50 protein-coding genes, 1 other RNA gene, 9 pseudogenes and 1 riboswitch (1 of these 61 running past the window's edge) are annotated in these 56,375 nt (G+C 59.8%); of the genes and pseudogenes, 31 read left to right on the plus strand and 29 right to left on the minus strand.

The features are described 5' to 3' along the window. Positions 1–273: 273 nt before the first annotated feature. The gene (locus H9K75_RS20505) at positions 274–561 is read left to right on the plus strand and encodes a hypothetical protein (RefSeq protein WP_187723914.1); all 288 of its coding nucleotides are present in this window, start codon (positions 274–276) and stop codon (positions 559–561) included. A 178-nt stretch (positions 562–739) separates the two neighbouring features. Here H9K75_RS20505 and fnr read toward each other — a convergent pair whose 3' ends face one another. Then, positions 740–1,462: a fumarate/nitrate reduction transcriptional regulator Fnr gene (gene fnr / locus H9K75_RS20510; protein ID WP_187726128.1), complete on the minus strand. Its 723-nt coding sequence runs from the start codon at positions 1,460–1,462 to the stop codon at positions 740–742. A 183-nt stretch (positions 1,463–1,645) separates the two neighbouring features. Between fnr and hemN the strand changes: the two genes are divergently transcribed. Next, positions 1,646–3,028 carry an oxygen-independent coproporphyrinogen III oxidase gene (gene hemN / locus H9K75_RS20515; RefSeq protein ID WP_187723915.1) on the plus strand — a complete coding sequence of 461 codons (1,383 nt, stop codon included), beginning with the start codon at positions 1,646–1,648 and terminating at the stop codon, positions 3,026–3,028. 9 nt (positions 3,029–3,037) lie between these two features. Further along, positions 3,038–3,625 carry a sulfite exporter TauE/SafE family protein gene (locus tag H9K75_RS20520; RefSeq protein WP_319016849.1) on the plus strand — a complete coding sequence of 196 codons (588 nt, stop codon included), beginning with the start codon at positions 3,038–3,040 and terminating at the stop codon, positions 3,623–3,625. A 189-nt stretch (positions 3,626–3,814) separates the two neighbouring features. Here the strand turns inward: H9K75_RS20520 and ssrS are convergent. The 3 genes from ssrS to H9K75_RS20530 all read right to left on the minus strand — a co-directional run bounded on the left by ssrS (position 3,815) and on the right by H9K75_RS20530 (position 4,696). Then, positions 3,815–3,994: non-coding RNA, 6S RNA (ssrS, locus tag H9K75_RS25800), on the minus strand. Positions 3,995–4,100: 106 nt separating this feature from the next. Further along, on the minus strand, positions 4,101–4,475 hold the full coding sequence (locus H9K75_RS20525) for a cell division protein ZapA (RefSeq protein WP_187723916.1): 375 nt from the start codon (positions 4,473–4,475) through the stop codon (positions 4,101–4,103). Continuing rightward, complete coding sequence (locus H9K75_RS20530; protein WP_187723917.1) at positions 4,472–4,696, minus strand: DUF904 domain-containing protein; 225 nt, start codon at positions 4,694–4,696, stop codon at positions 4,472–4,474. The genes H9K75_RS20525 and H9K75_RS20530 overlap by 4 nt, the downstream gene beginning before the upstream one ends. A 34-nt stretch (positions 4,697–4,730) precedes the next feature. Then, a riboswitch (cobalamin riboswitch) is annotated at positions 4,731–4,974 on the plus strand. A gap of 114 nt (positions 4,975–5,088) precedes the next feature. On the opposite strand from H9K75_RS20530, the gene H9K75_RS20535 reads away from it, so the two are divergent. The 10 genes from H9K75_RS20535 to cobT all read left to right on the plus strand — a co-directional run bounded on the left by H9K75_RS20535 (position 5,089) and on the right by cobT (position 15,493). Continuing rightward, on the plus strand, positions 5,089–6,948 hold the full coding sequence (locus H9K75_RS20535; protein WP_187723918.1) for a TonB-dependent receptor domain-containing protein: 1,860 nt from the start codon (positions 5,089–5,091) through the stop codon (positions 6,946–6,948). Between the two features lie 30 nt (positions 6,949–6,978). Then, positions 6,979–7,575: a bifunctional adenosylcobinamide kinase/adenosylcobinamide-phosphate guanylyltransferase gene (locus H9K75_RS20540; RefSeq protein ID WP_187726129.1), complete on the plus strand. Its 597-nt coding sequence runs from the start codon at positions 6,979–6,981 to the stop codon at positions 7,573–7,575. Positions 7,576–7,666: 91 nt separating this feature from the next. Next, positions 7,667–8,503 carry an ABC transporter substrate-binding protein gene (locus tag H9K75_RS20545; RefSeq protein ID WP_187726130.1) on the plus strand — a complete coding sequence of 279 codons (837 nt, stop codon included), beginning with the start codon at positions 7,667–7,669 and terminating at the stop codon, positions 8,501–8,503. Further along, entirely contained in the window at positions 8,500–9,552 is a 1,053-nt protein-coding gene (locus tag H9K75_RS20550; RefSeq protein ID WP_187723919.1) for a FecCD family ABC transporter permease, read from the plus strand. The genes H9K75_RS20545 and H9K75_RS20550 overlap by 4 nt, the downstream gene beginning before the upstream one ends. Before the next feature lie 11 nt (positions 9,553–9,563). Then, entirely contained in the window at positions 9,564–10,355 is a 792-nt protein-coding gene (locus H9K75_RS20555) for an ABC transporter ATP-binding protein (RefSeq protein WP_187726131.1), read from the plus strand. A 58-nt stretch (positions 10,356–10,413) separates the two neighbouring features. Beyond that, positions 10,414–10,983, plus strand: a complete 570-nt coding sequence (gene cobO, locus H9K75_RS20560) for a cob(I)yrinic acid a,c-diamide adenosyltransferase (RefSeq protein ID WP_187723920.1) — start codon at positions 10,414–10,416, stop codon at positions 10,981–10,983. A gap of 12 nt (positions 10,984–10,995) precedes the next feature. Then, on the plus strand, positions 10,996–11,949 hold the full coding sequence (cbiB, locus tag H9K75_RS20565; RefSeq protein WP_187723921.1) for an adenosylcobinamide-phosphate synthase CbiB: 954 nt from the start codon (positions 10,996–10,998) through the stop codon (positions 11,947–11,949). Next, entirely contained in the window at positions 11,946–12,953 is a 1,008-nt protein-coding gene (locus tag H9K75_RS20570; RefSeq protein WP_187723922.1) for an aminotransferase class I/II-fold pyridoxal phosphate-dependent enzyme, read from the plus strand. The genes cbiB and H9K75_RS20570 overlap by 4 nt, the downstream gene beginning before the upstream one ends. Then, positions 12,950–14,407 (plus strand): cobyric acid synthase, encoded by a 1,458-nt coding sequence (locus H9K75_RS20575; RefSeq protein WP_187723923.1) that lies wholly within the window; start codon positions 12,950–12,952, stop codon positions 14,405–14,407. Before H9K75_RS20570 ends, H9K75_RS20575 begins: the two co-directional genes overlap by 4 nt. Positions 14,408–14,461: 54 nt before the next feature. Beyond that, entirely contained in the window at positions 14,462–15,493 is a 1,032-nt protein-coding gene (gene cobT / locus H9K75_RS20580) for a nicotinate-nucleotide--dimethylbenzimidazole phosphoribosyltransferase (protein WP_404826448.1), read from the plus strand. 26 nt (positions 15,494–15,519) lie between these two features. Here the strand turns inward: cobT and H9K75_RS20585 are convergent, their stop codons facing one another. Both H9K75_RS20585 and nth read right to left on the minus strand, forming a co-directional pair. Further along, positions 15,520–16,755, minus strand: a complete 1,236-nt coding sequence (locus tag H9K75_RS20585) for an MFS family transporter (RefSeq protein ID WP_264294047.1) — start codon at positions 16,753–16,755, stop codon at positions 15,520–15,522. A 235-nt stretch (positions 16,756–16,990) separates the two neighbouring features. Further along, positions 16,991–17,629: an endonuclease III gene (nth, locus tag H9K75_RS20590; RefSeq protein ID WP_187726132.1), complete on the minus strand. Its 639-nt coding sequence runs from the start codon at positions 17,627–17,629 to the stop codon at positions 16,991–16,993. Between the two features lie 141 nt (positions 17,630–17,770). Between nth and H9K75_RS20595 the strand changes: the two are divergent. The 5 genes and pseudogenes from H9K75_RS20595 to H9K75_RS20615 all read left to right on the plus strand — a co-directional run bounded on the left by H9K75_RS20595 (position 17,771) and on the right by H9K75_RS20615 (position 22,088). Beyond that, positions 17,771–18,966: pseudogene (locus H9K75_RS20595) on the plus strand (aminotransferase-like domain-containing protein). Between the two features lie 96 nt (positions 18,967–19,062). Further along, entirely contained in the window at positions 19,063–19,287 is a 225-nt protein-coding gene (locus H9K75_RS20600) for a SlyX family protein (RefSeq protein ID WP_187723926.1), read from the plus strand. A gap of 49 nt (positions 19,288–19,336) precedes the next feature. Next, the gene (locus H9K75_RS20605) at positions 19,337–20,344 is read left to right on the plus strand and encodes an aldo/keto reductase (RefSeq protein WP_187723927.1); all 1,008 of its coding nucleotides are present in this window, start codon (positions 19,337–19,339) and stop codon (positions 20,342–20,344) included. Positions 20,345–20,382: 38 nt separating this feature from the next. Continuing rightward, positions 20,383–21,837 carry an amidase gene (locus H9K75_RS20610; RefSeq protein WP_187723928.1) on the plus strand — a complete coding sequence of 485 codons (1,455 nt, stop codon included), beginning with the start codon at positions 20,383–20,385 and terminating at the stop codon, positions 21,835–21,837. A 38-nt stretch (positions 21,838–21,875) separates the two neighbouring features. Next, positions 21,876–22,088 carry a DUF3820 family protein gene (locus H9K75_RS20615; protein WP_187723929.1) on the plus strand — a complete coding sequence of 71 codons (213 nt, stop codon included), beginning with the start codon at positions 21,876–21,878 and terminating at the stop codon, positions 22,086–22,088. Positions 22,089–22,100: 12 nt separating this feature from the next. On the opposite strand, the gene H9K75_RS20620 is transcribed toward H9K75_RS20615, so the two are convergent. Next, positions 22,101–22,502, minus strand: coding sequence for a group III truncated hemoglobin (locus H9K75_RS20620; protein WP_187723930.1), 402 nt, complete (start codon positions 22,500–22,502; stop codon positions 22,101–22,103). A 726-nt stretch (positions 22,503–23,228) separates the two neighbouring features. On the opposite strand from H9K75_RS20620, the gene H9K75_RS20625 reads away from it, so the two are divergent. Next, positions 23,229–24,692, plus strand: a complete 1,464-nt coding sequence (locus tag H9K75_RS20625; RefSeq protein ID WP_264294048.1) for a pyruvate formate lyase family protein — start codon at positions 23,229–23,231, stop codon at positions 24,690–24,692. Between the two features lie 129 nt (positions 24,693–24,821). Here H9K75_RS20625 and H9K75_RS20630 read toward each other — a convergent pair. The 4 genes and pseudogenes from H9K75_RS20630 to H9K75_RS20645 form a co-directional block, all read right to left on the minus strand. Further along, positions 24,822–25,936 (minus strand): annotated as a pseudogene (locus tag H9K75_RS20630) (TIGR03364 family FAD-dependent oxidoreductase). Between the two features lie 49 nt (positions 25,937–25,985). Further along, positions 25,986–27,784, minus strand: a pseudogene (locus tag H9K75_RS20635) (putative 2-aminoethylphosphonate ABC transporter permease subunit). After that, a pseudogene (locus H9K75_RS20640) lies at positions 27,781–28,855 on the minus strand (ABC transporter ATP-binding protein). The pseudogenes H9K75_RS20635 and H9K75_RS20640 overlap by 4 nt, the downstream one beginning before the upstream one ends. Positions 28,856–28,873: 18 nt before the next feature. Beyond that, on the minus strand, positions 28,874–29,929 hold the full coding sequence (locus H9K75_RS20645; protein WP_187723932.1) for a putative 2-aminoethylphosphonate ABC transporter substrate-binding protein: 1,056 nt from the start codon (positions 29,927–29,929) through the stop codon (positions 28,874–28,876). A 218-nt stretch (positions 29,930–30,147) separates the two neighbouring features. Between H9K75_RS20645 and H9K75_RS20650 the strand changes: the two genes are divergently transcribed. Continuing rightward, positions 30,148–31,014: a LysR substrate-binding domain-containing protein gene (locus H9K75_RS20650; RefSeq protein ID WP_187723933.1), complete on the plus strand. Its 867-nt coding sequence runs from the start codon at positions 30,148–30,150 to the stop codon at positions 31,012–31,014. Positions 31,015–31,021: 7 nt separating this feature from the next. Here the strand turns inward: H9K75_RS20650 and H9K75_RS20655 are convergent, their stop codons facing one another. Next, positions 31,022–31,921 (minus strand): HTH-type transcriptional regulator ArgP, encoded by a 900-nt coding sequence (locus tag H9K75_RS20655; protein WP_187723934.1) that lies wholly within the window; start codon positions 31,919–31,921, stop codon positions 31,022–31,024. Between the two features lie 70 nt (positions 31,922–31,991). Here H9K75_RS20655 and H9K75_RS20660 point away from each other — a divergent pair. Continuing rightward, positions 31,992–32,629, plus strand: a pseudogene (locus H9K75_RS20660) (LysE/ArgO family amino acid transporter). A gap of 66 nt (positions 32,630–32,695) precedes the next feature. Here the strand turns inward: H9K75_RS20660 and H9K75_RS20665 are convergent. The 5 genes from H9K75_RS20665 to mfd form a co-directional block, all read right to left on the minus strand. Next, complete coding sequence (locus tag H9K75_RS20665) at positions 32,696–33,481, minus strand: MetQ/NlpA family ABC transporter substrate-binding protein (protein WP_187723935.1); 786 nt, start codon at positions 33,479–33,481, stop codon at positions 32,696–32,698. A 191-nt stretch (positions 33,482–33,672) separates the two neighbouring features. Beyond that, positions 33,673–34,386, minus strand: coding sequence for a phosphoserine phosphatase SerB (gene serB, locus H9K75_RS20670; RefSeq protein WP_187723936.1), 714 nt, complete (start codon positions 34,384–34,386; stop codon positions 33,673–33,675). A gap of 140 nt (positions 34,387–34,526) precedes the next feature. After that, a complete protein-coding gene (locus H9K75_RS20675; protein WP_187723937.1) occupies positions 34,527–34,661 on the minus strand; it encodes a DUF3149 domain-containing protein in 135 nt (44 codons plus the stop codon). Between the two features lie 154 nt (positions 34,662–34,815). After that, entirely contained in the window at positions 34,816–35,496 is a 681-nt protein-coding gene (locus tag H9K75_RS20680) for a hypothetical protein (protein ID WP_187723938.1), read from the minus strand. Between the two features lie 17 nt (positions 35,497–35,513). Continuing rightward, complete coding sequence (gene mfd, locus H9K75_RS20685) at positions 35,514–38,987, minus strand: transcription-repair coupling factor (RefSeq protein WP_187723939.1); 3,474 nt, start codon at positions 38,985–38,987, stop codon at positions 35,514–35,516. 141 nt (positions 38,988–39,128) lie between these two features. Here mfd and ispD point away from each other — a divergent pair. Next, positions 39,129–39,898: pseudogene (gene ispD / locus H9K75_RS20690) on the plus strand (2-C-methyl-D-erythritol 4-phosphate cytidylyltransferase). Positions 39,899–39,921: 23 nt separating this feature from the next. Beyond that, positions 39,922–40,449, plus strand: coding sequence for a 2-C-methyl-D-erythritol 2,4-cyclodiphosphate synthase (gene ispF, locus H9K75_RS20695; protein WP_187723940.1), 528 nt, complete (start codon positions 39,922–39,924; stop codon positions 40,447–40,449). A gap of 126 nt (positions 40,450–40,575) precedes the next feature. Here the strand turns inward: ispF and H9K75_RS20700 are convergent. Together H9K75_RS20700 and ompR are read right to left on the minus strand one after the other, a co-directional pair. Beyond that, positions 40,576–42,051 (minus strand): annotated as a pseudogene (locus tag H9K75_RS20700) (ATP-binding protein); the annotation flags it as partial. A gap of 161 nt (positions 42,052–42,212) precedes the next feature. Beyond that, a complete protein-coding gene (ompR, locus tag H9K75_RS20705; RefSeq protein WP_187723942.1) occupies positions 42,213–42,944 on the minus strand; it encodes an osmolarity response regulator transcription factor OmpR in 732 nt (243 codons plus the stop codon). 253 nt (positions 42,945–43,197) lie between these two features. Here ompR and H9K75_RS20710 point away from each other — a divergent pair, with 253 nt between their 5' ends. Further along, on the plus strand, positions 43,198–43,896 hold the full coding sequence (locus H9K75_RS20710) for an SIMPL domain-containing protein (protein WP_226858336.1): 699 nt from the start codon (positions 43,198–43,200) through the stop codon (positions 43,894–43,896). 127 nt (positions 43,897–44,023) lie between these two features. On the opposite strand, the gene H9K75_RS20715 is transcribed toward H9K75_RS20710, so the two are convergent. Further along, complete coding sequence (locus H9K75_RS20715; RefSeq protein ID WP_187723944.1) at positions 44,024–44,806, minus strand: 3-hydroxybutyrate dehydrogenase; 783 nt, start codon at positions 44,804–44,806, stop codon at positions 44,024–44,026. Positions 44,807–44,870: 64 nt separating this feature from the next. On the opposite strand from H9K75_RS20715, the gene H9K75_RS20720 reads away from it, so the two are divergent. From H9K75_RS20720 to H9K75_RS20735, 4 genes and pseudogenes are all read left to right on the plus strand, one after another. Then, positions 44,871–45,797, plus strand: a complete 927-nt coding sequence (locus H9K75_RS20720) for an alpha/beta fold hydrolase (RefSeq protein WP_187723945.1) — start codon at positions 44,871–44,873, stop codon at positions 45,795–45,797. Positions 45,798–45,856: 59 nt separating this feature from the next. Continuing rightward, positions 45,857–48,093: pseudogene (locus tag H9K75_RS20725) on the plus strand (RelA/SpoT family protein). A gap of 366 nt (positions 48,094–48,459) precedes the next feature. Beyond that, complete coding sequence (locus tag H9K75_RS20730) at positions 48,460–49,563, plus strand: site-specific integrase (RefSeq protein ID WP_187723946.1); 1,104 nt, start codon at positions 48,460–48,462, stop codon at positions 49,561–49,563. A gap of 2 nt (positions 49,564–49,565) precedes the next feature. Next, positions 49,566–49,820: a hypothetical protein gene (locus H9K75_RS20735; RefSeq protein WP_187723947.1), complete on the plus strand. Its 255-nt coding sequence runs from the start codon at positions 49,566–49,568 to the stop codon at positions 49,818–49,820. Here H9K75_RS20735 and H9K75_RS20740 read toward each other — a convergent pair. Then, positions 49,817–50,161, minus strand: a complete 345-nt coding sequence (locus tag H9K75_RS20740; RefSeq protein WP_226858337.1) for a helix-turn-helix domain-containing protein — start codon at positions 50,159–50,161, stop codon at positions 49,817–49,819. The two genes, H9K75_RS20735 and H9K75_RS20740, sit on opposite strands and share 4 nt — an antisense overlap. Before the next feature lie 133 nt (positions 50,162–50,294). Between H9K75_RS20740 and H9K75_RS20745 the strand changes: the two genes are divergently transcribed. The 3 genes from H9K75_RS20745 to H9K75_RS20755 are packed head-to-tail and all read left to right on the plus strand — an operon-like array spanning position 50,295 to position 51,853. Continuing rightward, positions 50,295–50,588 (plus strand): hypothetical protein, encoded by a 294-nt coding sequence (locus tag H9K75_RS20745; protein WP_187723948.1) that lies wholly within the window; start codon positions 50,295–50,297, stop codon positions 50,586–50,588. Positions 50,589–50,627: 39 nt separating this feature from the next. Then, a complete protein-coding gene (locus tag H9K75_RS20750; protein WP_187723949.1) occupies positions 50,628–51,128 on the plus strand; it encodes a hypothetical protein in 501 nt (166 codons plus the stop codon). A 2-nt stretch (positions 51,129–51,130) separates the two neighbouring features. After that, positions 51,131–51,853 carry a hypothetical protein gene (locus H9K75_RS20755; protein ID WP_187723950.1) on the plus strand — a complete coding sequence of 241 codons (723 nt, stop codon included), beginning with the start codon at positions 51,131–51,133 and terminating at the stop codon, positions 51,851–51,853. A gap of 224 nt (positions 51,854–52,077) precedes the next feature. Here H9K75_RS20755 and H9K75_RS20760 read toward each other — a convergent pair whose 3' ends face one another. The 8 genes and pseudogenes from H9K75_RS20760 to H9K75_RS20795 form a co-directional block, all read right to left on the minus strand. Next, positions 52,078–52,317 carry a hypothetical protein gene (locus tag H9K75_RS20760; protein ID WP_187723951.1) on the minus strand — a complete coding sequence of 80 codons (240 nt, stop codon included), beginning with the start codon at positions 52,315–52,317 and terminating at the stop codon, positions 52,078–52,080. Then, positions 52,314–52,583 carry a hypothetical protein gene (locus tag H9K75_RS20765; protein ID WP_187723952.1) on the minus strand — a complete coding sequence of 90 codons (270 nt, stop codon included), beginning with the start codon at positions 52,581–52,583 and terminating at the stop codon, positions 52,314–52,316. The genes H9K75_RS20760 and H9K75_RS20765 overlap by 4 nt, the downstream gene beginning before the upstream one ends. Then, on the minus strand, positions 52,580–52,954 hold the full coding sequence (locus H9K75_RS20770) for a hypothetical protein (protein ID WP_187723953.1): 375 nt from the start codon (positions 52,952–52,954) through the stop codon (positions 52,580–52,582). The genes H9K75_RS20765 and H9K75_RS20770 overlap by 4 nt, the downstream gene beginning before the upstream one ends. Before the next feature lie 10 nt (positions 52,955–52,964). After that, positions 52,965–53,683: pseudogene (locus H9K75_RS20775) on the minus strand (amino acid ABC transporter ATP-binding protein). Next, positions 53,676–53,927, minus strand: coding sequence for a hypothetical protein (locus tag H9K75_RS20780; RefSeq protein WP_187723955.1), 252 nt, complete (start codon positions 53,925–53,927; stop codon positions 53,676–53,678). Before H9K75_RS20780 ends, H9K75_RS20775 begins: the two are co-directional and overlap by 8 nt. Beyond that, the gene (locus H9K75_RS20785; protein ID WP_187723956.1) at positions 53,924–54,637 is read right to left on the minus strand and encodes an ABC transporter permease subunit; all 714 of its coding nucleotides are present in this window, start codon (positions 54,635–54,637) and stop codon (positions 53,924–53,926) included. The genes H9K75_RS20780 and H9K75_RS20785 overlap by 4 nt, the downstream gene beginning before the upstream one ends. 361 nt (positions 54,638–54,998) lie before the next feature. Continuing rightward, positions 54,999–55,712 (minus strand): amino acid ABC transporter permease, encoded by a 714-nt coding sequence (locus tag H9K75_RS20790; protein ID WP_187723957.1) that lies wholly within the window; start codon positions 55,710–55,712, stop codon positions 54,999–55,001. Between the two features lie 92 nt (positions 55,713–55,804). After that, positions 55,805–56,375, minus strand: partial view of a hypothetical protein gene (locus tag H9K75_RS20795; protein ID WP_187723958.1) — the 3' portion only. It continues 308 nt past the right edge of the window; 571 of the gene's 879 nt are visible here — the last part of the coding sequence; its start codon lies off the right edge, out of view — the gene reads right to left on this strand; it ends in the stop codon at positions 55,805–55,807.

Raw genomic sequence — 56,375 nt, forward strand, 5'->3', positions numbered from 1 at the left:
GCGGCTTAGCTCCTGGATCGTGTCGTGGCTGCCGCGACGCGCGTGAGGACGGCTTAATCGGCAAGAACAAGCGATGAACACTCTACGCGCCCGACGCCGATGTGGAATGCGGGTCGCTCGAATGCACGATGCCCCGAACAGGGCTTGCGCTATGTACATGCCCAATGCTCGATGCTAGTGTTAGGTATTCATTTGAAAAAATGAATCGATCATCGGAAATCCAGCGTACTCAATGACGGCGACCGTAAGCGAGAAAGAGAAAGGAACTCAGCAATGAAGGCTCAGCGACTCATGTGGATTGCGTGGCCGGCGTTTTTGATGGCCGGCGTTCTGGAGATGACGGTGTTTGCTTTTGTGGACCCGCAGGCGTTGGAATGGTTCGACACACCCGTGGTGTTGTCGCGGACAGGCGTCTATACGATCGCGTTCTTCGCGTTCTGGTTCATCATCATGCTGGCCAGCAGTTTGACGACTCTGCTGTCACTCTCGCCGTTCGAGGTGAATCGCTGCCCGGTGCCATGTGATGATCGCCCGACCGATTGCGCCAAGTTCTCTCAGTAAATAGAGCGTTGCGATCCGCGCGTCTGCGACAAGGCGGCCATTTGCCCAGGTCGTTTGCTCCCACGTCACGGGTACACGCGTAACGCATCGCTGGGAACGGATGCGATGAATGGAAGAACCGCGCAACGTTGAACAAGTTCCCCGGCTGCAAACGTTGCGCAGCGCGTTCAGCAAAGACTCAGTGGCGGGCCTGCTGGCTGTTGACGATGTTGCGCAGGGCGTTGGCGTCAACGATGCGCACGTGGCGCTGTTTGACTTCCACGATGCCTTCCTCAACGAACTTCGAGAACGTGCGGCTCACGGTCTCGAGCTTGAGGCCGAGGTAGCTGCCGATTTCCTCGCGCGTCATGCGCAGCACCAGTTCGGACTGCGAGAAGCCGCGGGCGTGCAGACGTTGCACCAGGTTCAGTAGAAATGCGGCGAGGCGTTCTTCGGCGCGCATGCTTCCCAGGAGCAGCATGACACCGTGTTCGCGCACGATTTCGCGGCTCATGATCTTGTGAACGTGATGCTGCAGGGCCTTGACTTCACGCGACAGCTCTTCGATGTTTTCGAAAGGCATGACGCACACCTCCGCGTCTTCGAGCGCGACCGCATCGCAGGTGTGACGGTCGCTCACGATGCCGTCAAGGCCGATGATCTCGCCAGCCATCTGGAATCCGGTGACCTGGTCACGGCCGTCTTCGGTCGCCACGCAGGTTTTGAAGAAACCGGTTCGTATTGCGAACAGTGAAGTGAAGGGCTCTCCATTGCGAAACAACGTTCCGCCACGCTTGACTTTGCGACGAACTGCAATCACTTCGTCGAGTCGTTTGAGTTGCTCCTCGGAGAGTCCAAGAGGCATGCAAAGTTCTCGCAGGTTGCAATTGGAGCATGCGACTTTGATGGTTTGCGGTGTCATTTGCAGTGGCGCCTTATACAAGTTATCGGTTAATGGAAGTGAGTAGCCCACTTGCCCTCGACCGTAGGCATCGGTAGATGCAGGGGAATTGTCCCAGTCCACACGCCAAACTGAATTGACTTGCATCAAGGACAATCCTATGCAGGTGCGGCACAGTCGCAGGCGAACCTATGGAAATCCGCTATGCCTGCTGTTACACCCGAACTAATCTGTCAATTCGACGTTTCCGGGCCCCGCTATACGTCCTACCCTACGGCAGATCGCTTCGTTGAAGCGTTTGGTCAAGATGAGTACATCCTCGCTCTGCAACAGCGGCGAATCGGCTCGAATGCCAAAGCGCTACCGTTGTCCCTCTATGTGCACGTTCCATTCTGTGAATCTCTCTGTTACTACTGTGCGTGCAACAAGATTATCACCAAACATCCGGAGCGAGCGGAAGCCTATCTTCGCTATCTAAGCCGCGAGATTGATTTACACACTGAACACTGCGGTGTCAATCAGCATGTCAGTCAATTACATATCGGCGGCGGCACGCCCACTTTTTTGTCGAATGAAGGTTTGCAGGATCTGATGTCGATGATCCGGCGGAGTTTCGTACTCGAACCGGGCGGCGAGTACTCCATAGAGGTCGATCCACGAACTGTTAACAATAGTCGTTTGATGTTTTTGCACCAACTTGGGTTCAATCGCCTGAGTTTTGGCGTTCAGGATTTCGATCCAGAGGTGCAGAAGGCCGTGCACCGCGAGCAGCCCGCTGAGCAGGTGTTCCGGCTGGTGAAGGAGGCGCGCCGAATTGGATTCGAATCGGTGAACGTCGATCTGATCTATGGGTTGCCACGTCAGACGCCGGAATCCTTCGAGCGCACGCTTGCCCAGGTTTGTGAACTGAGGCCTGATCGCATCGCTCTCTATGCCTACGCGCACTTGCCGGAACGTTTCAAGCCTCAGCGTCGAATCTACTCGGAGGAGCTGCCAATGCCCGCTGCCAAGGTGGCGATGCTGGCACGGTCCCTCGAAGTTTTTCAGGGTGCAGGATATGTTTATATAGGCATGGATCATTTTGCCCTGCCCGACGATTCTTTGGCGGTCGCCAAGCGTCAGGGGCGACTGCATCGCAATTTCCAGGGCTACAGCACGCAGCCCGATTGCGACCTGATCGGGCTGGGTGTGTCGTCGATCGGCAAGGTGGGCGCCACCTACAGCCAGAACGCCAAGACACTCGACGAATACTATGACTGCATCGATCATGGGCGCTTGCCGGTCGTGCGCGGCCTGGCGCTTTCGCGGGACGACCTGCTGCGACGCTCGGTCATCATGGCGCTGATGTGTCAGGGCGAATTGATCTTCGAGCCCGTCGAGCAGGCCTGGCTGATTGATTTCAGAAGTTATTTCGCGCCCGAACTCGAGCAACTCGAGGCCATGGAGGAAAAAGGCCTGGTCTGCCTGCATGAGGACAGCATCGAGGTCACCCCGTTGGGCTGGCATTTTGTGCGCGGCGTGGCCATGTTGTTCGACCGCTATCTGCAGGGCAATCGCAACCGCGAACGCTTCTCCCGGATCATCTGATCGATCGTCATGTGGGCCATTGCGTGGGCAGCGTTTCTGATGGGGTTGCTGGGCGGCGCGCATTGCCTGGTGATGTGCGCTGCGCCGTGTAGCGCGCTGCTTCAGCAGCAGGGGGGCGCGATTGCCGCGCAGACTCGGGTCGTGAAATTTGTTCCCAGCCGGCGCTCGATGCTCGTGAGGCCGGTGCTGTTTCATGCGGGACGGATTCTGGCCTATTCGCTCGTTGGCGCGATGGCTGCCTATGCCATGGATCGGCTGGCGTGGTTCAGCCAAGGCACCAGCGCACTGCGCTCGGTGTGGAGTCTGGTGCATGTCGCCATCATTGCGTGGGGTCTGATGATGGTGATGCGGCTGAATGCGCCCGCATGGATGGAGTCTGCGGGGCGGCGTGCATGGCAACGCGTTCAGCCGGTGGTCTCGCGTTCCGGTGGTCTCTTTGCGGTCGGTTGTGCGTGGGCCTTCATGCCCTGTGGACTCCTGTATTCGGCCTTGTTGCTCGCTGCCTTGAGCGGGGGCCCGTGGCCGGTGCCTTGTCCATGGCGCTGTTTGCCGTGGCGAGCGGCGTGTGGCTGGTGGCGGGGCGATGGGTCTGGGTGAGCCTGCGTGAGCGCGTTCGCGATCCGCTCTGGGAGGCCTGGGGGTCCCGTCTTGCGGGCTTGATCCTGATCGGGTTGGGTAGTACGGCACTTTGGTGGGGTGCCGTGCATCAGCAACCCGCCCCGTGGTGTCTGCCCTGACACGAATAAAAAACGCTCCTGAATGATTCAAGGAGCGTTTTTTGGGAAATGGGTGTCTGCAATGCCACCGAACCTGTCATCCTGAACCGGGGGTTCAGGTGGGCAAGAGCAACCTGACGTTGGGTTCATCTGACGCGAGACGATCACGCTCATCAGGTGATGTATCAAGCCCGTGCTCAGGGAGCATTGGTTCAAGGAAATATAAAGTCCGGCAACACCGCAGACGCCTTCATTGTAAATCGTCGGCGTACGATCCTGGAAAAAACGGGTCTCAATTCCCGGACGCTCGCGCGTGATTTTTCACGGTTTGATTTTCTGCGCGGATCGTGGTGCGGTCAGAGCAGACGACCGTCGTCGCCGAGTGTCTCGTCAAGGCGTTGCAAAAGGCTTCGCACGCGGGCCTCGTCATCTTCACGCGATGCGGAGTCGGGCGCTGCAATGGCCACCGGTGCAGCAGCAGCGGCTGCGATCAGCGCTTCGGCCTGCTCCCGGGCGGCGACAGCCGCCGTTTCATGGTCCGCTATTTCGAATGCCATGTTCAGGGCCGCGAGCACGGCAATGCGTTCGCGGGCGCGTACCTTGCCGGCATCACGGATGCGCGTCATGGCGGCATCCACGCGCTCGACCGCGTCCAGCATGCGAGGTTCCTGGCCTTCAGGGCAACTGAGCAGATAGCTCTGCTGCATGATCTTCACCTCGATCTGCTTCATGACGGGTTGTCTTTCGAATCCGGGATATCGGGCAGGCGCTCCAGCAGCGAGTCCATGCGATGGCGAACCGTGTGAAGGCGGGATTTGAGGGAGTCGCGCTCTTGTGTCAGGGTCAGAACCTGCTGGGACAGCAACGCGTTGGTGCGTTGCAGTTCAGCATAACGAACCAACAGACGCTCGACGCGCTCGGTGATCTGGTCTAGGGAAGATGGGGGTGCCATACAAAACACATTGTACGGATCGCCGCATAAACAATCGTAAAATTACGTCGTTGGTGCTCGCGACGTGGTTCACACGCCGCAGTTCAACGGGAAGCAGGGACGGATTTCCGCCACGGAATACACCAGAGCCTGCGCTGCCCCCGCAACGGTCAGCGGACGAATCCCTTCGGGATTCCCTCTTTGCCAGCACAGCCACTGCAAGCCTTGAACAAGCATGCGGGAAGGCGGTTGAAGAGTGTGCCGCCAGCCCGGATACCGGCCAACACGGTGGTTACGCTCGCGCTGTCGTCTCTATGGGCATGGTTCCATGAGGGTCTTTCATCACGAACGGAGCTGTGATGCCATTGTCCGACGGGGAGGTCGGACGCGGCGATTCCTCAAATTTGTCCACGATGACAACTCGCACTGTTGTATTGGCTCGCGCTGCGGCCTTGCCCTTGGCGCTTGCCGCCTGTTTTCCGTCCTTCTCCCAGACCCTGGTGGCGCAGGCGGCCACCGCGTCCGAATTGCGCGAAACGGTGGTGACCGCCACACGCGTCGAGCAGCCGCTGTCGGATCTGGTTGCCGATGTCTCCATCATCGACTCGACCGCCATCCAGAAGAGCGGCGCGGTCAGCGTGGCCGACGTGCTCTCGCGCGTGCCCGGCATTCAGACCACCAGCAACGGTGGTCCGGGAGCCAATGCCAGCGTGCTCGTGCGCGGTGGCGAAAACCGCTTCACGGCGGTCTACATCGACGGCGTGCGTGTCGATTCACAAACCACGGGCGGTGTGCAATGGGAGCAGATTCCGCTCTCGCAGATTGATCGCATCGAGGTGCTGCGTGGTCCTGCGGCAGCCGTCTACGGCTCGGACGCCGTCTCGGGTGTCATTCAATTGTTCACCAAAAAAGGCGAGGGCAAGCCTGCGCCCTATGTGGGCGTGGGTTTTGGCAACCAGGGCACGCGCACGGCCGAGGCGGGCGTGAGCGGCAGCGCCGGTGCATTTGACTACTCGCTTGGCGTTTCGCATGAGCGCAGTGACGGCTTCAACGCTCGTCCGATCCCCACGGCCAATCCGGACGACGACGGCTACAAGCGCACTTCCGGCAACGCGCGCTTGGGCTGGAATTTCGCGCCGGGCCAGCGGCTGCAAGCATCGCTGCTGGCAAGCAACCTCAATTCGCAGTACGACGACTCCACGGGGTTGAAGAGCGATGACCGCAACCATCACCAACTGCGCACGGCGGCCCTTTCCTGGGATGCGAAATGGAACGGCAACTACAGCACGCTCGTGCAGGTGAACCAGTCGGATGCCAAGTACAGTAGCGAGCCGAACTTCTACATGACAGAGACCACGGTGCGAAGCTATCTGTTTCAGAACGAATACCGACTTGGCATACACCGGTTCACCGCGGCACTCGAACGTCGCGAGGACGAGTTGCACAACTCCGCAACCCAGTATGCCCCGGACCTGAAGCGTGACCGTTCACAGAACGCGCTGGCGCTCGGTTATGGGCTGATTTCCGGTGCGCACACGCTCCAGTCCAACCTGCGGCGCGATGACGACAGCGAGTTTGGCGGCAAGACCACGGGCAGCCTTTCCTACGGCTATGCGATCAATAGCGAATGGCGTGTGACGGCCGGGGGCGGTACTTCATTTCGTGCACCGACGCTCTACCAGCGCTTCAGCGAATATGGTGATGCGTCGCTCAAACCCGAGAGTGGCCGCAACCTCGAGATCGGTACCCGCTGGACGCGCGGCTCGACGAGCGCGGGGCTGGTGGCCTACCGCAACCGCGTGAGCAATCTGATCATCTATGGCGCTCCTGGCACTTGCCCATCATCCTGGGGCTGTTATCAGGCGGTGGGCCGCGCCGAATACGAAGGCGTGACCCTGAGCGCGGCGCACAAGCTGGGCCCGGTGTCGCTCAATGGTTCGCTGGATTTCCAGAATCCGCACGATCTGGATACGGGGCGTCAACTGGCGCGGCGCTCCAAGCGCTATGCCAAGCTGGGCGCAGACACGATGATCGGGGGCTGGACCGTGGGTGCCGAGGTCAACGCCGCATCGCGTCGCTACGACAGCGGCTCGGGCAACAACATGCTCGGCGGCTATTCGGTGTTCAACCTCTACACCAGCACCCGCGTCGGGCGCGACTTCACCTTGCTTGCCCGCATCAACAATCTGGCCGACAAGGACTACCAGCTCGCGCGCAACTACGCCACGGCAGGTCGCACGCTCTACGTCGGATTGAAGTGGGCGCCGCTGTGAGAACCGGGCCATGAAGGATCGGCAAGCATGATGCCCGCAGCCACCGACAGGCTCTCGATTGCGCGCAGCGAACTGATCCTTGGCGGACAGAAAAGCGGCAAGTCCCGCCGTGCCGAAATGCTGGCGCGACATTGGCTCGGCTCGCACCCCGCGCATCGCGCAAGCCTCATCGCTACGGGACAGGCGTGGGATGATGAAATGCGGGCGCGCATCGCACGCCATCAGCATGATCGCCTTGAACGCGTGCCCGGACTCGCAACGATTGAGGAGCCGCTCGCCGTGAGTGCGTTGATTGCTACGCAGTCGGATGCCAGCCACCTGTTGATCGTGGACTGCCTCACGCTGTGGCTCACCAACTGGCTCATGCCTGCTCGCGAAAGTGACAAGCAGCCGCGGGACTGGCCTGCACAATCCGCCGCATTCCTGCAGGCCCTTCGGGATGCGCGCGGGCCGGTGATCGTGGTCGGAAACGAGATTGGTCTTGGCGTCATTCCCATGGGGCGCGAGGTGCGCGCGTTTGTGGATGCGCTTGGCGCGTTGAATCAGCAGGTCGCCAACGGCTGCGCGCGCGTGACGCTGATGGTGGCAGGCCTGCCCATGTGTTTGAAGGACGATGCAGATGAGTGAAGCGAGCGGCCACCGGGTCGGTAATTGGAGAATCTCCCTGACTGCGCGGGCCGCACGCGCTGTGCAGCGGGCCCTGATCGCAATCGCGGCAATGGGCTGTCTTGCGGCGTCGGCGCAGGCCGTACAGATCACCGATGATCGCGGCAAAGCCTTTGAATTCAAGAGTGCACCCGCGCGCATCGTGAGCCTGTTGCCGTCGCTAACCGAGAGTGTCTGCGCGCTCGGGCAGTGCGAGCGCCTGGTCGGCACCGACCGCTACTCCAACTGGCCAGAATCGGTGACGCGGCTGCCCAAGCTGGGCGGCGGCATCGATCCCAACATCGAGGCCGTGGTTGCGCTCAAACCCGATCTGGTGCTGATGTCCACCAGTGGCCGCGGCCGGGACCGGCTGGAATCGCTGGGCTTCACCGTGGTGGCGCTGGAGCCGCGCCGCCTCGCGGATGCAAAGCGCATGCTGGACATCATCGGCAGCATTCTTCATGTGCCGCCGGAGCAGGGCGCGCTGCGCACATGGCGCGAGATCGACGCTGCCGTGCAGGCCGCGCGCCAGTCGCTGCCGGCGCGCGTGAACGGTGTACGTGTCTATTTCGAGGTGAGCCGCGGTCCCTACGCAGCGGGCGAGAAATCGTTCATGGGCGAGATACTTTCCCAGCTTGGTGCGCGCAACGTCGTTCCCGCGTCGCTCGGACCGTTTCCCCGGCTCAATCCCGAATTCATCGTGCGCGCCAACCCGGACGTCATCATGATCGGCAATCGCAGCATGCAGGAGGCCACCAGCTACCCGGGCTGGAACGCCATGAAGGCGGTGCGCGAGAAGCGCGTGTGCTCCTTCGACGCGGCCGAGTCCGATGTGCTGGTGCGCCCCGGCCCGCGCATGGCCGAGGCTGCTCGCATCATGGCGCGGTGTCTGGCGGACAAGGCTCCATGAACGCCAACGTGATGGCTCCCGAAGCCGATGTGCTGGCCACGGCATCCCATCGCCACCGCGCGGCGTGGCTGATGCTGGCGTTGGCGATTGCCAGCTTGTTGTTGTTGGCCGTGGGCGCATCCGTGGGCAGCACGGGATTCGAGAGTTTGCTGCATCTCTCCGATGATCCGGTGGCGCGCCAGATCGTCATGGAAATCCGCATGCCGCGCACGGTCGGAGCATGGCTTGCCGGCGCCTTGCTCGGGCTGGCTGGGGCGATTGCGCAGGGGCTGTTTCGCAATCCGCTGGCCGATCCCTATCTGCTGGGCAGCGCCTCGGGCGCAACGCTGGGCGGAGCGCTGGCCATGGCGTGGCTCGGCGTGGCGCCGGCTTCCGCAAGTCTGTTGGCGCGCATGGGCATTACCGGTGTGGCATTTGTCGGTGCGGCGGCGGCGGTGATGCTCACGCTGATTCTGGCGCGCGGCGCGCAGCACACCTTACGCCTTTTGCTGGCGGGCGTGATCGTCGGGGTGGTGCTGGGCGCGGCGCGCGATCTGGTGGAGTTGAGCTCGCCCGAGATTCTTCAGGCGATGCAGGCATTCACGCTCGGCACGACGGCTTTCGTGGGCTGGTCCGCCGTCGCGCTGATGCTGGGCTGCTGGTTGCTGTGCGCGATCACGGCGTGGGCATTGGCGCGCGCGCTGGACGGACTCACGCTCGGCGAGGCAACCGCCGCCAGTCTTGGTTTGCCGCTCGGCCCGATGCGTGCGGGACTGATTGCCGCCATGGCGCTTGCGACCGGAACGGCAGTGGCCCATACCGGTCTGATCGCGTTCGTGGGTTTGGCCGCGCCGCATCTGGTGCGTTCGATGGTGCGGGTCACCCATCCCTGGCATGTCGTGCTCTCCAGCATCATGGGCGCGGTGCTTTTGCAGTCCGCCGACGTGCTGGCGCGCTGGTTGATTGCGCCGCAGGAGCTTCCAGTGGGCGTGCTGACCGCCGCGCTCGGCGGCACCTATCTGCTGTGGCTCATGCACCGCCGCACGGCGGGTGGCGGAGGTGCGTTGTGACTTCCCCATCGATGGCGATACGCGCCAGGCATGTGACCGTGCGTGCGGGCGACGCCGAGATTCTTCATGGCATCGATCTCGATATTTCAGCGGCACGCTGGACCAGTATCGTCGGGCCCAACGGCGCAGGCAAGTCCACGTTGCTCAAGGCGATGGCGGGTCTTCTCAAGCACGCGAAGGTAGAGGCCGACGTGGAATTGCTGGGGCAACCGCTTCACCGCATGGCGGCGCGCGAGCGTGCGCGCCGCCTGTCGTGGCTCGGGCAGAACGAGGTCGCCATGGAGGAACTTCAGGTGCACGACGTGGTGATGCTCGGGCGTCTGCCGCATCAGGCCTGGCTGGCTCCTCCGGACAAGGCGGACTTCGAGGCCGTCGAGCAGGCGCTGCGTGCCACGCAGGCGTGGCCTTGGCGTGCGAGGCCGCTGTCGCAGCTTTCGGGCGGAGAGCGTCAACGGGTGCTGCTGGCACGCGCATTGGCGGTGCAGGCCGATGTGCTGCTGATGGACGAGCCGCTCGCGAACCTCGATCCGCCGCATCAGACCGACTGGGTGCACACGGTGCGTGAACTGGTCGGCGCAGGCAGTACCGTGGTCAGCGTGCTTCACGAGGTCTCGATTGCGCTACAGGCGGACGACATGGTGATCATGGCGGATGGCCGCATCCAGCATCACGGGCCCTGCAGCGATGCCGCGACGCATGCGGCGCTGGAGCAGGTGTTCGAGCACCGCATTCGCGTCAGACAGGTCGATGACGTCTGGGTCGCATTGCCGCATTGGCCCGCACGCCAGCACCCTTCGCGCTGAACGCGCACTGACCTTCCGTGCAAGCCCGCACACTTAAACAACCGGAACACGCAAGCATATGGAAATCGAAAGTCCCCCAGTCGACAAGAGCTACGAGAAACCCGATGGCGAGCGGCGCGGCCTGCTGCTGGTGAATACCGGCGACGGCAAGGGCAAGAGCACGGCGGCATTCGGCCTGGCTTTGCGCGCGCATGGCCGCGCCAAGAAGGTCAAGATTTTTCAGTTCATGAAGGTGCCGACGGCGCGCTTTGGCGAGCACCGGATGTTCGAGAGTCTGGGAATTCCCATCGAAGGCCTCGGTGACGGGTTCAGCTGGAAAAGCCGCGATCTGGAGCATTCGGCAGAACTCGCCCGAGAAGGCTGGCAGCGCGCGCGCTCGACCATTCTCGCGGGCGAGCACTTTCTGGTGGTGCTCGACGAAATCACCTACCCGCTGATCTACGGCTGGTTGCCGCTGGAAGACGTGCTGTCCACGCTCGCCGAGCGCCCGCGCCACGTGCATGTGTGCATGACGGGTCGTCGCTGCCCGCAGGAAATCATCGACGTCGCGGATACCGTCACCGAGATGAAACTGATCAAGCACGCGTTCAAGGCAGGCATTCCCGCGCAGCGCGGCATCGAGGATTGAGGCGAGGCGCCCTTGCAGACGAGCGGAATATTTGCTGTGGCCTTGCTGATCGCGCTCGCGATCGATCTTCGTTGGGGAGAGCCCGCCGCGCGCTGGCATCCGGTCGTGTGGATGGGGCGCGCCCTGGAGCACGTGGGCAGTGTCACTGCCCCCACCGAGCCCACGGGCCGGGATCTGCGCAGCTTCTGGCGCGCCGCGCTCGGCTGGTCCGTGCTGGCGTTGGCCTTTGTGGTGCCTGCGGTGCTGCTGCAAACCTTCATCCTGTCGCACACGCCGTGGTGGCTTGCCTCTGCGTTACTCGGCGTGCTGATCAAACCCATGCTTTCGTGGCGAATGCTTCGCGATGAGGTGATGGCGGTGGAAAACGCGTTGGACCGTTCGCTGCACGAAGGTCAGACGCAACTCGGCCGGTTGGTGAGCCGTGATGTGCACGCACTGAGCGCGATGCAGGTGCGCGAAAGCGCCATCGAGTCACTGGCCGAGAATCTCAACGACTCGGTCGTTGCACCGGTCTTCTGGCTGGTGGTGGGCGGGCTTCCGGGCATGGTGCTCTATCGGTTTGCGAACACGGCGGACGCAATGTGGGGCTATCCGGGAATGCGTGGCGGGCGCTATTGGCAGTGGGCCGGAAAATGGGCCGCGCGCGCCGACGACGTGCTGTCGTGGATTCCTGCGCGCATCACCGCGGTGGCGTTGTGGCTGGTCTCACGCTGCGAGCGCTGGGACGATCTTGCGCGTAGCGCACGCAGGACGCCTTCGCCCAACAGTGGCTGGCCGATGGCGGCGATGGCGTTGGCGCTCGACGTGTGCCTGTCCAAGCCCGACGTCTATGTGCTTCATCCTGACGGGCAGCGCGCCGCGCCCGGGGACATTGCACGCGCCGTTGCCATTGCTTCGCGGACACTGGGCTGCGTGATGATCGCGGCGGTGCTGTTTCTCGTATCGACATGGGTGGTGCGCACATGATGCAAAGCGCCGTTTCTGAATCGGTGCACGGCGGGCCCGATGCGCAGGGCGTGCCGCTGCATGACTTCTCGACCAATGCCAACGCCTGCGGGTCGTGCGATAGGGCGCTGGAGGCCTTGCGCCGGGCCGATGCGGCGCGCTATCCCGACCCGCATTACACCCGGCTGCGCGCGCTGCTGGGTGCGTTTCATCGCGTCGATGCAGACCGCATCGTGATCGCCGCGAGTGCCAGCGAATTCATGCAGCGCATCAGCGCATTTGCGGCACGCAAGGGCTTTTTGCATGCGCGCGTGCCGCTGCACGGCTATGGCGACTACGCGCGCGCCGCGCAAGTCTGGGGACTGCGCCTGGAGGACGGCGCAGCGCCTGCCTTGCACTGGGCGTGCGAACCGTCGAGCCCGCTCGGGACGCGCGATGCGTCCGTGGATGAATGGCTGCGCTCCACGACGTCGACGGACCTTCGCGTGCTCGATTGCGCGTACGTCCCGTTGTGCCTGCACGCTGCATCGGCTTCACGCCTGCCGGAATCTGCGTGGCAGTTGTGGACGCCGAACAAGGCGCTGGCGCTCACAGGCGTTCGCGCGGCATATGCCATTGCGCCGGAGCATGCTGAGTCGGCCGATCTCGAACTGCTGCGATCCATGGCTGCATCGTGGCCCGTGGGCGCGCATGGCGTGGCGATGCTGGAGAGCTGGGTGCAACCCGATGTTCAACTGTGGTTGGCGCGGTCGCTCGCCACCTTGAAGTCCTGGAAGCAAGCGCAGATCGGCGTGTGCACGGCGCTGGGCTGGCAGGTGATAGACGGCAGCCTGGCGAACTATTTCACCGCGCGCCTGCCCGACGACTGCGATGCTGCTGATGCGCTCCGCACGCTGCGCTCGCACGGCATCAAGCTGCGCGATTGCGCCTCGTTCGGTCTGGCGCAACACGTGCGGCTTGGCGTGCTGTCGCCGCCATCGCAGGCCGCATTGAAGGAAGTCTGGATACAAGGAGTCGCTACATGAGCGCACGTTGCATCATGGTGCTGGGAACGACCAGCGGCGCTGGCAAGAGCTGGCTGACCACGGCGCTTTGTCGCTGGTATGCCAATCAGGGTTTGCGCGTTGCGCCATTCAAGGCGCAGAACATGAGCAACAACGCGCGCGTCGTGGCAGCGCCCGATGGCGGCTTCGGCGAGATCGGCAGCGCGCAGTATTTCCAGGCGCTCGCCGCCCGCGCGACACCGGACGTGCGCATGAATCCGCTGCTTCTCAAGCCCGAGGCGGATACCCACAGCCAGGTCGTGCTGCTCGGACAGGTCAGCCGCGAGCTGACCGCGCTGCCCTGGCGCGGGCGCAGTCAACAGGTTTGGCCGCAAATCGCAGCGTCGCTCGACGCACTGCGTGCGCAAAACGACGTGGTGGTGATCGAGGGCGCGGGTTCACCGGCCGAGATCAACCTGCATGCGAGCGACGTGGTCAACATGCGCGTGGCAAGGCATGCCGGCGCGCGTTGTCTGCTGGTCTCCGACATTGATCGTGGCGGCGCGTTCGCCCATCTCTACGGCACCTGGGCGCTGCTTCCCGAAGATGAGCGTGCCATGATCACGGGCTTCGTGCTCAACAAGTTTCGCGGCGATGCGGCCCTGCTCGCGCCCGCGCCGCAGATGCTGTTCGAGCGCACCGGCGTGCCGGTGGTGGCGACGATTCCGATGCAGTGGAACCACGGTCTGCCCGAAGAAGACGGGGTGTTCGATGACAGGGCGCAGGGCTCTAGCGGTGCGGTGCACACGCGCATTGCCGTGATTGCCTATCCGCGCATCAGCAATCTCGACGAATTTCAGCCGCTCAAGAATGTAGCTGGCGTGCGTTTGAATTGGGCGCGCAGTCCGGCCGATGTCGAGGGCGCAGACTGGATCATTCTCCCGGGCTCGAAGTCCACCGCAGCCGATCTCGCGTGGCTGCGGTCGCAGGGGCTGGATGCTGCCGTCGCTGCGCACGCGGCGCGAGGCCGCAGGGTGCTCGGCGTGTGCGGAGGGCTTCAGATGCTGGGCGAGGCGTTGATCGACACCGTGGGGGTGGACGGCAATGCGCCCGGGCTCGGCCTGCTACCGTTGGTCACCAGCTTTGAAGCAGACAAGACCGTGCGGTTGACGACGACGCAGTTCGGTGAACTGTGCGGACCCTGGGCGGCGTTGAGCGGCGTGGCCTTGCGTGGCTACGAAATTCATCACGGCCAGACCGCGCAGCATCCGGCGATGGCGGCTGCCGGTGATGTTGCGCGCAGCGTGATTCCCGGTGTGGCCTGGCAGAACGGCGCGGGCAACGTGCTGGGCGTTTATCTGCACGGCATGTTTGAAGATGCCAACGTGCTTTTTGCAATGTTCGGCGCGGGTGCCACCACGCTCGATGCGGTGTTCGAGCGCATGGCGCAGGGCGTGGGCGAGTGGTTCGATCCCGCTGCGCTGGCGCTGGATTGATGTTTTTTTGAAAAATTGGATGGGTAGACCATGTTGATTCCTGAAATCGAGCCGATGGGCGACCAGGCGCTGAGCGAGCGTTTGCGCAAGCGCATTGATGGCAAGACCAAGCCTCTGGGCGCACTGGGTCGGCTCGAAACGCTGGCGCACCGCATCGGCAGCATCCTCGGTAGCGAAGAACCCGTGCTGAGCCAGCCGCAGATGCTGGTCTGCGCGGGCGATCATGGACTTGCGGCAAAGGGCGTATCGGCCTATCCGAGTGATGTGACCTGGCAGATGGTCGAGAATTTTCTGGCAGGAGGGGCCGCCGTGAGCGTGCTGGCGCGTCAGCACGGGCTGGCGTTGACCGTGGCCGATTGCGGCGTGGCCCGTGAGATTCCGCCGCGTGCGCACCAGGCGGGCGCGCCGCGTCTGGTGTCGTGCCGCGTGGCCGCAGGAACGCAGGACGCGAGCGTGGGGCCGGCAATGACGATGGCGCAGTGCGAGCAAGCCATCGAGAACGGCAAACAGTTGGTGCGCGACATGCCGGGCAATGCGTTGTTGCTTGGCGAGATGGGCATCGGCAATACGTCCGTGGCCTCATTGCTGTTGGCGCGACTGGGTGGTATCCCGCTCGCGGACTGCACGGGAGCGGGCACGGGGCTTGATGCCGCCGGCGTCGCGCGCAAGCTCCAGGTTCTGGAGACCGCACTGCGCGCCAACTCCGACGCGAGGCGGCCACTTCACGCGCTCGCGGCGCTGGGCGGTTTTGAAGTGGCAACGCTCACGGGCGCCGTGCTACAGGCCGCTGCCGAGCGGCGCGTCGTTGTGGTCGATGGCTTCATCACCAGCGCTGCCGTGCTGGTCGCAAGCATGCTGCAACCGGCAGTGCTCGAGCGCTGCGTGTTCGCGCACCGCTCCGGTGAGCCCGGTCATACGCACATGTTGCGTTTGCTCAACGGCGATGCGTTGCTCGATCTGGGTTTGCGTCTCGGCGAAGGCTCAGGCGCTGCGCTGGCATGGCCGCTGCTCGAATCGGCCTGCGCGTTCCTGCGCGAGATGGCGAGCTTCGAATCGGCGGGTGTCGATGGCAGCCACCTGAGCTGAGCTTTGGTGCGCTGCGCGCATGGACGTCAATGATCGTGATGGAGGTAGGCCGCCTGTTTGGGCAGTCGCAGGCTGAACAGGAAGGCGATCACCATCATCACGGTCACATACCAGAAGAATGCGGACTCATGGCCCAAGGATTTGAGGCCGAGCGCAACATACTCGGCCGACCCACCGAAAATCGCGTTCGCCACCGCATACGCGAGGCCCACACCAAGAGCGCGCACCTCGGGTGGGAACATTTCCGCCTTCACAATGCCGCTGATCGACGTGTAGAAGCTGACGATGGCGAGAGCCAGCACAATCAACGCCAACGCGACGTATGGACTGCTCGTGTGTCGCAGCGCGGTGAGGATTGGCACCGTCAGGACGGCGCCCGCTGCGCCAAACAGCAGCATGTTGTTGCGTCGCCCGATGCGGTCGGAGAGCATGCCAAAAAGCGGCTGCATGCACATGTAGAGAAACAGTGCCACGGTCATCACGTAGCTTGCGGTCTTGATGGGCAGGTGCACGGTGTTCACCAGATATTTCTGCATATAGGTGGTGAAGGTGTAGAAGATCAGCGATCCGCCCGCTGTGAAACCAAGTACCGTGATGAACGCAGCCGCGTGATGACGGAACAGTCCGCTGACCGTTCCCGCATCCTTGCTATTTTTGGCTGCGTCCGTCTGTGTTTCATGCAACGTGCGACGCAGCAGCAAAGCCACGACGGCAGCAACTGCTCCACAGACGAAGGGAATGCGCCATCCCCACGAGCGCAACTGCTCGTCCGTCAGAATGGATTCGAGAATCACGATCACGAGCACTGCCAGCAACTGCCCGCCAATCAACGTGACGTACTGGAACGACGAGTAGAAACCGCGCTGCCCTTTGAGCGCCACCTCGCTCATGTAGGTGGCGGTCGTGCCGTATTCGCCGCCGACCGACAGGCCCTGGAACAGTCGGCACATCAACAGCAAGAACGGTGCCCATGCGCCGATCTGCGCATAGGTTGGCAGGCATGCGATGACGAGCGAGCCGGTACACATCATCGCGACGGAAATCAGCAGCGACAGCTTGCGTCCGTACTTGTCCGCAATCCGCCCAAAAAGCCAGCCACCGATCGGGCGCATCAAAAATCCGGCCGCAAAAACGCCTGCCGTATTCAACAGTTGGACCGTGGGGTCTGATTTGGGAAAGAACGCGCCCGCAAAATAAAGTGCGGAGAACGCATAGACATAGAAGTCGAACCACTCGACCAGATTGCCTGACGAGGCGGCCATGATGGCAAAGACGCGATTGCGCTTTTCATGCGCCGTGTACACGCCAGGCTGGAAATCGGGCGAGCTTTGGGCTTCGGTGGGAGTTGGAGTATTGGTTGTTCCCATGACGACAGGCTTTCTGAGCAAACGCGGATCGAGTGCTTATTTTTGTTGATTGTTCTCCTCGGACCCGCATCGCTCATGTCAGCCAATGCCTCGATTGGCGACTTTCGCACCAGCCGGACATCCAGCGACTTCAGGGCGCAGCGGTCTTGGGCGTGAACTCGCAATACGAGGCGACCACGCATTCCCAGCAGCGCGGCTTGCGCGCCTGGCAGACATAGCGGCCCAACAGGATCAGCCAATGGTGTGAATCGACGGCGTATTCGTCGGGCACGCGCTTCATGAGCTGCATTTCGACGGCGAGTGGATCCTTGCCGGGAGCGAGACCGGTGCGATTGCTCACGCGAAAGATATGGGTGTCGACCGCCATGGTGGGTTGACCAAAGGCGACATTGAGCACCACGTTGGCGGTTTTGCGGCCCACGCCCGGAAGCGCCTGCAATTCCTCCCGCGTCTGTGGAACCTGGCCGCCGTGGCGCTCCACCAGCATCTGACATGTCTGCATCAGATGCTTTGCCTTGCTGCGGTACAGGCCGATGGTCCTGATGTAGCCCTCAAGCCCGGAAACGCCCAGATCAAGAATCGCCTGCGGTGTATTGGCCACCGGAAAAAGCTTGCGCGTGGCCTTGTTCACGCCCACGTCCGTGGCCTGCGCGGACAGCAGCACGGCGGTGAGCAGCTCGAAGACCGAGGTGTATTCGAGTTCGGTATTGGGTTGAGGGTTGGCCGCCTTCAGCGTGGCGAAGAAGGGCTCGATGTCGCTCTGTTTCATCATGGTGGCGCATTGTCGCAGCCTTGTCGCAGGCGGGAGCGCGCGCCCCAATCGTTCGCACGATGCACAATGACAAGACGGGCGCATTCGCGGCACGGCGCAATGCAAGACAATCAGGGAAATTTTCGAAGGATGACAGGGATGAAATTTGCAGACCGGTTGAATAACGTCGAAACCTCGGCGATTCGCGAGTTGTTCAAGTTGCTGGGCAAGCCCGGCATCATCAGTTTTGCGGGCGGGTTCCCTGACAGCGCTCTGTTCGACGTCGCGGGCATCAAGTCCGCCGTGGACGAGGTGCTCGCAACCCAGGCTGGCCCGGCGCTGCAATACGGCGCGACCGAGGGCTATCAGCCGCTGCGCGAACAGCTCTCGGCATTCATGGCGAGCAAGGGTGCGAAGGACGTGGCGCCCGAGCAGATGATCGTCACCACCGGCAGTCAGCAGGCGCTGGACCTGCTCGGCAAGACGCTGATCAATCCCGGCGACAAGGTGATCGTCGAAGGCCCCACGTTTCTCGCGACGATCCAGTGCTTTCGCCTCTACGGCGCCGAGGTCATCAGCGCGCCGATCGATGCCGAAGGCGTGCAGCCCGATGCGCTCGAGCAACTGATCATCGAGCATCAACCCAGGCTCGTGTATCTGATTCCCACGTTTGGCAATCCCAGCGGCGCGACGCTCACGCTCGAGCGCCGCAAGCGAGTGTTGGAACTGGCGGTCAAGCACCAGGTGCTGGTGGTTGAGGATGATCCCTACGGCGATCTGTATTTTGACGAAGCGCCACCGCCCAGCCTGCTGTCGTTGTCGCCGACGGTTCCCGGTAGCCGCGAATGGCTGGCGCATTGCGGCTCGCTCAGCAAGGTGCTGTGCCCGGGCCTGCGCATTGGCTGGCTGATCGCCGACCCCGAATTGCTGGCGCGCGCGACGATGTGCAAACAGTTCAGCGATGCGCACACCAGCACCTATGCGCAGGCAACTGCCGCTCAGTATTTACAGTCCGGCGTGATGCCGCAGACGCTCGCGCGGGTGCGCGCCGTGTATGCCGAACGCGCGAAGGCCATGGGCGATGCGCTCAGGTCCGAGCTTGGCGACGCGGTGGAGTTTGTGCAACCCAAGGCGGGCTCTTCATGTGGGTGCGGCTCACGGGCGCGCGTGGTCAGGAGCGCAACGCGAGCGAGCTGGCCAAACGCGCGATTGCCGAAGGCGTTGCCTTCGTGCCGGGCACGCCGTTCTTCAGCCAGAATCCCGATGCGTCCACGCTGCGCCTGTCGTTCGCGACGGCTGACGTGGACAGGATCCGCGAGGGGATCGCGCGCCTGAAGAAAGCGCTCGCCGCCTGAGCAATGGATTGCCGTGAGGGTCGCCGTTGCATGCCGCAGTCACATCCCCGTGATACGGTCGGCAACTTCGGTCCACACAAAAGGCAGATAACCCCTATGTCCGATACTGAAAACCGAACCGAGCAGCGATTGAGTGATCTGGAAATCAAGGCCAGCTACACCGAGGACTTGCTCGATCAGCTCAATCTCACGATCTACCGGCAGCAGCAGATGATTGACGACCTGCGGGGTGCGCTGGCCGATCTGCGTAAGCAGTTGCCCGAGGCCGGTGCTGCCACAGGGGCGCAGGCGCTGTTGAACGAGCGCCCGCCGCACTACTGAGCCTCGCGCGGTAGGGCAGCAAGAAGAAATTTGAAGGAGACAGAAAAAAATGCAATACCGCAATCTGGGCAAGAGCCAGCTCAAGGTGTCCGCGCTGTGCCTGGGCACGATGATGTTCGGCGATCAGACCGAACTCGCCGAAGCCTCGTCCATCGTCGCTCAAGCGCGCGAACAGGGCGTGAACTACCTGGACACGGCGGACGTGTACACCAAGGGCGCGTCCGAGTCCATGGTCGGTCAGATCCTGCAAGGGCAGCGCAGTGACTGGGTGCTTGCCACCAAGCTCGGCAACCGCATGTCGGATCGTCCGAACGAAGCTCAGTATTCGCGCAAGTGGATGCTGCGCGAGGTCGAGGCCAGCCTACAACGCCTGAAGACCGATCACATCGACGTCCTGTACCTGCATCGCGATTTCAACGAGATGAATCTGGAAGAGCCGCTGTATGCGCTCGATGCGCTGATGCGTGACGGCAAGATTCGCTACTGGGGCCTGTCGAATTTTCGCGCCTGGCGCATCGGTGAAATGGTGCATGGCGCACGCCAGATCGGAATGCCCGGCCCGGTGGTCTGCCAGCCGTACTACAACCTGCTCAACCGCATGCCCGAGGTCGAGATTCTCCCGGCCTGCGAGCATTTCGGAATGGGCGTGACCTCGTACAGCCCGGTCGCGCGTGGCGTGCTCACCGGCAAGTATCTTCCGGGCCAGGCACCGCAGGAGGGCACACGTGCCGCACGTGGTGACCGCCGCATGTCCGAGACCGAGTTCCGCGAAGAATCGCTCAGGATCGCGCAGCGGCTCAAGGAGCACGTGGAGCCGAACGGGATTTCGCTCGCGCAGTTCGCGACCGCCTGGGTGCTCGCGCATCGCGCCGTGAGTTCGGTGATCGCCGGGCCGCGTACGCTGGCGCAGTGGCAGGACTACTTCCCGGCACTTGACTACATCGTCACACCCGAGGACGACGGTCTCGTCGACGAACTCGTCTCGCCGGGCCATCCCTCGACGCCGGGGTTCACCGATCCCGCCTACCCGCTGCATCCGCGCCGCCGCCTCGTTTGATCATGCCGGCTCCGGCGATTCACCCATAGGGCGCATTCATGAGCAATCCGCAAGCGGAATCCACGAACATCGTGGAACTCACGGCCACGGCGCTGTCGCAGGCCATCCATGCGCGCGAGTTGTCGTGCGTTGAGGTGATGGACGCCTATCTCGCGCAGATCGACCGCTTCAACCCCGAAGTCAATGCCATCGTCGCGCCAATGCCGCGCGAGGACGTTCGCGCACATGCCGGGCAGCTCGATGCGCAACTCCGGCGCGGCGACAGCTGGGGTGCGCTTCACGGGTTTCCGCAGGCGCCCAAGGACATCATGCCCGTCAAAGGCATGGTCACGACCAAGGGCTCGCCGATCTTCAGGAACCAGATATCGCAGACCGACGCCGTGGCCTTCGAGCGCATGCGGGCGTCGGGCGCGGTCTTCATCGGGCGCACCAATTCGCCGGAGTTCGGACTTGGCGGGCATACCTACAACGAGGTCTACGGAACCACGCGCAACGCCTTCGATCCTTCGCTCTCGGCGGGAGGCAGCAGTGGCGGCGCGGGCGTGTGCGTCGCACTGCGCATGCTGCCGGTCGCGGACGGCTCGGACATGATGGGTTCGCTGCGCACACCCGCCGCGTTCAATCACGTGTACGGCATGCGTACCTCGGTGGGTTGCGTCCCGCATGGCCCGACCGACGAGATTTTTTTCCAGCAGTTCAGTGTGACCGGGCCGATGGCGCGCAATGTGCCCGATCTCGCCCTGCTTTTATCGGTGATCGCGGGATTCGATGCGCGCCTGCCACTCACGCGCAGTGGGAATGCGGTCGATTTCAAGGCGTCGCTTGATCGCGACTTCGCGGGAAAGCGCATCGCATGGCTGGCCGATCTCAACGGGCATCTGCCGATGGAGCCTGGGCTGCTGGACGTGTGCGAACAGGCGCTGGTGCATTTCGAGTCCATCGGTTGCGCGGTCGAGCGTGTGGTTCCCGCATTCGACCTTGAGGAACTCTGGCGCGCGTGGCTCGATCTGCGCAGCTTTCAGTTTGCGGGAACGAACCGCGCGCTCCATGAGGACGCGGGCAAGCGCGGCCTGCTCAAACCCGAAGCGGTCTGGGAGATCGAGCGCGGCCTGCAACTCAGCGCCATGCGGGTCTTTGAAGCGGCACGCGTGCGCTCTGCGTGGTATCAGTGCCTGCGCGAACTGCACGATCAATACGAGGCGCTGATCCTGCCGAGCGCGCAGGTCTTCCCGTTCGATGCCTCGCTCGACTGGCCGCATGCCGTGGGCGGGCAGGCCATGGACACCTACCACCGCTGGATGCAGACCGTGATCGGCGCAACCATGGCCGGGCTGCCCGCGCTGTCGGTTCCTGCGGGGCTGGACGCGCGGGGTCGTCCGGCAGGGCTGCAAATCATCGGGCGCGCTCAGGATGACTTTGGCGTGCTGCAACTCGGCCACGCATATGACCTCGCGAGCGGCGCATCGAAGGTGCGCAGTCCGTTGCTTGATTGAGGCCGATGGAGCCGACTTCCGAGAATCCTGCAAACGCCATGAAACCCGAAGATCTCGAACAACTGTTGAACACCCCGATGCCGTTTGGAAAGCATCAGGGCACGATGATTGCCGACCTGCCCGCGAACTATCTGCACTGGTTCGCGCGCGAGGGCTTTCCCAAGGGGCATATCGGACAGTTGCTGCAACTGATGCACGAGATCGACCACAACGGTCTGCACGGCCTGCTCGCACCCTTGCGCAGGTCTTAGGAAACAGAATCCTCAGCCATCGTTATCGACCCGTTGTACCGGCTTTCGGGAATGCGGCGAAGAACGCGTGTCGAAGTAACTCGCGAATAACTGCCGTCCAATATCGTAGGCAACACGCCTGAGTTTGCTGGTCGTGGCGTGATCGAAGCGATCCGTTGTATGCAGCGCCCAGAGCTGAATCCACGCGTCGAAATGCGCGGGACTCACGTTCTTCAATTGCATGTGCCGTTGCACCAGGTTGCCGCGGAAGCTGCGGTTGCCAAGCATCACCGTACTCCAGAAATCCACCATGCGACTCAGATGAGTCTCCCGGCGTTGCCCCAATTCCATTTGAAAGACCGGGCCCAGCAGCGGATGCTTGTAGACATCGTCGTAGAAGCTCTCAACGAGACGCCGGAGATCTTCGGCGTTCAATGGTGTTGACGGATGTGCGGGAGTGTGAGTTGCGTCGGCAGGACCGACCTGCGAATTCTGGAGCATGGGATAAAGATTTCTCTGATTGTTTTGCGGATTGCTTCTCGAAAGCCCTGTTCGCAGAGCTTCTCAGGATGCTCAATTCCATGCCTTGTGAGCGGTCAACGAACCCGGGTTCATCGGGCGTCGTCGCTCGTTTCGCTCATGGCAGCAAAACCCGCGCGCAAGAAGTTTGAATTGCTCGCAGTTTCACGGCACCTGTTTTTTATATGTCAAACGTGGCGAATCTTGGGGGCACATTGATTTACTTCTGGTGAGATTTACCCCGTGCTGGCTAACCTTTTCAAACTTTGATTTAGATATTCACGGCCGCGAAAACAGCAGGATGACAGGGCGATGGAATCCATCACGCACAGCACACACAATATGCACAGCACCGACCCATGGCGTGGATTTATGGAGGGGCTATGGCAGACCTCGGTGGACGTCGGAAATTTTCTGGAATTGAACCTGCAACCCTATTCCGGTGCTGGCGATTTTCTCGTAGCGGCCAAGAACGCCGAGATCGACACTTCGATACCCTGGCCCGCGAATGCAGCAGTTCCCCCCGGCGGGTTTTCCCACCACGAGAGCGAAAGCGTCGCTTCAAACGCGCACCACCCGAGGCAGGATAGGCAGCACATTGCGCATCTCGACGCCGCCCTCGAAGCAGGGCTGCTTCATGGCATGCCTGAGCCGCTGAGTCGCTGTGCGATTGCGGCGGATGTTCGACGTGTTGCGTTGTATGGGCTGGATTTTCTTTGCTGTGAGCGTCGAATCCGGCTCACGGCGTTGAACGATGGCCCACTCACGCGGGAGTTGTTGCATCAACGGCGCGACCTTTCCGCCCAGATTCGCGCCATGGAAGCACTGCGTGAAACCGCAACCGCTCAAGGCATCGAGATCGCGCGCCCCGCAGCGAGCGCACATGAGGCCGTCCTCTTCATGTGCCTGACCGCCATATGGGTCGCAAGCGAGGCTGGACAGGCAGCCTTTCCCATTGGACGCCTTTGCGCATTTCTCGACGTCTACATTCAACGCGATTTGATCGAACAGTCTCTGACCGAGCAGCGGGCGCAGCAACTGGTCGCGGAACTGGTTGGCAGGCTGCACGGCATGCAGGTGCTTGTCGCTCGCCTCCGCGAAGCCGTCGAGGCAGTCGAGGCAGTCGATTTCCGTGATCCGGTCGAGTGCATCGCAGGCCTGTCCGTTGCGGGACAGGCTCAGGTCACGCGCACCAGCTTTCGCATATTGGAAGCCCTGCGCCAATGCACCGCGAGGCCGGCGCCGCCGTTGGCCGTACTCTGGTCATTGGAACTGCCACAGGCGTTCCGGGACTTCTGCACCGATGTCGCGCGGGACACAGGCGCCGTTCAATTCCACCGCGATGCCGAATTGCGAGCCGCGCTCCATGGCGATCACGACTATGTCGTTGGCCGCGACACTCCTGCATTGCGCGTGGGCCGGCAGGTGCTGCTCGACGCCGGACATGTGAATCTGCCCAAGGCCTTGCTATATGCCATCAATGGCGGCGTCGATGAGCAAAGCGGCGTGCTCGTGGTTCCGGGGTTCGAGCCCTGCTGGGACGACGTGCTTGACTACGAGAAAGTGGTCGGGCTGCTGGACCGGATGCTGGATTGGCTTGCCGCCACATGCATCCATGCATTCAACGGCGCGCACCTGCTGCGCGAGCGTAGCGGCGGCGGCGCGCACCTGGCCCTGGCCTTGCACGACAGCCGCGCAGCCTGCGTGGTGGCCTGTCACGTCGATGGCCTTTGCGTGCTGGCGAACTCGCTGTCCGCGATTCGTTACGCGGCGGTCGAGGTGCTGCGCAACGACGATGGACTGGCCGTTGACTTCATGGCCAACGAATCCTTTCCGGCGCGCTGTTGCGATGGCGGAGTGGCGGAGGGCATAGCAGACGCGCTATGCGAAGCCCTTGAACAGAAGCTGCGCGCTCAGCCCTATATCTACCGCAACGCCCGGCCGGTTGTGTTGCCCGGCAATGCGGTCTCCAACGCCATATCCGGAAAGAAGACCGGCAACACGCCCTGTGGCCGCCGCGCGGCAGAGGCTTTTCCCATGCTTGCCGATGGGCTGCCGCTCGCAGGGCGCCAACCGCCATCATCGGGCGGACAACAGAGTTCGTAGAGGGAGGTGAGGCGACTCACGAAAGGGGCACTCGCCAGATTGGCAAGAGACGAGGAGCCCGAATAAGAGAGAACGGGCGGGGCCTATGAGTTGGGGCTCCGTCCCGATTCCCGTCTTGCCGGTGGCGACTCACCAGTCCGCGAAGACTTCCTCCGCCAGCCCGAGCGCGGTGCTCGCGCCAGATCCGCCCGTCACCGTGACCGCACGAACCGAGTCGCTTGGCGCATGCACGATGCATGGAACCGCAGAGGATGAGGGGTACTGACCCACCCAGCGCTCCACTACCTGGGCCTGCGTCAGATGCAGGGTCTCGCGCAGGTGGCGCAGTATGAGGGCATCGACCTCGTCGCTCGCAAAAGGCTGCATGGCCGCGCCGTAGTGGTGCGAGTCGCCGACCACCAGCGTTCCATCGGCACTTTGCACAACGATCAGGTGAATCCCGTGTTCGAGCGATGCGGCCTCTTCCTGTTGCAGTTGCACCTTCAGGGCCTGGGAAGCCGAGAGCGCCGCGTAGCCCTCATATCGGATCAGGCTCAGATCGCCCATCACCGAGCCCTGAAGTTCAAAGCCCGGCTGCGGGCGCACGCGCAACATCTGCAACTGGCATTGGCGAACGCCATGCTCTTCCCAGACCGGTGCAAACAGGCCGCCCGGAGATGCATTGGTGCACACGGCCACACGTTCGGCGAAGTATTCGCCGCAGGTGGTGCGCACGCGCGGTGTTTCAATCGCCGTGACGGCTTCACCGAACCGGAAGTCCACGCCCTTGCTTTCCTGAAGCCATGCGGCCAGACGCGGAATGGCGGTGCGTGATTCGATGCGCAGTTCGTGGGGCTGTAGAGCACCGATTGCAGGCCTTGCGTGTTCAGCACCGGGTGGCGCTCGGCGGCGACCTCGGGTGCAAGCAGTTCGCAACCGGCGCTCATGTCGGTTTCCATGAAGGCTTGCAGAACCTGGTGCGCGGCGGGTCGGCGCGCGGTCATCCAGAGACCGCGATGCACCACGTCGATACCGGCTTGCGGCGCGATGTTCGCCCAGATGTCGCGCGTGCGCATGGCGCGCGACCAGTGCGCGCCTGCTTGCTGTCCGGTCACGGTGACGAAACCGAAATTGCGGATCGACGCACCAATGCATGCGGCATCGCGTTCGATCACGAGTACCTTCAGGCCGCGCAGGGCCGCTGTGTAGGCATGGGCCAGGCCCACGATGCCGGCTCCGACCACGATCACATCGTAGTGCTTCATGTTCATCGAATCCCAAAAGTCAGTGTGTAGAAAAAAGCAGTGCCGTCATTCAGCGATGACGCCAGTGCTGGGTACGTTTCTGCAACCAGGCGTCGAGTGCGCCGATCAGCAGACGACCCGTGGCTGCGGTCACGAAAATCATCGTGGCCATGGCCGCTGCCGGTGCGATGTCTCCGGCATCGTCCATCGCCAGCACGGCAACCGATGCGAGCGTGGTTTGCGGCGAGTAGAGAAAGACGACGGCTGAAACCGTGGTCATGGCATTCACGAAAAAATAGCCCGCGACCTGCATGATGGCGGGCAGGCATACCGGCAGATGCACGCGCCACAGCACGGTCCAGAACGGCACGCCCATCGAATCCGCGACGCGTTCGTATTCGCCGTCCAGCTGCTGCAACGCCGCGAGTTGCGTGATGTGTGCCACCGAAAAGAAATGCGCCACGCTGCACAGCACCAGAATGCCCAATGATCCGTAGAGAAAATTCAGGGGTTCTCGGACGCGTTGAAGAACAGGATGTAGCCGAGACCGAGCGCGAGGCCCGGTACGGCCATCGGTATCGTCGCAATCGCATGCAGCCACTGGCGCGCGCGCACGTAGCCGGTGGGCTTGGCCACGAGGTAGGCGGAGACAAAGCTCAGCAGCGAGCCGATGATGGCCGTGGCCACGGCCATCGTGAGCGAGTTGCCGTAGCTTGCCCAGCCGCCACCGTCCATCATGTCGAACTGGTAGTTCTTCAGGCTCAGCGTCAGGTTGTAGGGCCAGTAGGTCACGAACGACGCGAAGATCGCCGTGCCCAGCACGGTCAGCAAGGCTCCGGCGACGACGCAGCAATAGACGAACAGCGCGCGATCAAGCGGTGCATGGGGCTGTGGCTGCAGCGGCACGGCACGCACCGCCATCGTGGCGGCCTGTCGCGAGCGCAGGTGCCGCTCCGCCGCAAACGCGATGGCTGCGGGCACCAGCAGCAACATGGCGACCACCGCACCCATCGAGAGATTCTGCTGGCCGATCACTTGCTTGTAGATATCGGTTGCCAGCATCTGCGTGTTGCCGCCGATCACCTTGGGCACGCCAAAGTCGGTGATCACGAGCACGAACACCACGATCCACGAGATCATCAGACCATAGCGGCTCGCGGGCAGGGTGACCTGACGGAAGCTGCGCCAGCGATCCGCACCGAGCGTGGCGGCGGCTTCGTACAGCCGCGCATCGCCCGACGCGAGCGTGGTGCACAGAATCATCAGCGCGTGTGGAAAGGTCCAGAGCACGGAACCGACAATGATGCCGAACGGGCCGTAAGCGGACTCGCCCATCAGCAGGTTCTTCAGAATGCCCTGCGTGCCGAACAGATAGATCAGGCTGATTGCCATGAGCAGCGATGGCGCGAGCAAGGGCACCAGCGCGATGGCACGAAACAGCCGCGCGAGCGGCATGCAGGTGCGCATGACGCCGTAGGCGTAGACGTATGCGAGGGCGATGCACAGCGTGGCGCTTGCGGCCGACAGCCAGATGCTGTTGAGAAGCGACTGGCCCACGCCGGGCGTGCCCGCGTACTGGATGTATTGCGCAAGACCGCTGAACTGGCCGTCCGTGGTCCAGAAGCTGCGGCCGAGCAGCGCGCCCACCGGCAATGCAATGATGAGCAGCAGCGCGGCAAGCACCGCAACCACCAGCACGCCGAGCCAGATGCGCTCCCAGTTCAGCGACGATGGCCGCTCGGGCTGCGCAGGGCCTGCGGGCTGGCTTCGGCGTTTGCTTCGGTCGGGGAGTGTCGCAGAGCCCGGGTTGCCTGCTGCTGTGGAACCGTGGCCCGGCAAGGGCAGGGTGGCCGACGACATCGTGTTCATGCGGCCCTCCGCAGTGCGTCCGGCGCGGCCAGCGGTTGCAGCGCGGGGGCGGGCAGTTCGACGAGCACCTCGCCCTTGAGCCAGTCTGGCAGTCGTGAGTTGTGACTCAGCGGCCATTGCGCTTCGATCTGGCAGTCGAGCGAGGGACTGTACAGGCGCACCAGCACCAACGGGCCGAGGAAGGATGTTTCCATCACGCGGGCGCGAAACAGATTGGTCAGCGCCGTGGGGTGTGCCGGGTGCAGCACCACGCTCTCCGGTCGCACGCCTACGAGCACCTGCTCGCCGGGCTGTAGGCTGGATTGACGCAGACCACGCGCGTGTTGCCGATCTGCATGTGCCGGTCGTCGATCACCACCGCCGGCAGCAGGTTCATGCGACCCACAAAGCCCGCAGCGAAGTGGCTGATTGGCTGCGCATAGAGTTGCTCGGGCGAGCCTTGCTGTTCGATGCGGCCCTGATGCATCAACACGATGCGGTCAGCCATGGTCAGCGCTTCTTCCTGATCGTGCGTCACCATGATGCAGGTGATGCCGAGCTTGCGCTGCAACGTGCGGATCTCGCTGCGCAGCTCGGTGCGCACCTGCGCGTCCAGTGCGGACAAAGGCTCGTCGAGCAGCAACAGGCGCGGCTGGGGCGCAAGTGCGCGCGCCAGCGCAACGCGTTGCTGCTGACCGCCCGAGAGTTGCGACGGGTAACGCTGCGCCTGGCCCGACAGGCCCACCAGCGCGAGCATCTCCTGCACACGCTCGCGGATGGCCGTTGCTGCCTGCCCCTTGAGGCCGAACGCCACGTTCTGCGCCGCAGTCAGATTGGGAAACAGCGCATAGCTTTGAAACACCACGCCGAATCCGCGCCGCGCGGCAGGCCAGGCGGTGATGTCGTCGCCTTGAAAGAGGATGCGGCCGTTGTCGGACTTTTCGATGCCGCACAGGATGCGCAACAGCGTCGTCTTGCCGCAGCCCGAGGGGCCGAGCAGGCTGACGAATTCGCCGGTATCCACTTCCAGGTCGATGCCACGCAGCACGGGGTGTTGTTGTATTGCTTGAAGATGCGTTCTATGTGCAGCATGGGCTTTTCCTGTCCGGCTTATTTCTTCTCGGCCTTGGCCTCGTAGCGGCGGCTCCATTCGGCGAGGATGCGTTCGCGATTTGCGGCAGACCAGTTGAAGTCGTTCTTGGCCAGCATCGACTCGAGATTCGCGGGCACGAATTCCATTTTTTCCTGTGCCTCGGGCAGCGCCAGGATGGCGAAGTTGGCGGCGTAGAGCTTGTTGGCGTCCGGTGTTGCGGACCAGTCGGCAAGCAGCCTGGCGGCGTCCTGCTTCTTGCTGGTCTTCATGATCGCGGTCGCTTCCACGTCCCAGCCCAGACCTTCCTTGGGAAACACGATGTCGATCGGCGCGCCTTCCTTCTTGGTCTTGTTGGCGCGGTATTCGAAACTCAGGCCCACGGGGAATTCACCCGCTCCAGCCTGGCGGCAGGGCTTGGAGCCGCTATGGGTGTACACGCCCATGTTCTGGTGCAGCGCGTCCATGTAGGCCCAGCCCTTGTCCTCGCCCATCATCTGCAGCCATGCGGCGACCATCAGATAGCCCGTGCCGCTCGATGCGGGGTGCGGCATGGTGATCATTCCCTTGTATTCGGGCTTGGTCAGATCGGCCCAGCTGGTCGGAGCGTTGACCTTGCGCTTCTGGCCCTCGGCGGTGTTGAAGCACACGGCAGAAGACCACAGATCCATGCCCACCCAGGTCGGCGTGGCGCTCGGATCACGCATCGTCGAGCGCACCTTGGCGAGGTTCTTCGGCGCGTAGGGCTGCAGCATGCCCTGCTTGTCCAGCAGCATCAACGAAGTTGCCGCGACGCCCCAGATCACGTCGGCCTGCGGGTTGGCCTTTTCGGCCAGCAGGCGAGCGGTGATGATGCCCGTGCTGTCGCGCACGAACTTGAGTTCGATGTCGGGATGCGCCTTTTCAAACCCCGACTTGTAGGCTTTGATCTGATCAGCTTCCAGAGCCGAATACACCAGCAGTTCGGTCTTGGCGGCGTGTGCCGTGTTGACGAAGCCGAGCAGCGTGACGGCGGTGGCCACAGCCGTGGCTGCAATGGCAGCACGGCGGAACCAGGAGACTTTGGAGTTGCGCATGGCAGAAAGGATTTCAGTGGTTGGTTGAAACGTCGTGTCCGTAATCGATGCGTTGTTCATGGATCACGGGAGCAGGCATGCGCTCGAATGTAGGCACGGCATATGAAATGCCTGTGTCATGCAACCGAAATTTTCCGAACCGGGTATTGGTGGATTTGCGAGGGATCGGTATGGTGAAATGAGCCGCGCGCGCCGCATCACAATTCACGTCCCTTCACATGTTTGTCATACAACTGAAATCTTTTTTCATGGTCGCGAGGCTAGGCAGCATCACGCTTGCGGCCAAACACCTGGGGCTGAGTCAGCCGACGGTTACCACGCAAATCCGCGCGCTCGAAGAACTGTATGGAATCGAGCTTTTTCGCAGACAGGGCGGCAGACTCGTGGTAAGCGATGACGGTGTGCGGCTGCTGCCAATGGTGGAGTCGCTGTTGCAGCAGGAGAGCAATGTCGAGTTCGCGCTGCGTCATGCGGGCGATGTGAATCAGGGGCAATTGCGGCTTGGCACGACCGCGCCGTACTACATCCTCGATGTGGTCAAGCGCTTTCAGAAGCGGTATCCACGCGTGGACGTGGTCATCGGCGCGGGCAACTCGCGCCAGACCAGCGAAGCGCTGCGCGAGTTCCGTGTCGATCTTGCCACGTCATCGCACAAGGAGGCCGATGCGCGGCTCTTGTGCGTGCATCTCGGCTGCGATCCGCTCGCCCTGGTCGTGCATCGCACGCATGCACTCGCCGCGCAGAATTCGGTGCGCGTGACTCAGCTTGCCGATTGCCAGCTCATCGTGCGCGAGCCGGGCTCCATGACGCGCGAAAAAACCGAGGAGATGATGGCCGCCACGGGCACGGTCGTACAACGCACGTTCGAGATTGCCAGCCGCGAGGCAATACGCGAAGCCGTCATCCGCAACATGGGCGTGAGCGTGTTCGCCCAGCACGAGGCGTCGGCGCATCCGGACCTGCGCGTGCTTCCGTTTGAAGGCGATGTCCCGCGCATCGACGAGTACCTTTATTGCCTCAATGAAAGACGTGAGGCGCGGCTGATCGCGGCGTTTCTCAGTGAATGCGCCGGGTCGATCGGGTAAGCAGTCCTCACACCGCCTCCAGCCAGCGCTTGGCCGCAGCCATCACACATCGGGTCAAACGCTCGAGCGATGCCTGCGCCGAACGCGGATGCGCCCAGTACATCGGCACGTCGAGTGGCTTGCGCGGCAGCAGTTCGACGAGACTGCCGAGCGCGAGTTGCTGCTCGATCAAGACCGTGGGATGCATGCCCCAACCCATGCCGACCTCGCATGCGCGCACGTAGCCGTAGTTCGACGGGATGAAATGCCTTGGCGGAGCGGAGCGGGGCGCGACCAGGTGGTACTGGTTCATCCAGCGATCCTGCAGCCTGTCGTTGCGGTCGTAGGTCATGATCGGGGCAAGGGCCAGCGTGGCCGGGGTCACGCCGTCGGCGAAATACTGCTCGACAAAATGCGGGCTCGCTGCGGCGATATAGCGCATGGTGCCCAGCGGCCAGGTATTGCAGCCCGTGATGGTGGTGCCGGTGGCCGTGACCGCGCCAATCACTTCACCTTCCTTGAGGCGCTGGGCCGTGTGATCCTGATCGTCGATGCGCAGGTCCAGCAATTCATTGCTGCCTGAGGTGAACTCGGCCATCGCGTCCATAAACCAGGTGGAGAGCGAATCGGCGTTCACCGCGAGTTTGAGCGTGGGAATCGGCGTGTCGCTCAGCAGATCGGGATTGCTGCGCCGCAGTTCGTTTTCCAGCAGCGCCACCTGCTCCGCATGCAGGCACAGGCGCTTGCCCGCATCGGTGCCGGTGCACGGCGAGCCACGCAGGATCAGTACCTGGCCCACGCGTTCTTCGAGCTGCTTCACGCGTTGCGAGACGGCCGATGAGGTGACGTGCAGCCTGCGCGCCGCGCGCTCGAAGCTGCCCTCGCGAACAACGGCGGCAAGGGCTTCCAGTCCCGCGTAGTCGAGCATTTAGCGTTCCTTAATATGCTTAAGATAGTTTAAGTTTACTTAAATTTCGCGGAGACCGAGAATCGAGCCCATGTTCTCCACCGCAGCATCCTCTTCGTGGCTCGCAGGCTTCACAGTCTGCCTTTCCCTCATCGTCTCCATTGGCGCGCAGAATCTCTATGTTCTGCGACAGGCGGTGCAGGGCGAACACGTGCGTGCCTGCGTGGCCTGGTGCGTGCTGATCGATGCGCTGCTGGTGGCGGTCGGTGTCGCCGGCATGGCCCGGATTCTGGCAGTTCCCCCACGCTGGCGCATTACCTGACGCTCGGCGGAGCGCTGTTTCTGCTGGCCTACGGGCTGTTTGCCTGGCACCGCGCATTTTTCGCGGCGGACCAGAAGCTGGATGCTTCGGGCACCAAGGCCGAGCGCAGCCTGCTCACCGTGTTGAGCGCGCTCGCCGTGATCACGCTGGCCAATCCGCATGTATATCTCGACACCGTGGTGCTGATCGGCTCCATCGGGGCGCAGCAGGACGGCTGGTACAAGTGGTACTTCGTGATTGGCGCGGCCTGCGCCAGCCTCACATGGTTCGTGGTTCTGGCGTTTGCCGGTCGCAAGCTGCAAGGTGTGTTCGCCAATCCCAAGGCCTGGCGCATTCTTGACACGCTCACCGGCGCGATGATGTTTGTACTCGCCTGGTGGGTGTATCAGGGCTTGCAGAGTGCGTGATTTGCGGACGCGTGACCATGAAAAAAACGCTGCCATGGCAGCGCTTTCCTTCGAGGCATCGATGGCTCAGAAAGCCGGAACCACGGCACCCTTGTACTTGTCCTGAATGAATTTCTTCACTTCGGCCGAACGCAACGCCTTCATCAGCTTGGCGATGACCGGATCGTTGGCACGGTCGGCGCGCGCTGCGACGATGTTGGTGTAGGGCGAATCGGCACCTTCGATGAACAGCGCGTCCTTGGTCGGGTTCAGCTTGGCTTCGATGGCGTAGTTGGTGTTGATCAGGGCCACATCCACATCGGCCAGCGCGCGCGGCAGCAAGGGCGCCTCAAGTTCCTTGAACTTCAGCTTCTTGGGATTCTTGACCACGTCGAGCGGCGTGGGTGTCAGGCTCTTGGGATCCTTGAGTTCGATCAGGCCTTGCTTGGCCAGCAGAATCAGCGCGCGACCGCCGTTGGACGGGTCGTTCGGAATCGCGATGATCGCGCCATTCTTCAGATCCTTGATGTTCTTGATCTTGCTGGAGTAGGCACCGAAGGGCTCCACATGCACCTTGCCGTTGGGCACTTCGACCAGCGAGGACTTGCGATCCTTGTTGTAGCTGTCGAGATAGGGCTTGTGCTGGAAAAAGTTGGCGTCAAGCTGCTTGTCTTCCACGGCGGCGTTGGGCTGCACGTAGTCGCTGAATTCCTTGACTTCCAGATCGACGCCGTCGGCCTTGAGCTGCGGCTTCACGAAGTTCAGGATTTCGGCGTGCGGCACCGAGGTGGCCGCCACCTTGAGAACGTCGGCCGCCTGTGCGCCGAAAGCAAGGGCGGCCAGAGCCAGCGCGGTCAGAGATTTCTTCAACATGTCCAGGTGATCCTCTAAATGAATGTTCGTAGTGGTCGACGTCGCTGGCAGCCATCCCGTATGGGGCGGGTGACCAGAACTCGAAACAGAACGTCAGTGTAATTTGTCCCGCAGGCAAATGCGTCGTTTTTAAATTCATATCCATATATCAAATGGATATTTAATAACCAGAAAGCAATGTCGGGTGGCGATCAGCGAACGACTTCGAGCAGGCGATCCAGCCCGCCCTGGTTGATGGCGACCTTGGCCTGAGCGCGCACGGCTGGTTTGGCGTGATAGGCGACGGAGAGGCCGGCCTCTCCCATCATCGGCAGGTCGTTGGCACCGTCGCCGACGGCGATGGTCTGGGCCGCGTCGATGCCCATGAGCGAGGCCATTTCCAGCAGCGTGCGGCGTTTTTCCGCGCCGTCGCAGATGTCGCCCCAGGCCTGATCGACCATGCGGCCGGTGAGTGCACCGTTTTCGATCTCCAGCACGTTGGAGCGCGAGAAGTCGATGCCCAGGTGCTGCTTCACGCGGTCCGAGAAGTAGGTGAAGCCACCCGAGACCAGCAGGGTCTTGAGGCCGGCCGCCCGGGCGGCGTCGATCAGTTCCTTCGCGCCGGGGTTGAATTGCAGCCGCTCGGTGAAAATGCGGTCGAGATCCTCGGTGGTCACGCCCTTGAGCAGGGCCACACGCTGGCGCAGGCTTTCCTTGTAGTCGGTGATCACGCCCTGCATCGCGGCCTCGGTGATGGCGGCGACCTCTGCCTTGCGGCCCACGGCATCGGCGATCTCGTCCACGCACTCGATGTTGATGAGCGTCGAGTCCATGTCGAACGCGATCAGCTTGTAGTCGGAGAGCTTGAGCGGCGCTGTGACGCCGCGCAGAACGAGACCGGGAGCAAATTCTGTGGCTTGGGGCATTTCTGTGAACCGATGCGCAATGCAAATTGGAAAACCGTAATGGTAGTGCGATTGCGCGCGGAGTTCCGGGCGCTGGGCGAAAGAAAACGGGGACAGATCCTGGAAGATGCTGTCCCCGTCGTCGGGTTGGGCGGGCCTGCCTATTTCTGCCCGGATTCCGGTGGCTTGCGCAGGAACAGGCCGATGAAGAAACCTGCCATGCAGATCATGATTCCGATACCGATGATGGACATGAGGCCGTAGTCTGTGGAGAACAGATCGCTCAGTGCTTTCATGAATGAGTCCTTCCTTGCGCGAGAGTTGCTGGGTTCAAAGGACTATCCCTCATCAGTCAACTTACATTTTGTGATGAATCAACGACCGAAATACGGGTGAGGCACTGCACGGTAAGCGTCTGCGCTGCAACAAAAACTTACAGCAGCAGATCGTTCAGTGATCACCGGTGGGCGGGGCGGGCAGATAGAGCCGGTCCGACCAGGTCGCAAGCCACTCGGGCTTGAATGCCACGAACACCACGGTCAGCATGCCGGTCAGCAGACCATCGCTCCAGGCCATGAGCCAGCGCGCGACCATGGACAATCCCTCGTCCACCTGCGCGGCCAGCGCGTGGCCGCTCCATTGCGACAGCGCGCCGGAGATGAAGACGCAGGCCACCGTTCCGAGAAACGCCCGACCCAGCACATAGACGAACATTCGCGTGCCGGTGACACGCCGGATCAGCGCGCCGAGCAGCAGGGCCAGCGTGGCGGGCATCACGCCCAGCCATGCGATGGCCGACAGCGCATCGCTCCAGCTCATGGCGGGCGAGAGCAGGGCGGCGGCGAGCCCGATCACCCACAGCGCCGGAATCGCGAGCGGCCAGCCGAGCATCAGCACCAGCATGCATGCGCCCGACAGTTGCAGCGGCAGCGGCATGTGCACCAGCGTCGGCAACGCCCAGAACCAGGGCAGCAGCACCAGCGCGGCCAGCAGCGGGCTGACGAGCGGTGACATCTTGCGCAGCGGACCCTGCGGTGTGCGCGCGGTGGTGAACCCCAGCATGCGCCATGGCCTGAGCCACAGCGCGACGACGAGGGCTGCGAGACTGATGGCGGCGTCCACGGCGGGCATGGTGTGGAGACTCGATCTCAGGCAACCGCTTCGACGTTGGTAGGCTTGCCCAGGCTGCGAAGAATGTCACGCACTAGATGCGCGCGATCCTTGGGGTCGGGCAGCGCGCGCTCGATGCGCAGCTTGTCGTTGCCGGCCAGCTTGATGTGCTTGTTCTTCTGCACGAGCTGGATGATGTTCATCGGATCGATCGGCGGTTGCGGCTTGAACGTGATGTTGATGATGCCGGGCGCGGCATCGACCTTCATCACGCCGTAGGGCTGACTCATCACGCGCAGGCGATGCACGTCGATGAGCGTCTGCGCCTGTGCGGGCAGCTTGCCGAAACGGTCCACGATTTCTTCGAGCAACGTATCGATCTGCTGCGGCGTCTTGGCGGTCGCAAGCTTCTTGTAGAACGACAGACGCAGGTGCACGTCGCCGCAGTAGTCGTCCGGCAGCAGCGCGGGCGAATGCAGATTGATGTCGGTGCTCGCGGACAGCGGCGAGAGCAGATCGGGTTCCCTGCCTGCCTTGAGCGACGCCACGGCTTCGGACAGCATCTCGTTGTAGAGCTGAAAGCCGATCTCCATCATGTTGCCGCTCTGGTTCTCGCCGAGCACCTCGCCCGCGCCGCGAATCTCGAGATCGTGCATCGCCAGATAGAAGCCGGAGCCCAGCTCCTCCATCTGCTGGATGGCTTCAAGCCGCTGAGCGGCCTGCTTGGTGAGGCCATCGATGTCCGGCACCATCAGGTACGCATAGGCCTGATGGTGCGAGCGCCCCACGCGGCCACGCAACTGGTGCAACTGCGCGAGGCCGAACTTGTCGGCGCGGCTGATCAGGATGGTGTTGGCGGTCGGCACGTCGATGCCGGTCTCGATGATGGTCGAGCACAGCAGGATGTTGTAGCGCTGCGCGACGAAATCGCGCATGACCTTTTCCAGTTCGCGCTCGGGCATCTGGCCGTGGGCGACGGCGATGCGCGCCTCGGGCAGGATTTCCTCGAGCTTTTGCTTGCGGTTCCCGATGGTCTCGACCTCGTTGTGCAGGAAGTAGCACTGGCCGCCGCGTTTCAATTCGCGCAGCACCGCCTCGCGGATCACACCCGTGCCCTCGTTGCGCACAAAGGTCTTGATCGCCAGACGCCGCTGCGGCGCGGTGGCGATCACCGACAGATCACGCAAACCTTCCAGCGCCATGCCCATGGTGCGCGGAATCGGCGTGGCGGTGAGCGTGAGCACGTCCACCTCGGCGCGCAGCGCCTTCATCGCCTCCTTGTGACGCACGCCAAAGCGGTGCTCCTCGTCGATGATGAGCAGGCCCAGATCCTTGAACTTGGTCGATTCCGACAGCAGCTTGTGCGTGCCGACGACGATGTCCACCGTGCCTTCGGCAATGCCCTTGACGGCGGCGGTGATCTCCTTGCCCGAGCGAAAACGCGAGACCTCGGCCACCTTGATCGGCCACTTGGAAAAGCGGTCCACGAGCGTCTGAAAATGCTGTTCGGCGAGCAGCGTGGTCGGCGCGAGCAGCGCCACCTGCTTGCCACCCATCGCGGCGACGAACGCTGCGCGCAACGCCACCTCGGTCTTGCCGAAACCCACGTCACCGCAGACGAGGCGATCCATCGGTTGCGGGCTAATCATGTCCTGGATGACGGCGTGGATCGCCGCCTTCTGATCGGCCGTTTCCTCAAAGCCGAAATCGTTGGAGAACTGTTCGTAGTCCTGCACGTTGAAGCGAAACGCATGGCCTTGTCGTGCGGCGCGCCGTGCATAGATGTTGAGCAGTTCGGCGGCGGAGTCGCGCACCTGTTCGGCCGCCTTGCGCTTGGCCTTGTCCCACTGGCCGCTGCCCAGACGGTGCAGCGGTGCCTCGTCGGCGGACACTCCGGTGTAGCGGCTGATGAGCTGCAACTGGCTGACGGGCACGTACAGCGCGGCCTTGTCGGCGTATTCAAGATGCAGGAACTCCTGCAGCGCGGCCGTGCCATCGGGGTTCTTCTGGCCGATGTCCATGTTGATCAGGCCGAGGTAGCGGCCAATGCCGTGCGCGCTGTGAACGACCGGATCGCCGACCTTGAGTTCGGAGAGATCCTTGATGAGCGCATCGACGTCGCTGACCTGCTCCTGCTTGCGGCGACGCCGCGCCGTGCCCGCCGTCGCGAAGAGTTCGGTCTCGGTGACGAAGTCGATGCCGCCATCGATCCAGACGAAGCCAGTGGCGAGTGTGGAAGTGGCGATGCCGACTTTCTCGTCGCGGGCGTGCTGGAATTCGTCCAGCGAATCGAATGCAGGCGGATTCAGGTGGGATGCGCGCAGAAAATCGAGCAGGCTCTCGCGGCGTCCATCGCTTTCGGCCAGCAGCAGCACGCGGTGCTGCGTGGACAGGATGTGCGCCTGCAGCCTGGCAAGCGGATCCTCGGCACCGCGGATCACCGAGAGATCGTCGAGCTTCAGGAAGTGCGCATTGTCGGGGACGTCCTCGATATGCGCGCGCAGCGCCAGTTGCGCATGATCCTTGGCACGCGTGTAGAACTGGTCTGCGGTGAGAAACAGCGTTTCGGGCGGCAGCACGGGGCGTTCCGCATCGCCCTGCACCAGCCGGAAGCGCTCCCGGGTGTCCTGCCAGAATCGCTGGAATGCGGATTCGAGATCGCCATGCAGCACGACCGTGGCATCGTCGCCGAGATAGTCGAACACCGTGGCCGTGTCGTCGAAGAACAGCGGCAGGTAGTACTCGATGCCGGCGGTCGCCACGCCGTTGCCCATGTCTTTGTAGATGCGGCTCCTGGTCGGGTCGCCTTCGAGCATTTCGCGCCAGCGATTGCGGAACTTGGCACGCGCCTCGTCGTCCATCGGAAATTCGCGGCCGGGCAACAGGCGCACTTCGGGCACGGGGTAGAGGCTGCGCTGTGTGTCGGGATCGAAGGTGCGGATCGAGTCGATTTCATCGTCGAAAAGGTCGACGCGATACGGCACGTGCGAGCCCATGGGAAACAGGTCGATCAGCCCGCCGCGCACGGCGTATTCACCGGGGCTCACCACCTGCGAAACATGTGAATAGCCAGCCAGTGTGAGCTGTGCGCGCAGCCTTGCCTCGTCGAGTTTCTGCTTGGCCTTGAAATGAAAGGTGTAGCCCGCCAGGAACGACGGTGGAGCCACACGATAGAGCGCCGTGGTAGCGGGCACCAGCACCACGTCGGCGTCGCCCTGCGAGATGCGCCAGAGCGTTGCGAGGCGTTCGCTGATCAGATCCTGGTGCGGCGAGAAGGTGTCGTAGGGCAGGGTTTCCCAATCGGGGAACATGGCGCAGCGCAGCTCGGGCGCGAAGAATTCCATCTCGTCGATCAGGCGGCGCGCGTCGGTGGCGTCCGCCGTGACGATGGCCACCACATGCCTTTGCGCCTTTTCGCGCTCGGCCAGACGCGCGAGCAGCAGCGCGTCGGCCGATCCTGCGGGGCGCGGCATCGCGAAGCGTTTTCCGGGAGAGAGTTTGGGCAGATCCATGGGGTCAGTCGGCAGTGGCAAGGCGAAAACGACGAAAACCCCGTAGCCGGGGCGACGGGGATTTGAGCGCTATTTTAAGGAACCCGGCATTGCTCATGTTTTGTAGTGATATCGCGGTCGCGCTGTCTACAATCGCGCCAAATGAATTCGAATGAAGAACAGCCACAACCACAGCTCCTGGCTGCGCGCGCGCCGGTGCGCTGCTTTGCCCTGCTGCCGAGCGCCGGAGTGGGATCGCGCGCGGGCACGACGCAGCCCAAACAATACGCGCCGCTGGCCGCAAAGATGCTGGTCGAACACACGCTTGCAGCGTTCGCCGCCGTGCCTCGCATCGCGGGCGTGCATGTGGTGGTGACGCCCGGTGACGGCACCTTGCGCAAGCCCGATGCAACGTGGAATGTGATCGACGCCGGTGGGTCCACGCGTGCATCCAGCGTGTTCAACGGACTGCGTTTCCTGCTGACCAGCGGTGCGGCCCGTCGCGATGACTGGGTGCTGGTGCATGACGCCGCGCGCTGCCTCGTGACACCGACCGAAATCGACGCGCTGATCGATGCCTGCCTGCCCGACGCCGTGGGTGGCCTGCTTGCGCTGCCGCTGCCGGATACGCTCAAACTGTCGGTCGCAGGACGCAGCGCCGGCACGATAGAACGCGCCCACAAATGGCTCGCGCAAACACCGCAGATGTTCCGTGCGGGCCTGTTGCACGACGCATTGGAAGCCCACGCTGCGCGCGATTTTGCGGGCATCACCGATGAGGCCAGCGCGATCGAGGCGGCGGGATGCAGCCGTTGCTGGTGCCGGGCAGCGCGCAGAATTTCAAGGTCACGTATCCACAGGATTTCGCGCTCGCCGAAGCCATCCTATGGCAGCGTGCCCACCGTTCCACGCAGTCCCCGTGCGCCGTATGAACAGGCCCAGAGAACAGCACAGCATGAATACCAAAGAATCGCAGCCCTTTGTTCCCTCTTCGCTCCAGATTCCACCGTTTCGCATCGGCGAAGGCTGGGACGTGCATGCGCTGGTACCGGGGCGCCCGCTGATCATCGGCGGTGTGGAGATTCCCCATACGCTGGGTTTGCTCGGGCATTCCGACGCGGACGTATTGCTGCACGCAATCACCGACGCGCTGCTCGGCGCCGCTGCGCTGGGCGATATTGGCCGTCATTTCCCTGATACCGATGCGCAGTTCAAGGGAGCGCGATCCGATGTGCTGCTCGCCGAGGCCGCGCGCCGTGTGCGTGCCGCAGGTTATGAGATCGGCAACGTGGACAGCACCGTGATCGCGCAGGCGCCGAAGCTGGCGCCGCATATTGGTGCGATGTGTGCCGTGATTGCGAGAGCGCTTGGGGTGCAGGTGGGGCAGGTGAATGTGAAGGCGAAGACGGCAGAGAAGATGGGGCCGGTAGGACAAGGGCAAGCCATGGAAGCCCGCGCCACAGCCCTGCTTTTCAGGATCTGAGGTTTATGGGGTTTATGAGTTTTTATGACGAAGCCTTCGGCTTCGATGGCATCCAAATCCATTGTTCCTAACGCTTGCCATCGAGCGGCATGGGCTCCGAGTGTCCGCGCAGCGTCTCTCCTGCGCGCGGGGCAGGTGGCGTTTGACCTGGGGCCGTTGCAGGCGCTGTTTGGGGTCTGCGCCGTCAGGAAGTTCGGAGACGCGCTGTAGCTGGATGTGGGCGACGAGTCCGCCGGATGCGGCGTTGGCGAGGGCGAAGATTCCGCCCATGCGTTGCACAGTCTTGTCCACGATGGCAAGACCCAGGCCCGCGCCGGCTGCGGCGGTGCGCGCGGAGTCGCTGCGGAAAAAGGGTTTGGTGAGGTTGGCGAGCTGCTCGGGCGGCACGCCGTTGCCGTGGTCGCGCAGTTTGATCAGCACCCATTTGTCCCAGGACTTTGCGGTGATATCGACGTTGGTCACGCCGGTTTCCTTGTTCTTGCCGTAGCGGCGGGCGTTTTCCAGCAGGTTGGAGATCACGCGTGCCAGTTCGATCTCGTCGACCAGCACGTTGAGATTTTCCGGCACGGCCATGTTGATTTGCAGCTCAAGGTGGTCCTGCACGGCGTAGACGCATGAGGAGACCACGCCGTAGAGATTGACCGGCGTGAGCGTCACCGCGTCGGGGCGCGCGTAGTCGAGGAACTTGTCGATGGTGGCATCGAGCTGCACGATGTCGGCAACCATATGTTCGCGTGCCACGTCATCGTTCACGCTCATCTCGGTTTCCAGGCGCAGGCGCGCAAGCGGCGTGCGCAGGTCGTGCGAGATCCCGGCGAGCATGACGGCGCGATCCTGCTCCAGCTTGGCGAGTTTCTGCGCCATGCGGTTGAAGCCGATGTTGACCTCGCGGATTTCGCTGGTCACGGCCTCTTCGTCGAGCTGGCTTGCCGCAAAGTCGCCGTCCTTCACGCGATTGGCAGCGTATGACAACTGTTTGAGCGGGCGGTTGATCAGGCGCGCGATCACGGCAGCTCCCGCGAGCGACAGGGCACCCGCAGTGATCAGCCAGATCAGCCAGGTCTTGCCGCTCGCCGCCGACAGGCGCGAGCGATCCATGAGCAGCCAGTTCGGATCGCCATTGATCGTGAAGCCGACCCACAGACCTTGTTCACCGTTGACGCTGCTCGCCAGAATCGTGCCTGGCCCCAGGCGGCGTGTCAGCTCTTCGGTCAGGCGCGCGCCCAGCGCGGATTGCGGCAGGTGCTCGAACTTGTCGCTGGGCTCGCGCGGCAGGATGCGCACGCCTTCCTGATCGGCCATGGTCTTGATGAGCGAGACCCGCGCGATGGCGTCGGCGTGCACCAGCGCCGCGCGACTCAGGTTCACGAGCGAGGCGATCTGTTGCGCGGTCTGCAGCGTGCGAGGCTCGAATTCGAGCGCACGCAGCGTCTGCAGCCACGCCAGAATCGAGCCGACCAGCAGCAGCGCGAGCAGGAAAAAAGTACGCCAGAAAAGATTGAGCCCCACGCGGGCGCGCTGGGCCGAGTTGTTCTTTGGCGCTTCCAGCGGTGCCGGACTGGTGGCTTCCGGATAGGCGGGATCTGGACGTTTGGCGCTCATGGAGGATGGCAGCAATTTTCGGTAGAAGGGAAGCATGAAAGGCAGACGGCGGTTGCCGGTCTGCCTTTCTTCAGAGGATTTTCGCAGCAGCCATGCTCACAACCCGTGGATTGCGCAGCATGGCACAGGCAAAGCCTCACAGCGGTGAATGGTGCGGGCGATCAGCTCGTTCCGTCCGGCACGAACACATAGCCCACGCCCCACACCGTCTGGATGTAGCGCGGAGCCGCAGCGTCCACTTCCACCAGCTTGCGCAGACTCGAGATCTGCACGTCAAGGCTTCGGTCAAACGGCTCGAACTCGCGACCACGCGCCAGCAAGGCGAGCTTTTCACGCGACAGCGGCTGGCGCGGATGGCGCACCAAGGCCTTGAGCATCGCGAATTCGCCCGTGGTCAGCGGCAGCTCTTCGCCATTCTTCTGAAGCGCACGCGTGCCCAGATCGAAGGTGAAGGGGCCGAAAGTCACGACCTCGTTGTCGCCAGAAGGCGCACCGGGAGCCTCCTGAGGCGGGCGGCGGCGCAGCACCGCGTGAATGCGGGCCAGCAACTCGCGCGGGTTGAACGGTTTGCCCAGATAGTCATCAGCGCCCACTTCCAGACCCACGATGCGGTCCACGTCCTCACCCTTGGCGGTCAGCATGATGATCGGCGTGCGGTCGTTGGCGGCGCGCAGACGGCGGCAGATCGACAGCCCGTCTTCTCCGGGCATCATCAGATCCAGCACGATCAGATCCACCGTCTCACGCAGCAGGATGCGGTTCAGCGCCTTGCCGTCCTCGGCAACCATGACCTCGAACCCTTCCTGAGTGAGATAGCGCCGCAGCAGATCGCGGATGCGGGCGTCGTCATCAACTACGAGAACCTTGTCGGTGCGGTTGGTTGTTGTGGCCATAACTTTCCTCAGTCCAATTTGTAACAGAGCCGATTCTGACCAGCTTGCGGCGAGATTGTTTGCTTTTTTTGGTCAGGTTGACCCAATGTTACAAATATTGCGACAAAACGCCGAGTCCCGGGAAGTCCTTTACACGGCTGACACCTCATCTATGCAATATAAAGATCGAATATTCCGTCGATGGCCCCGGTATGTCGGCCTGCTTTAGAAGAAAGGTGATATGGCTGGATTCGCTGTAAAAACGGTAGCTGCAATGGGTCTCCTGGCATGTGCAGGAGCGGTCCTCGCGCAAAACGGCAATGCGTCGCAGGCGAGTGCGGTGCCGCAGAACGTGCTGCAACTTTCCGCATCAGGCGCTGTCGAAGTGCAGCAGGATGTGTTGGTGATGCAGTTGTCCACCACCAAGGAGGGCAACGACGCCGCCAGCGTGCAGCAGCAACTCAAGCAGATCATGGACGCCGCGCTGGCCCAGGCCAAACGCGACGCCAAGCCGCAGCAGATGGAAGTGCGCAGCGGCGATTTCACGCTCTACCCGCGCAACAACAAGGATGGAAAGATCGCCGGTTGGCAGGGCCGGGCGGTGCTGATTCTGGAAGGCAAGGACTTCTCGCGCATCACGACCACCGCCGGGGCGGTGCAGAACATGACCGTCAGCTCGGTCTCGTTCGGTCTTTCGCGCGAGGCGCGTGAGAAAGTGGAAGGCGAGGCGCAGGCCAAGGCCATCGCCGCTTTCAAGGAACGCGCTACCTCGATTGCCAAGGATTTCGGTTTCTCCAGCTACACGCTGCGCGAGATTCAGGTGAACGACAACAGCAATGTGCTCATGCCCTACGCTGCGCGTGCCAATGGCGGGATGATGAAGTCGTCCATGGCAGCCGACTCGCCGGTGCCAGTGGAAGCCGGCAAGGCGCGCGTCGAGGTTTCGGTATCGGGTTCTGTCCAGTTGCGTTGAGCACGCGTTTGTGCCAACAATATGCGGACATCAGGAGATGGACTTATGAACCGATAGGCTCCTCCTGATCGCAGTCCTCGCATTTGTCATTGAGACGGGTGCGAGGACTTTCTATTTGCGCGCCCGCTTATTGAGCGGTCCAGCCGCCATCCATGTTCCAGGCCACGCCGCAGATGTTGTTGCCGGCAGGCGAGCAGAAGAAGGCCGCCAGTTCGCCGAGTTCGTCGGTGGTGGTGAAGCGCAGCGATGGTTCCTTTTCGCTCAACAGCTCCTTGGTGGCTTCTTCGGCCGACACACCGTTTTCAGCGGCCTTGGCGTCGATCTGCTTTTGCACCAGCGGAGTCAGCACCCAGCCGGGGCAGATGGCGTTGCAGGTGACCCCGAGCGCCGCGTTTTCGAGCGCAGTCACCTTGGTCAGGCCGACGATGCCGTGCTTGGCGGCCACATAAGCCGCTTTCTGGGCGGACCCGACCAGGCCGTGCACCGAGGCGATGTTGATGATGCGACCCCACTTGGCGGCCTGCATCGCGGGCAGGGCAAGGCGCGAGGTGTGGAACGCGCTAGAGAGGTTGATCGCGATGATCGAATCCCACTTCTCTACGGGGAAATCCTGCACCGGAGCCACGTGCTGGATACCGGCGTTATTAACGAGAATGTCGACGCGGCCGAACTGGCCTGCGGCGTACTTCATCATGTCTTCGATTTCCGAAGGGCGGCTCATGTCCGCGCCGTGGTAGGCCACCTTCACGCCATGCGCGTTGCCCGCTTCGAGCACTTCGGCGCGCGAGCCATCCACATCACCGAATCCGTTGAGCACGATGTTGGCGCCCTGGCGCGCCAGCGCCTTGGCAATGCCGAGGCCGATGCCGCTGGTGGAACCGGTGACGAGTGCTGTCTTGCCATTGAGCATAAAAGTCTCTCCAAATCAATTACGATGCAAACATTATCGAGGGCACGAGATCAAGTTGATTCCCATGATTGAACCTACGCTGAATTACGTACCGTGTCCGGGCCTTGCGGCGACGAGTCCAGCCGAGTCGAACGGTCATCGAATGGCCTATTGGGAGTGGAACGATACGGGAAATCCCGCGCATCCGCATGTCCTCATCTGCGTGCATGGTCTTTCACGACAGGGTCGCGACTTTGACGTATTCGCGCGGCGCATGAGTCGGCACACACGCGTGATCTGCCCCGACGTCGTAGGGCGCGGCATGAGCGACTGGCTGGCCGATCCGCAGGGCTATCAGATTCCCACCTATGTCGGCGACATGGTCGCGCTCATCCATCATCTGCATGCGGAGCACCCGATCACGCGGCTCGACTGGGTTGGCACCAGCATGGGAGGACTCATCGGCCTTGTCGTGAGCGGCGCGAAGGAACTATCGCTGCCCGTGCCGGTGCACTCCCTGGTGCTCAACGACGTCGGCCCCGCGGTGCAGTGGGAGGCTTTGCAACGCATCGGCTCCTATCTCGGGCGTCCGCTCAGGTTTGATTCGGTGGAAGCCGCAGCCGACGAAATGCGCAAGATCTCGGCAGGCTTTGGTGCGCACTCGACCGAGGAATGGCTGGCGCTCTCGCGGCCCATGGTGGCCCGCGCGGGCCACGGTCGTCTGCGCCTGCACTACGACCCGGGCATCGCCGCGCCGCTGCGCAAGATGACGCAGCAGGCGGCCGAGGAAGGCGAGGCCTTTCTATGGAAGCTCTACGAGCAGATCACTGCACGCACGCTGCTGCTGCGCGGTGCGCAATCGGATCTGCTGAGTCCGGCAACGGCCGAACGCATGACGCAGGTCGGGCCTCGCGCGCGCCTCGCGGTGTTTGAATTCGTCGGCCATGCCCCCACCTTGGTCGCTGATGATCAGGGCAGCGTGGTCGAGCGCTTCCTGTGCGGCAGTGAGTGAACGGCCAGGCCAGCGAGAGAGAACAACGGAGAATCCATGAAAACGAGTGCAATCGGCACATCCCCCCTGCAAGCGCAGACTTGGCATCGGGATCGACCGTCGCTGCGACCGAAGCCGTTCCGCAACTCATCGCCGCCACCTCCGATGTTTCGCCCGAGCATGTCGGTTCGCTTGACAAGGTGCGCGCCTTTTCGCTTCCCCTGCTGTCGGGCGAGTTTCTGGAAACCGGCGAAAGCACGCTCCGACATGCCGATGCCGTGGCGAACATCCTCAAGAGCATAGGCAGTTCGGAGACCTTGCAGTCGGCGGTCTATCTGGTCTACGCCTCGTCCCATCTGAACAAGCCGCAGGAGGTCATTACCAAGGCCTTCGGCGAGAACTTTGCCGAGTTGGCGGTGGAGACCACCAAGCTGATGCGCGTGCAGGAACAGGCGCGTGCCGCGCAGGTTGCGGGCCTGCAGGTCGATGACATCGCCACGCAAACCGAGAACGTGCGCAAGATGCTGCTCGCGTTCTCCAAAGACTTGCGTGTGGTGCTGCTGCGACTGGCCTCGCGCCTGCAAACGCTGCGCTTCTATGCCGCCAGCAAACGACCGGTATCGCCGGGCATGGCGCGCGAAGCCTTGCAGGTGTTTGCGCCGCTCGCCAATCGGCTGGGCATCTGGCAGATCAAGTGGGAGCTTGAGGACCTGTCGTTCCGGTTTCTCGAACCCGATACGTACAAGGAAATCGCCCGCAACCTCGATGAAAAGCGCGCCGAACGCGAGCTCTACATGGAGCAATTGCGCAGCCGGCTCGAGTCGGAACTGCGTGCGCGCAGCATCAGCGCGACCGTCAAGGGCAGGCCCAAGCACATCTACAGCATCGTCAAGAAGATGCGCGGCAAGTCGCTCAACTTCAATCAGGTGTTCGACATCCGCGCGCTGCGCGTGATCGTGTCGTCGGTGAAGGACTGCTACGCGGCGCTGTCGTGGGTGCATTCGCATTTCGAGCCGATCGAGGCCGAGTTCGACGACTACATCGCCCGTCCCAAGGCCAATGGCTACCAGTCGCTGCACACCGTGGTGCGCGACGAATCCGGCAAGGCCATCGAAATCCAGATCCGCACGCAGGCCATGGACGATCACGCCGAAAGCGGCGTGGCGGCGCACTGGGCCTACAAGGAGGCGGGCACCAAGGGCTATGCGGGCGTATCCGCCACGAGCGAGTACGACGCAAAGATCGCCGTGCTGCGCCAACTGCTGGCCTGGGAACGCGACATGACCGGTGCGGACAGTCGCAGCGGGCTGTTCGACGACCGCATCTACGTATTGACGCCGGACGCCGCCGTGATCGAGCTGCCGCGTGGTTCCACGCCGGTCGACTTTGCCTATGCCGTGCACACCAACGTCGGCCATCGCTGCCGTGGGGCCAAGGTCGACGGCACCATGGTGCCGCTGAACACCCAGCTCGAAAACGGCCAGAGCGTCGAGATCATCACCGTAAAAGAGGGTCGCCCGTCACGCGACTGGCTCAATCCGGAACTCGGCTATCTCACCAGTCACCGCGCCCGTGCCAAGGTACGCGCCTGGTTCAATGCGCAGGCCACGCACATCACCGTCTCCAAGGGCCGCGAAGCCGTTGAAAAGCTGTTGCAGCGTGAAGGCAAGACGGCCATGAGGCTCGATGACCTGGCCGCGCAACTCGGCCTCAAATCGGCCGATGCGCTGTTTGAGGTCGTCGGCAAGGACGAGTTGTCGCTGCGCTCCATCGAAATGCTGCTCAGGCCCGCGCCGGTGCCGTCGGAAGTCACGCCCGACGAAATGAATCTGGTGCGCAAGAGCCGCGCAAGCGATTCCGGATCCAAGGGCGGCGTGCTGGTCGTGGGGATCGACTCGCTCATGACCCAGCTCGCCAAATGCTGCAAACCCGCGCCGCCCGACGAAATCCGTGGCTTCGTCACCCGTGGCAAGGGCGTGAGCGTGCACCGCGCCGACTGCAGCAATTTCCGCGAAATGGCCGCACGCAACGCCGAACGCGTCATCGAAGTGGAGTGGGGCGCCTCCAAGCCGCAAAAGGAAAGCGCCGTCTACCCCGTCGACGTCGCCGTCGAAGCCCACGACCGCCAGGGCCTGCTGCGCGACATCTCCGAAGTCTTCGCACGCGAAAAGACCAACGTCATCGGCGTGCAGACCCAGTCCCTCAAAGGCACAGCCTGGATGACCTTCACCGTAGAAGTCTCCGACTCAGGCCGCCTCAACAAGGTTCTGGGCAGGTAGCAACCGTCCCCGGCGTGTTTTCGGCGCGAAGGCGCTGAGACTGTGCCATAATGGAAGGCTTGGAAGAAGCAAGGGACTTCAGCAGTCTTTGGCAGGTTCAAAAGGTAAGGGATCAGCGAAAAAATCCCGAAACCGAGAAGCTGGCGATTTTTACTGCTACAATTTCAGCTTCTCGAACAGAACAACAGGCGCGTAGCTCAGCTGGTTAGAGCACCACCTTGACATGGTGGGGGTTGATTTGGCAAATCGTTTAAAATCAACAACTTACTAACATTGAATAGTTGCGATTTGCCAAGAATGGTGTGTTTTAAGGCTCTCAATTTGCCAAAAATTCACCAAATGGATTTACGGAAAAATCTGGACGTGCCAAAATATGGGGGTCACTTCAAAAAGAGGTATCCAGCATGGCAACGATTCCAAGGGGCATTCAAGAGGTTGAGTGGACACGCAAGGACGGCACTAAAGGTGTTCGTTATCGCTTGCGTATCAATCGCCAAGGCTTGAAGTACGACGCTCTTTTTGACGAACTAGAGACTGCTATTGAGGCACTGAACAACTCAAAAACTGAGCTTGGTCGCACTGCCCTCAAAGACTTCCTTCATGCTGAAATGAGGAAGACAAATGCCTTTTATCAAGATAGTGCTACAGACCTCGGCAATTGTTTGGCACTCTTCTACAAAGAGCATTTTGAAAAGCCAGAAACAAATCCTATGGATAAGAAGGCGAACACAATTTATCAATCTTTGGCGAAGACAATCAGTACCACACTGATTCAAGACAATGCCTCGTTTGAGAATGTGCCTCCATTGATTCGGGCAAAAATGAACTACCCCGATACCATTCCACTCGGAAACATGGACCCTTTCAAGATTGAGGCTCGGGATATAAATTCTTATATCAAGGCTCGCTTGGCTACTAAAAGGTTCACCAATCCCAAAAAAGGTGAACCACGGGAACTAGGCTATATTTCTAAAGCAACAGTCACTAAAGAACTGAGCTTTTTGAGTTCATTCTTCTCTAACTTTCACTCATATGGTGGTAAAGCTTATGAGTCTCTGAAAGAGAACAATCCAGTTAAAAAAGCGAATAAAAGAGCTTTGGCTGGCGCGAACAAAAAAAGGGAAAGACGTCTTTCTGAGGCTGAAGAACAAGAATTGTTTAAGGCTCTTCAACGGTGCCGTAACAAAGATATGGTGACAATTTTTCAGTTAGCCATTTCTTCAGGTATGCGTCGATCTGAAATCTTGTTCTTGGAATGGAAACAAATCAATTTTCAGCGCCGGTACATTGAGCTCTACCGTACAAAGAACGGTGAGCCAATCAAGATTCAATTGTTGCCTTCAGCATGGGAAGAGTTGAAGAAGTTAAAGCACAAGCCAAATACTGATAGGCTTTTTAAGTACACTCAGGACGGTTTCAAATCAAACTTTCAGCGTGTGCTTGGCTGGGCAAAGATTGAAGGCTACCGATTCCATGATTTGCGCTCTGAGTTCATTACTCGGGTTTGACCATGGGACTCTCAAAGTTTGTGGTTACGGCTATGCTGAGTATTAAAAATCAGGCTAGCTTTGATAGGACTCACCTCAAACAATTTGAGCAAGACAAGCGTATCAATGGTGGAATGTTTGACATTCAAAATCAGGTCAATCATAAGCAGTCAAACATGACGAACCTCTACAATCGCATGTCGCCTGAAGAGCTTGAGCAAGTCATGGCTATCCTTCAAATGCAACAAGCATTGAAAGACAAGTCACTTGACCGTTAACTTGATAGCCGCTTAACAAGCTGCTCCACAAACCCCAGTACCAATAGACGGTCACTGGGGTTTAGTTTTTCCAGCATACGGGTGATATGAAGGGCTTGGTCACTCGGTATGTCGCTGGACACCCCTATGAGCTCATTAAAGGGGACTCCAAGGACCTCAGCAATCTCAATGAGCCTTGGAATAGTGCTGAGCACCGTACCCCTTTCTAGGCGCGATACGGCTTCCACACCGCAATCTAACTTGATAGCCATGTCTTCTTGAGTCATGCCCAAAGCCTTGCGCCGTGTGGCAATCGCAATGCCGATATTGCGAGCGAGTAGTTTTTCTCTGTCTGTAGTCACAACTTCTATGGTCGTGCGTCAACCATTTAAGTAGAAGTGCGTTTTGAGTTGATACACCACCCCAAAAGTCGAAAGACACGCTACAATCCTGGTGGATCTCAAAAACCTTACCCAATGCGGATCTGGAGGACATATGACTAAGCGAATCGTGGCGGCTCTCATGCTCTGCCTCACTTTCATTCTCTCGGCGTGTTCTGGAGGTGCTCCCAATGAGTCGGACTTGAAGGAAGCATTGACAAACACCATGGAAGCGCAAGGTGGAAAACAAGCCGTGGACATGTTCAAAGACACCATTGCTTCAACAAAGCTGGTGGGCTGTAAAGAATCAAAAGAAGGCAATGGTTATGTCTGCGATTGGACAACAGACATGGGCGCAAGTTCTGGACGACTTGTAAAGAGTGAAAAAGGCTGGAAGATTTTTCAGTAATAACAATCAAATTCTTACTTTTACTTTGCGAGGCAAATCATGAAATCGAGTTTTAAAGGTGAGTACGATACCTCAAACAATCCAGACGGTTCAGTTGATATCTCATTCAAGCAAGAATTGTTTGGGCCGGGTGTTTGGTGGCTCATTATTATTCTTGGAACCTTTACTCTCATGCCTGCTGGTTGCGCCGTAGGTTCAGGGTTTAACTCTGACAACATTAAAGGCCCTGCTCCTTTTGTAATGACTTTCTTGTTCTACTTTGGAGGAATTGTACTTATCACATTCTTGACCAAAGTGAAGGCGACAATCAAAGTAGTTCCCAATGTTGGGCTTCAATGGAGTGGCAAGTCCTATCCGTTCTCTGATTTGGAATCTATCGGTGTAGATACCCGCGTTATGGGAAATGGTGGAAAGACTTGGAGCCGTGTCTATATCAAGGGCAAGGGTCGCAAGATTTATATCACCAAGCAAATGCGCGAGCCACTTGCTGAAGGTATCAAGGGTGAGATTCAGAATGTATCTGGAATCAACTGGAACTAATCATGAAACACATTACTATTGCCGTGCTGGTTGCCCTCTCGCTGGTTGCTTGTGGCGAGAAGAAAGAAGAGCCTAAGCCTGTTGCTGCTGCTCCTGCTGCTGACAACAAACCTGCTGAGCCTGCTGTTCTCAAAGCCTCGTTTGAGGTTCCTGAGAAGTTCAGGGGCTACACTGATATGGTGGCGAGCTACACGAACAATGAAAAGGAATTCAGGGCATTGCCTGATAGCATTTTCAAGGATTACAAGACTGCTTGGGAAAAGCAATCGTACTCCATTGATAAGCCTGACTGGTACTTTGCCGCTGTCATTCAGAATCCGAAGCTTGCTGAAATGACGAATGATTTCAAAAAGCAAGAGGCTGGTGAGCAAGTCAAGGCGACTCTCACACCTGACAAGAATAGTCTCAATGTCATTGTGAGTGCGAACAATGAAATGCAAGTCCTCATGGACAAGCCCGACATTCAAACAGGTATCTACAAAGTCAATGTAACTCCGAAAGGGGTACGGTCTACCGTCAATCAGGAATTCAACGGGGTGAGGTTTGGCTACGGCTATGAGCTCTTCTACAAGGAACCTTTGGGCCTTGAATTGCCTGACTGTAGTGGCTGTAAAAAGCTGGTGGCTCTCAATGTCAAGGTGCCACTTGATAAAGCCAAGGAAATTGAAGAGTGGCGCGAGAAGGGCCAGACTCCATGCGTGCCTACGGCAAAGTGGTATCACTAGATCCGCAAGCTGGAATTAACTCTGTTCGGGGACACCTCGGGGTCAATGTTGAGGCTCTGGAAGTGGGGACATTCCAAGGTGGGAAGTGGCATAGCTACTTTTTCCTCTCGCCTGAAGAACTCAATAAAGCTCGTTTTGTCGAAGGACCCAAGCGCACGATTGTGGTCTGGTAATAACTAGAGTTGTCCTCCAAAGTTTAAGCCCTCATTGCGAGGGCTTTTTTTTTAGTGTTTTGTTCCGAGATTGTGAGTGAGCTCAATCGCTTGCCCAGTGGTGACAAAGATAACCGACAATGAGGTAACGAATTCTTCAAAATTCATGGCTCCACTTTGTAGTCTTTCAATCTTCAAGTCAATTTCCGCAAGCAATGTCTTTTGTACAAACTTAGGGTCATGGAAGTAGATATTGGCTACCTCAATCGCTTTCTTGTACATTTCATGTTTTAGATTGTTTATTTCATTCATTCTTTTATCACCCATTTTGATTGTTCTATTCTATTGCCGTTGTATGCCTCGTTCATGTGGTATAGATATGCCAAGCGAAGAACGATTTCACTCAGCGCCTCACTTGTTTTCTCATTGTTGCTAATGTCTTTCATGTTGTTCAATAGTTCATTGATAGCATTGAACTTTTGATTGACATAGTATTCTTGCTGGTCAAGTGGCAAAGTATGCCAATCTTCAAGTATTCGCTTTAAGATTTCTCTTTTTAGTTTTTTAGTAATTCTCATTTTTTATTCTCCTTATTGAAAAAGTACACTACCTTTGAATCGGTGTGAGTTATCTTGTTGTCCTGTATTTTTTTACTCACTACCTCAATCACTCTTTTGACAAGCTCATGAAATGAAATGCTGTACTTCGTCATGAGTTCTTGTATCTTCTCGTCTTCCTCTTGCGTGAACCTCAGGAAGATTGCTCCCGAAGGTTTAGCTACCCAGTTGTGTTCCTGTACCAGTGCGATACCTTCAATCTTGTACAACCAGTAAAGAGCGAAGTGGCAAGCTCTCGCATTGCTCACATTGAAGTGACTAGCAATCTTGAAAAGCTCACGGCTTGAATGGTTCTCAGGGCTACCAAATATGACTTGTTTTCTCACAATCATGGCGGCCCCCTTATCTCATTACCTTGGACAAGAACACACTTGCTCTTGGGATTTAGGCTCATTGAAGAAGTCTTCAGACTTGGAAGACTCCACCACTCTTCCAGCGTCCATGAAAATTACGCGGTCTGAGATTCGCTTGGCGAATGCCATTTCATGAGTGACTATGACGGCTCCGATACCTGACTCAACAATCTTCTCAATGGCTGAAAGTACATCGCCCACCATTTCAGGGTCTAGGGCTGAAGTAGGCTCGTCAAACAAGACATACTCAGGCTTGGTCACTAGGGCTCTGGCAATCGCTACACGCTGTTTTTGACCACCTGAGAGCTGATCAGGGTACTTGTCCTTGTGTGCGGCCATGCCAAGCGCTGAAAGCTGTTCTATCGCCTTCTCCACGGCTGTAGCACGGTTGACCTGGTGGACTACCACCTGAGGAACCACAAGGTTGTCAAGAACGGTTTTATTGGCGAATAGTCCAAAGTCCTGGAACACCATGCCGACATGCTTTGACAAGGTTGTCGCTGGTATCTGGTCTATGTTCCTGCCGTTGTATGAGATTGCTCCACCATTGATAGGCTCAAGACCGTTGATTGTTTTAATCAGTGTTGACTTGCCTGAGCCTGAGGGTCCGCATATCACCACTACTTCCTCTTTACAGAATGTGAGGTTGATACTGGTTAGTACATTGTTCTTTCCAAATTTCTTGCTTACGTTTTCTAGTTTAATCATTGTTGCCTCCTAAATCAAAATTGTTTCTTCTGTTGAATATCATGCTCTCGTTTATGTTTGTGAGTTTGCGGCACAATACTTCTGTCTCTTTTTTCGTCAATTCCAAATCTCTGAATAGCTCAATGATTGGTTGAAGTCTTTTGTTGAGGTCGCGTATGTTCATTTCTTCAATGACTTGCGCTAGTTCCTCGGTTTGTAAATCAGATAAGATATCTGCTAGTTCGTGAATGTTTGGTTTACTCATGCTCTTGCTCCTAATTTGTTAGCTACACGCTGTAGACAAATTGAGATAAGCATGTATGCGACTGTTGCCCCTAAAATCCATTGAGGAATTGTTCCGCTCATTTCACCTAGTTTTTTAGCTGAGCCAAACAAGTCTGTAAGTCCCAAGATATAGACAATGGAAGTGTCTTGAAACAATATGATTGCTTGGGTGAACAATACGGGAAGGCTGTTTTTTATTGCCTGAGGTATGAAGACAATACGGTAGGATTGCCAAGTAGTGAACCCTAAAGCTTTACAAGCGTCTTTCTGTCCTTGGGGAATGGCATTGAATCCACTTCTCAAAATTTCAGCAAAGTAAGCAGCCTCAAACAATGAGAAGGCTACTAAGGCGCAAGCCATGCGAATGTCGCCATGGATACCCAAGGCTGTTCTCAAAATCTCAGGGGCTACAAGGTAGAACCCTAAAAGAACAATCACTAAAGGTAGTGACCTGAAAGTGTTGATATAGGCTTTGGCAAACTGGTTCAGTCCTGGTATCTCTAAAGTTCGGCACATACACAAGCCGATTGCTAGAAACATTCCAAAGATTAGCGCCACAATTGTTATAGTGAATGTGGTGAGTAGTCCATTTAGTATTAGCTCCATTGTTTTCCTTGTTGTTATATAACTTTTATCAGATATATTGAAAAAATCAATACCTCTTTCAAACAATGGACGAAAAAAAAGCACCTAATTAATAGGTGCTAGATTTGATTTACGAGAACTGGCTTGACAAATGACGAAATTCCACTAACATAGATACTAATATTGAGTGTATCTATTTCAGTGTGATAAAATTCTTGGAAAATTTTATCACAGAATACTGGAATATCGGCAATCGCCAAAAAAGGCTCTTCTCGTGAGAGTCTTTTTTATGCCCTATTTCTTTGCATTGCTGTCACTTCCCACACCTCCCTTTGTCATGTTTCAATTTTCGCTTACACACTTTCGATTTTTGGGGCATTTTTAGCCCTGGAAACTTCTTTGAATATTCTGAGTTCATAATCAGTTCCCTTTAATAGAGAATTGATTTTCTTGTTTAGCTCAATCTCTAAACTGGATCAGGTAATGCTCGCTTTGTGGCTCGTTCTATTGTTTTCATAATCACAAGAACTACTCCATTGATAAGCAGGTATCCAAGGGCTATACAAATGAATGCCTCAATGGGTTTCGCTGTGTACTCAATGATTGACTGAGCTTGTAGTGAGAGGTCTACCAGTCCGATAGCTGAGACTACGGCGCTGTTCTTCACGGTGTTCATTGCCTCACTGGTCAAGGTGGGAACAATGTTGCGAAGGGCTTGGGGAATGAAAAAGCGAGTGTATGACTGGAAGGTACTGAACCCTAGAGCTTTGGCACTCTGGAATTGCCCTGCTGGAAGTGCCTTGATACCAGCGTAGACCTGGGCTGATATGCGCGAGCTCATGAAGATTGCCAAGCTCACAATCCCAGTCATGTAGACCATTGTGTTGGGATCTGCTGTCTTCACCAGTTCTGGAAAGAACACCACTGGCACGACGTAGTAGTTGATAAAAAGCAGTGCTATGAAGGGGATTGAGCGAACTATCTCAAAGTAGCCTGTTGCCACACATTGAGCTTTGCCCTTTGTTGTTCTGAGAGAGCCTACCAAGATACCGATAAGCAATGCCATGAAGAATGCTGAGACTGAAACAACTACGGTTGTAGTTGAGCCTTGAATTAACCAGTCTAGATAGTTCGCGCTTTCACCAGTAGGTACTTGCTCCTTTAAAAAATTGAAGTCCATTTTATTTCCTTTGTTGTAGTTTAGTTTTAGCAGATATATTGAAAAAATCAATATCTCTTTGGAAATAAAAAAGCACTACTGGGGTGCTAATCTTAAATTTTCATTCTTCGCTCTTGCTTTAGTTGAGGTTTCACGGCTAGTGATTGTTCCAAGTCTTTATGCCTATCGAATGTTTCCAGAATCTTGGCGGCATACGGACCACATTCAAATTTTTGGTTATCCATTATCACTTTACGCACTGCTGGTGTAGGCTCAAGGTTCATGTCAATCATGACGGTGCCTACCAAGTCTTTATTATTACTTCTAATGACTGCTTCAATTGTTCTTTCAACATACATAGGATTGTTGATATCTGCGCCTCTAGCGCATAAGTCTTTGAATACTATTTCGCTTGGAAGTTGAGCCGCAATGTAAAGTCTTGAGTCAAGTTGCTTTTGATTGAGATTTCTTTGGTTATAGGTTCCGTTGCTACTGTCAAAGCCAAATGATTTAGTCGCGTCGCCATGGAATTGTACTTTTTCAGTCGCATTCTGAATGAGGTGCTTCTGAGCACATTCTTTAAAATACTGTTCAGCGCATGGTGAGAGCTGAACATTCAAGGACTTTGGTTTTTCACCGCTGATACTTACACAAGACTGTTTATTTTCCTGTTCAAAAAGTTTT

This window comes from Diaphorobacter aerolatus (assembly GCF_014489535.1).
GTDB classification, from domain to species: Bacteria; Pseudomonadota; Gammaproteobacteria; order Burkholderiales; family Burkholderiaceae_C; genus Diaphorobacter_A; species Diaphorobacter_A aerolatus.

Coding starts and splice junctions, on each gene's coding strand:
- H9K75_RS20615 (WP_187723929.1), top strand. CDS start 21,876: ATGAAACCCGAAGATCTCGAACAACTGTTGAACACCCCGATGCCGTTT.
- H9K75_RS20770 (WP_187723953.1), bottom strand. CDS start 52,954: ATGATTGTGAGAAAACAAGTCATATTTGGTAGCCCTGAGAACCATTCA.
- H9K75_RS20780 (WP_187723955.1), bottom strand. CDS start 53,927: ATGAGTAAACCAAACATTCACGAACTAGCAGATATCTTATCTGATTTA.
- hemN (WP_187723915.1), top strand. CDS start 1,646: ATGCCTGCTGTTACACCCGAACTAATCTGTCAATTCGACGTTTCCGGG.
- H9K75_RS20675 (WP_187723937.1), bottom strand. CDS start 34,661: ATGAAAGCACTGAGCGATCTGTTCTCCACAGACTACGGCCTCATGTCC.
- H9K75_RS20600 (WP_187723926.1), top strand. CDS start 19,063: ATGTCCGATACTGAAAACCGAACCGAGCAGCGATTGAGTGATCTGGAA.
- H9K75_RS20540 (WP_187726129.1), top strand. CDS start 6,979: ATGCCCGCAGCCACCGACAGGCTCTCGATTGCGCGCAGCGAACTGATC.
- H9K75_RS20765 (WP_187723952.1), bottom strand. CDS start 52,583: ATGAGAATTACTAAAAAACTAAAAAGAGAAATCTTAAAGCGAATACTT.
- H9K75_RS20555 (WP_187726131.1), top strand. CDS start 9,564: ATGGCGATACGCGCCAGGCATGTGACCGTGCGTGCGGGCGACGCCGAG.
- nth (WP_187726132.1), bottom strand. CDS start 17,629: ATGAAACAGAGCGACATCGAGCCCTTCTTCGCCACGCTGAAGGCGGCC.
- mfd (WP_187723939.1), bottom strand. CDS start 38,987: ATGGATCTGCCCAAACTCTCTCCCGGAAAACGCTTCGCGATGCCGCGC.
- cobT (WP_404826448.1), top strand. CDS start 14,462: ATGGGCGACCAGGCGCTGAGCGAGCGTTTGCGCAAGCGCATTGATGGC.
- H9K75_RS20525 (WP_187723916.1), bottom strand. CDS start 4,475: ATGAAGCAGATCGAGGTGAAGATCATGCAGCAGAGCTATCTGCTCAGT.
- H9K75_RS20760 (WP_187723951.1), bottom strand. CDS start 52,317: ATGAATGAAATAAACAATCTAAAACATGAAATGTACAAGAAAGCGATT.
- H9K75_RS20625 (WP_264294048.1), top strand. CDS start 23,229: ATGCCTGAGCCGCTGAGTCGCTGTGCGATTGCGGCGGATGTTCGACGT.
- H9K75_RS20535 (WP_187723918.1), top strand. CDS start 5,089: ATGACAACTCGCACTGTTGTATTGGCTCGCGCTGCGGCCTTGCCCTTG.
- H9K75_RS20720 (WP_187723945.1), top strand. CDS start 44,871: ATGATTGAACCTACGCTGAATTACGTACCGTGTCCGGGCCTTGCGGCG.
- H9K75_RS20755 (WP_187723950.1), top strand. CDS start 51,131: ATGAAACACATTACTATTGCCGTGCTGGTTGCCCTCTCGCTGGTTGCT.
- H9K75_RS20610 (WP_187723928.1), top strand. CDS start 20,383: ATGAGCAATCCGCAAGCGGAATCCACGAACATCGTGGAACTCACGGCC.
- H9K75_RS20650 (WP_187723933.1), top strand. CDS start 30,148: ATGTTTGTCATACAACTGAAATCTTTTTTCATGGTCGCGAGGCTAGGC.
- H9K75_RS20710 (WP_226858336.1), top strand. CDS start 43,198: ATGGGTCTCCTGGCATGTGCAGGAGCGGTCCTCGCGCAAAACGGCAAT.
- H9K75_RS20750 (WP_187723949.1), top strand. CDS start 50,628: ATGAAATCGAGTTTTAAAGGTGAGTACGATACCTCAAACAATCCAGAC.
- H9K75_RS20505 (WP_187723914.1), top strand. CDS start 274: ATGAAGGCTCAGCGACTCATGTGGATTGCGTGGCCGGCGTTTTTGATG.
- H9K75_RS20545 (WP_187726130.1), top strand. CDS start 7,667: ATGGGCTGTCTTGCGGCGTCGGCGCAGGCCGTACAGATCACCGATGAT.
- H9K75_RS20570 (WP_187723922.1), top strand. CDS start 11,946: ATGATGCAAAGCGCCGTTTCTGAATCGGTGCACGGCGGGCCCGATGCG.
- H9K75_RS20550 (WP_187723919.1), top strand. CDS start 8,500: ATGAACGCCAACGTGATGGCTCCCGAAGCCGATGTGCTGGCCACGGCA.
- ompR (WP_187723942.1), bottom strand. CDS start 42,944: ATGGCCACAACAACCAACCGCACCGACAAGGTTCTCGTAGTTGATGAC.
- H9K75_RS20520 (WP_319016849.1), top strand. CDS start 3,038: ATGTGGGCCATTGCGTGGGCAGCGTTTCTGATGGGGTTGCTGGGCGGC.
- H9K75_RS20645 (WP_187723932.1), bottom strand. CDS start 29,929: ATGCGCAACTCCAAAGTCTCCTGGTTCCGCCGTGCTGCCATTGCAGCC.
- H9K75_RS20715 (WP_187723944.1), bottom strand. CDS start 44,806: ATGCTCAATGGCAAGACAGCACTCGTCACCGGTTCCACCAGCGGCATC.
- H9K75_RS20790 (WP_187723957.1), bottom strand. CDS start 55,712: ATGGACTTCAATTTTTTAAAGGAGCAAGTACCTACTGGTGAAAGCGCG.
- serB (WP_187723936.1), bottom strand. CDS start 34,386: ATGCCCCAAGCCACAGAATTTGCTCCCGGTCTCGTTCTGCGCGGCGTC.
- H9K75_RS20665 (WP_187723935.1), bottom strand. CDS start 33,481: ATGTTGAAGAAATCTCTGACCGCGCTGGCTCTGGCCGCCCTTGCTTTC.
- H9K75_RS20680 (WP_187723938.1), bottom strand. CDS start 35,496: ATGCCCGCCGTGGACGCCGCCATCAGTCTCGCAGCCCTCGTCGTCGCG.
- H9K75_RS20575 (WP_187723923.1), top strand. CDS start 12,950: ATGAGCGCACGTTGCATCATGGTGCTGGGAACGACCAGCGGCGCTGGC.
- H9K75_RS20585 (WP_264294047.1), bottom strand. CDS start 16,755: ATGGCCGCCTCGTCAGGCAATCTGGTCGAGTGGTTCGACTTCTATGTC.
- H9K75_RS20730 (WP_187723946.1), top strand. CDS start 48,460: ATGGCAACGATTCCAAGGGGCATTCAAGAGGTTGAGTGGACACGCAAG.
- H9K75_RS20735 (WP_187723947.1), top strand. CDS start 49,566: ATGGGACTCTCAAAGTTTGTGGTTACGGCTATGCTGAGTATTAAAAAT.
- H9K75_RS20655 (WP_187723934.1), bottom strand. CDS start 31,921: ATGCTCGACTACGCGGGACTGGAAGCCCTTGCCGCCGTTGTTCGCGAG.
- fnr (WP_187726128.1), bottom strand. CDS start 1,462: ATGACACCGCAAACCATCAAAGTCGCATGCTCCAATTGCAACCTGCGA.
- H9K75_RS20530 (WP_187723917.1), bottom strand. CDS start 4,696: ATGGCACCCCCATCTTCCCTAGACCAGATCACCGAGCGCGTCGAGCGT.
- cobO (WP_187723920.1), top strand. CDS start 10,414: ATGGAAATCGAAAGTCCCCCAGTCGACAAGAGCTACGAGAAACCCGAT.
- H9K75_RS20605 (WP_187723927.1), top strand. CDS start 19,337: ATGCAATACCGCAATCTGGGCAAGAGCCAGCTCAAGGTGTCCGCGCTG.
- ispF (WP_187723940.1), top strand. CDS start 39,922: ATGAATACCAAAGAATCGCAGCCCTTTGTTCCCTCTTCGCTCCAGATT.
- H9K75_RS20745 (WP_187723948.1), top strand. CDS start 50,295: ATGACTAAGCGAATCGTGGCGGCTCTCATGCTCTGCCTCACTTTCATT.